This window comes from Pseudomonas sp. GW821-FHT07G10, from assembly GCF_059418545.1.
This window is the reverse complement of record NZ_JBWKQB010000030.1, coordinates 1-57,671: the sequence shown is the minus strand read 5'-3', so window position 1 is coordinate 57,671 and position 57,671 is coordinate 1. Positions and strand designations below refer to the sequence as shown.

The following is a 57,671-nucleotide window of genomic DNA, read 5'->3' as shown; positions in this document are numbered from 1 at the left end:
GATGCACGGTACTGCCAGGGAATATCAAGTAGGGAGCAACAACTTAAGGGCCACAAGTTAAGCAGCCTGATCTAATATGACATACGGTTTTCTAAGAGCATCGAGATACCTTTCTCTCTCGGCACTATCCATCAAAACCCAATTGCTATCGACGCGACGGTATATCTCGAAACCGCCCGAAAGATCAATCTGACCAAAAATTCGTTGTTGAAATATCCCCAAAAGATGCTTAATAAATTTTGGCGGAGTGATGATACGACTCGACTCGACCTCAAAGCAAATGGCTACCGACCATTTTTTATTTCCCGAACTACCTATGAAGCACCCTGCCACATCATTTGGCAAGCCTACTGAAACCCAAGTACATGGTTCCTTTCCATCCAGCAAATTTACAAACCATTGTTCCTCGGGATTTTTAGCAGAACTATGAGGTTCGAGGACCCCGGAACTCAATTTATGAGGCACAACTTCGTTCGGCATCCGATGAGTAACCCGAACTATCTTACAACCTCGAAGACGCATCAGAAAAACAAAATTAATACAAATAAAACAAAAATAGCTTATTACAACAGGTCCGAGCACAGCCACACTAACCCGAACAAAATTCGATGCATGATACACACCAAGTAATTTCTTGCAGATAACAAAATACAGCCCCAACGATAGCATTAAAACAAATGCAGAAATAATAATCCATAGCAACAAATCAGGTCCACCACAGCGCTTATACTTTAGCCACGAAAACAAACCCATAACTCCATAAAACCTCTTGAAAATTCTGCTTACACCACTAACGCACTAAGAAGCCTAAAAAACAGACCCAATTAAAGTCTAGCACTAGAGTACACTGCGACCTCCAGCACTCCTTTGAGATTCCAATTGAGAAGTATAAAATCAATCCACACCACTTACTCTTTCATGATCCTCAGCATACCGGGCCTGCCCAACACTCACCAAATTTAGTATTTCATTTTTGTGCAATCCCTCAATCACAAGCTCTTTATCCAAAAGATTTTGCCCTCCGTAAAATACGGAATCATATTCATCTGGGATCTTCATTCTTTCCACACCCGCATAATCGCATAGATTATCGTAATACCCCCTCACGTATCTAATTGCAGCCAACACTTCTCTTGTAGTAGTACCAACGGTCGCAAAGCCGAATGATGCCCCCTTATCAGTACTGGTTTTTACCAACACCCCCTTGGACTTCAAGCAGTTCGAAATCTCCCCAATAGCAAGCCAATCAGCGGCTATGAATATATCGTTGCACGCATTCAAATAGCAGTCAATCAGCGACAGACCACCAGAGTGATTTAAAGTGCTCATAAGAAATTTCGAGCAACTTAGTATAGAGCGCTCTACAGCCGCAAATGATTTCGTATTAACCTGCGGAATCCCTTCCTCAGGATTACCATTGAAAAATCTTTTATGCAATACTGGATGAACCGAGTTTTTGAAAACTATGACCTTCAAATACTCAACCTCACCCAACGTGGAGAAATAAGCTATAAGCTCTTTTCTGTGAGCGTAGAACGAATCCAAATTATTTTTATAACTGACAACTTCTATTTGCTTAGCTGTTTGCTGCGTTGAATGAAACTTAGAAACAAGACCGGAAAGCGGCAATGAAACCGACATCATCGCTAATGGCAATACGCTTATTTCTATAAATTTCTTAAAGCCTTCCGCAGACAAATCGAATCCATAGGTTGGCCAGACCCACATACCAAGACTTATCGCAAGCGTAACCGGGGTAATTATCGACAACCACAGCAAACCTTGATGAATTAGCCCCTTGCGAACGTCAAGCTGAAAAATTGACTTTAGCCTCTCTTGGCCCAGCCGTCCGACTCCAAACCGCCAACTAACAAAAGCTACTGAACATATGGCTGACAGAATCATTGTAAGAAAAACCCACACACCATCTCCCATACGACCTCCACTACATTGAGTTTTGTTCTGCGCCTTGCAACATCACGCTAAACACCTGAAAACACAACTCTACTACCACTAGCAATGCGAAGTATGCCCCCCCCCTGAACCGCTCCCCTCCATCAGAGATGTGCACAACGCTACCCCGTAGCCCTCCCGCCTTAAACGCTTCATTGAACAAATATTCGCGAGATTATGCTTAGACTTGCACAGTGCTTCACTGCATTCACCAGCAATTTTTTGAGACTCTTAAGATACGGACTTTATACCAGCCCAATAAAAGCTGAGCATTACTAAAAAGGAGAGAACCGACACGAAGCCATAAGTTTTCCAGCTAAATCTAGCAAAAAATACCACAAATCTGAGAAGTGACAACGTAGTAACAATTATTGAAATAACGATTATAGAAAAGCAAAAAAAACCCGCAAATGCAGCACCAAAAAAATTAAAGGCTTGCCGTGTGGACAATATCGCGACACTTCCCAAAAAACCTCCGAGCGCCTGCTCACCCAAAAAACCCGAAACGACTGGAAATGTAACTGGTGTGTCGTTCATTGGCAGCGCCATGAAGTCAGACAACCAGTTTTCAGCAGATTCTATTTTTTTACTGGCGTACGGAAGGCCTAGGAGAAAAAGCCCAAGAGAATTAATCATTGCAGCGGAAAATATATTCACATTTTTTTCATCAGCAAACAGATATAGCTGTAGATACAGCACATCCAAAATCGCTACAAACATTAGAATGACGAAGGCAATGAGTAATTCCCAATGGCCGTAAACTCCTTCAAATTCCTTCTCGCTCTCAGCTTTCATGGATGGTTGAGTGTTGCTCATGTACTTCCTCCAGTTTGTTCGTATGCATGCTACTTTTTCCTGATCCACTCGCAGGAGTGGTAATCCCGCTTTGTGGACCGGTCGATATCTTTAGGCCATGCCGGTTAACTTCACTAAAATTGCAACGAGGTAACTGGCTAGGATCCCTAGGGCAAATTTCACCCAAGGGCGATTGCTCCAGCCCCCCTTGGGGTCTGTTGGAAGCATCTGGTTATAGACGTTGACCTGAGCGATCTGAGCGGCGTTGATCGTGGTAGCGAAGCCCTGTTGATGCGATGACCTCCAACCCGCCTCCTCCATATGACGCAGTTCCGCCTTGACTCGGCTGCGAAGCGCTTTGGCAACCTTGATGGTCTGAATACCAAGCATCGCGACACCAATCAGTCCAAGAACCGACAAATTTCCATAGCTAAAAGGATCTGCCTGATTGATGGTTAGGGCGTGCTTCCATATGAAGCTCGTGTACGGGGACGTCGCTATATAAATCGTGTATGCGAAATGCCCCATTATTTGAAACAGAGGACCGATGCCTGGAGTGTTCCCAAGCTCAATCCCCTGCCAATATACAAACGTCAGGAATGACACCAAATAGAGAAGGATTGTCCCTATCCACATGGTGTAGCCAAGAGCGTAGTAAAGTCGGTACTTCAAGATCGCATCGGTAATTTTCATAGCTACTGCTTACTCATTGCTGGTGATTCTGTTGAGACCATGAGCGCACTGCGCGGCGGCACTATGCCCCTTTATTACGGAGTCAGCCCGCTAGAGGAGAGGTCGGCGTCAAGGACCTCTCGTTGACCATCGACGGGATAAAACTCCGTGCCTTCACCGGTGCTGGGCACACTTTCCAAATACAGGGTCCTGCGGCCTACGATGAGTCCAAGGACGGGGCGCTTGTCCTTGCGCTTAACCGCCAGTTTTCTCCATTCGGTCAAATCGGTTCCGGACGGCGATGGATAATCTTGAGGGTGCGTATGCCACTCACCGATGTACCGAACCAAGCCACTGCTGTCGGCCCACCGTTTCTGTGCAATGTGCTCGTGCAGGTCGCGCATCCGCTCGAAAAACGTCCTGAACCGTCTATCAAATCTGGTGGGCACTGTGGCCTCGACAATTTCGAGATGTGATCCACGGACATACCCAAGCAGGAGGCCACCACCTTCCAGGTCTAATGGCCCCACTTGAATGTGATGCTGAAATACCTCAAGAACCGCAGGGTGGATGTAAATCAAATTACGCCCTTGATTAGCTGACCACTCTGCTAAGAACTGCATGCTGGACAGCCCTCAATCCTGGGTGGATCGCAATCAGCCGTCGCCAAAGTAAATGCGCAGTCCGTAATCTTGGTTTGCAGTGAAGACATGGTTTGTCCGTTGGCCCACGCCAATACCATTTCAGCTCCCAGCGCTGCGGCCTGAATTGATACGGTTGCGGGGAACGGGACGTATAAACCTTCGCAGCCGTGACCCGCCATAACATGTGGTACCCCTCCCTTGACGGTCGGGAACTTGCCAGCTCTTGAGTGCGTGGATAGGCACCTGTAACAGGCCCCCTCTCCTGGGGTCTTTAGCAAAGCTCGGACAGCGGTTCCTGGACCCTCAACCCATACCGACAGCATCGGAGCCGATGGGATGTAATTCGCGGCGAGCCAGTGCCCTAAAGCCTCCTCTCCGGTGGCATCGATCAGCAAATCGATATCCCCTAAATGCGCGTCGCGTACATCCACTTCAAGAGCGCGCACAGACACTCCTGGGGCGTCGTTCTCAAGCATGACTTTGACGCCTAAGGCTTTATGGATAAAAGAGTACCGCAAGCCCAAACGATGCCTGCCGACGTTTTGTGGCATTAGTAGATCGAAATCTACAAGGGTGAGTTTGCCCCCACCTGTCCCTGCGCCAGCCTTCACTAGCATGTCAGCCAAGTATCCGCCGATGGTCCCACACCCCACCAAAGCGATCTTTAAGCCGGCTAGCGTCTTGAGGGATGGGATGCTTCGCTGTGCAATGTAGTGCTCGTCAATACGAATGGCAGCCAGCCTCGTCACCCGGAAGCTATAGAGCCTTTCTGTGCCTCGCGTGCGCTCAAATTTCGCATCATCCAGGATGGACTGATCAAAATGCACCTGGAAGCCATAATTGAGCTGCGGTGACTTGATGAAAATGACCGCTTCGGTGTACTTGTGTCGATACGCCTCAGCGATACGCTGCTGGATCTTTCGGGCACAACCTTTATCAAGCTCGCGTTGCCAGTTGAGAATGTCAGCGACTGTTTTTGGGGGCCAGGAATTTTGACTCGGGCGAGGTTGCGCGACCGATCCGACAACGTATGCCAACATCCTCTGTCTTTGGGGATGGAAATGGAGAGCGTTGATTTTGGTAACCGTTCGCTCCAAATCGTCAGTGAGTACCGGTGTCCGCACACCCGTATGCGAGATCACACAAAAAGCAGGTATCTCTCCTCGCTCCAACTTCTGCACATCAAAAACGCAGAACTGGCTGTGCCAATGGACAAGAAACTCCTCTGCCAGGTCCTCGACCATTTCCCCCCTAAGCACACATCCCAGAACACGTTCTGCCTCAGCCAGACACCTGAGTGTCTGGCCAATCGGATCGAAGATGTCGAGCACAACTGTGCTTGCAGCCAGGTAGCACAGCCAGCCGCTCGCCCCGAGATGTGGTGTCACTGGCCCCAAAGAGGTGGGCAGTTCTTTTAGCTTCACAACGGGCAGGGAAAAGAAGCTCGGATCGACAGTGAAATCGCATGGAAATACTCCCTCAGAAGTATTAAGAGGCCCCTCGAATCGAATCCATCGTTCAGAAGTTCTCCCGAGGTGTTTAAAACCTCGGGATTGCATTTCCAGAATGAGATCAGGTAGTGCGGCCCCCATGTCTACTAACCAGCCTTGGTGCGACCGACCAGCTCGCTTGCAGCGGCTTGGGCAGGCACCGCAGCAATGGTTGCGGCAACGGTGACTTGTTTGATCCGGCTCGGATGATTAGGGAATCGAGGTCCAAACATACTGATCATCCAGTTGCACGCCGTTGCCTCATCAGAGGCGTTCAGGGCGCCATTCAGATAACTTTCGAACATCTCAAATTTCTTGGCAGCTTCTTCAAGCGCATCTTCCGACATACGACCGCTAAGCGTCTCCTCCTCATCAACCGGATTGCTTACGCCGTTTCGAAGAGCTGCGGGAAGCCCCTTCAAAACTTCAAGAAGGGCGAGATCTTCTCTACGATCCATTTTTGAGAACAATGGGACAGCGGCAGCCATCAACAAGATGGAAGACGGGCCACCTGTTTTCCATTGCCAATCGCGGAATGCCTTCAGGTAGCGCACCACGCGCTGAAGCTGCTCACCCTTTGCCTCCACCTCATCCACGAACCAATCTTTGACTGGCCTAGGATCAGAGGTGACCCAATCATCCTCGCGATGGGCCAACAGTACCTCGTTGGTTGGAAGCATCGTCCAGGTGTCGGCTCTCCGTACGTTTACAGCATCCATAAGGCTGTCGAAGCCATATCTCGCTGCGGCTCTCTCAAGTGTTACGTACTCGTCATCAGGTATGGAGTAAAGCGGGATATCGATGTGGGCAGTGGTGGATATCTCGACACGGATGCAGGTAGGTTTGTCAGTCACCAGCTTCCATCCTTCGGCCCGCTTGGATTCAACCAGTCCCCGTAATGCCTCTTCGGCTGCTTTGAAGAAAATGGAGCTGGCAACGCTAGGCTTTTTGGTGCCCTTCAAAAAACTGATTGGCAGGTAAGCACCGTCATCTACGTCAGACTGCTGAGGCGGCAAATGAGCGGGGCTGTTGAGCGTCTTATATGCCCAAGATCCTTGAGTGAAAAAGCGTGGCTTAGGAATGTCACCTGCATACCCTTGATCACGAAGCACCCGGGGAATTCCAGAACGAAGACACTGACGGACCTCATTCTTCGCCGAAGTAATTTGAAGCCGTTGGGCCGCTGTCAAATCCAGCGACTGAAGCAAATTCGGTTCATCCTCGGAGGTGTTGAAAAGCGGTGATAGGTTCAGCATTTAGAAATCCTCCGAGTTTTTGTTGGGACCGTGGAAGAACGTGGGACAGGATGGTTGATGGGCACGGAACGGCTGGAACCGGCGATCACCCAACGCACGTTGAGCAGCAGCGGTACCACGATCACGGAGAGTGTTTGTTGATGCTTCAGACACGTCATCCAATGCCTTCACATCACCGCTTTGCTGTGGCGTTACTTGGTCATCAATTTTGAAATAGCAGTCACCCAGGGACTGCGCGAGCATGTAGTCCACGGAGGATTCTTGGGCGGATATCACCAGATCAAAAAGGCTACCTCCCCACCCTATAATTCCTTGATCCAAATCCCTCCCGCCGCTCACAGTTGCACCAACCGTCATCGTTCCGATGGCAAGCACACGTATGCGGACATCTTGTTTGGGGGCTAGGAAGGTACGTACTTCATGGAGCCCGAATAGCCCCGGTGCATTTCCGACCAAGCCCCCGTCAACAAAGACTCCTCGATCATTTCGAACAGATGGGAAATACACAGGGGCCGCCGATGTAGCCAACGCAACGTCTACCAGACTCATGCGATGATCGAGTTCAAATGTTGGGTGATGGGGCGTCTTGAAAAACTGGCCACGCCCCGTGGTGTAGTTGACGGCAGGTATAAGCACCCGATGCTTCAACTCCCCCATGGTGGTTTTACCGAACCGCTGCTCAAGCACTGAGCGCAGGCCTGCGTTTGAATGCTTCGCACGAGTGAAGAAACCCAGTCGCTTACGCATGAAGTCGCGTGTGCCGAAGATCTGTTGCCCCTGGTCTTCAAACAACGATTTCAGCTCGCTGGCGGGAATTTCACTCGCAAGCCCAAGCGCAAGCAGCCCACCGGCCGAGGTACCGCAGATAAGGTCGAAATGGGACGCGATAGGTCGCCCGAGGACCTGCTCAAACTCCTTGAGAATGGTCGCCGTGTACAAGGCACGGTAACCACCGCCTGACAGAGCAAGTACGTGATACGTACGCAGATTTTCGGTGTCGTCCGTCATATCGACCCTCTTAGACCATACCTTCGTAAAAAAAACCAACCCACTACATGTAGTTAAAACCACAAAACAAGACACCATATGTAGGTTATACACGAACTTTAGAATGGATCCAACTCACGCACGGAGACGCCACCATGATGGACGTGCAAGGAGCCCCTCCCCGCAATCCTGAGGGGCAGCACCAGAGCGAACAGAGAGCTATGGGACGTGGTACCTGGCGCTGGCCAAGATGGAAAAATCTGCGAGAAGAGCTTTTAGAAATGGGTAAAGGCGGTCCATAAACTCGCAAAAACCAAAGGCCGTGAAGGGATCGCCGATCAAAAAATTGGCGAAGTGCTCGCGCTATCACCTGTCGGTGAAGACGGAATATGGCCTGCTCTGGAGGTTCGAGAGCTGATCGAATCTCTGCGCAGCTAGCAGCTCGAAATCGGTTTCGCAATAGCTCATGGAAATCAGCGCGGAGCGACAAGCAGCTACTTCGGGAGGGTGAAGCTCAGAAGAGAGAGCTAGTGTGCTGCCTCAGAAATAATATCCCTCATGCCTGCGACGCCATTGCCTCGCGGGTCTGTTGTGTCTTTTTCAATATATCTTCTCCTTTGGCACTCCAAACGTAACGAGTCGGCTGTGCATTTCGCAGATTCAATCAGCGCTAACATGCCTGCTAAAGTAAAGCGACCACGCTCAAGTACAAAAGGCAAAAATGCGTCAATACCGGCCTCAGCCAGCGTTATCAGAATCAACCCACTGGGATCGCCTCGGCATCCCGTCGGGAGGCAATGCGCTTGTCACTCAGCTGCACCAAGGCTTTCCCACCAGCACGCTCCATCAGCTCTCCCTGGTCATTGGTATCGACACGAAAACCCTTGCTCTGGCCGTATCCATCACGCAATCAACGCTTGCCAGAAGGGCTAGGGCTGGGCGCTTCAACACCAGCGAAAGCGACTCAGTATTCCGTCTCGCCACCGTCATCCTCTCCGCCATGGATCTTTTCGAAGACAATCCTTTGTCAGCAAAAACCTGGCTGCAAACCACTCAGCTCGGCTTGGGAGGGCGCAAGCCTATGGACATGTTAAGCACTCATTGCGAGTCTGAATTTGTTCTGAGGCTTGTGGGACAGATTGAAAATGGCGTATTCCCCTAGTGAGGTAATCACCGATGGAGGCTCGCCCAACTTGCAAGCTGACTGCGACCTAGCGGGCAGATAGACCGACCTCAAACTTGAGACGCAGTATTTCTCGAATCTTACGTATGGATAACTGTTCAAGGACGACCTCTCTGCTTCGAAAAAAGTTGCGGGCGGTCGCGCAACTTAGAAGTTGTGCGACAAAGAGCTGATACTGGTCAAGCAGTATTGGCGGTGCCCCCACAGCGGATCTCTACGCTTAGAAGGTCATTAAATTGGGTATGCCCCCCCTGAAGGGGCACGATAGTCTAGTGTCGGCCCTAAAGCTGCAATCGACAGAGCATGGGAATTCACCCATGCCAGTTAGACCTGAGGACTAACTGGCATAAAAGTCACGTCCCACAAAGAACAACATTATTCAAACTCGACTGGCTCCATCTTAAAACTATTTCGCGAGTGCTCCATACGATAAATAGGTACATTTTTCTCGCGAGCTATACCTTGTAGCACTTCTGCGTCTTCAGCATTTATTTGAGCCCCAAGATAAATAGCAACAGGAGTTGGAACTGAGATATTTTCCTCTGGATTTTCTGCACCTACAGGCAGTACAATCCTCCACTCATTCTCGTACTGCCAGTCGGAACTTTTATGTATGGCTCCGCCGATTAAGAACAACTGGCTAAATTGCTCTACAGGCCGACCAAAAATCTGAGGCGTAACATCGTACATCTTGTCCCCATATATAACAGGCCACAGAGACTCTCGAACCTTATGATCTAGAGGCAGTATAGAAATATCATATTCCATAGCAAACCCCTTGTGATCGTCTCCATAATGAGCCCACATTGGGAGAGAATCGACACGCTCGCTCAAGGAGCAGATATTGCATGACTTTCTGATTTTTGAGTTTAACAGATCTCTAGGCTCATTAACTACCTTCGTAATATTGGCAATGAAAGCCTTCTTATCAGCCTCCTGCATTGAGCAATCTAGCTCTTCGACTATCTCGGCCAACACTCTAAAAGGGTTCTCTGCTGCTTTTATACGGACAATACGATCCTCGTTGCTCATCCTTAGCACCTTCAGTGCCTGTATTATTAGAAGCTTTGGATCCGGGCCCTGTAATGTTAGCGAGCAATCGAAAGGGTCATTGAATGAATCAGCTTTTGCACAAAACAGCGTATCTTCCTGAAAATTTTCGAGCGAATACTTACCAACACCTCTGAACTTGAATAGTCGCTTAGGCACTAAGCTTGAGACCAGATCTTTTGCATGTTGAAGGGAATCTAGTTGGTCGTACCCATCAAAAATCAACCGCTTGAGTTTATCTAGTATATCAGTGGTCATATTCATCACTCCGTGTTAATGGTGTCAGTTGGGGCCGTTTGCACACAGCGGGTAGACACAGCTACCTGACCGCTTCGCGGAGGAGGCCAGCGTAGTGCAGACGCCTGAAGATCTAAAAACACCTGATTGCAAGGTGAACTGGACGACCAATTTTTTCACTTTACCCGCAGCTTCGCTGCAAAAGAGACGTCGTGAGCTTAATGGGTAAGGTGGCAGCCAGCCCCTATATCCTGAACTCAAACTCGGCCCGAGGGTGGCCTCTACATCCCTGCGCCCGCTCATCTGCCTGACTCCCGATACCTTCGAAGCCTACTTCCCACTGATGCAGTAGTGAGCGGCGCATCGAACCTGAAATCTACCACCTCAACACCGTTCTCCATGCACAATTGTCGCTTCAACTGGTCACGCGCCACGACACGAAGGTGCGCCTCTTCCCCACCAAACACCGTTAAAGGCCGGTAATGCTGCTCCCCTTGATGCTCTATCGCCAGCCGCAATTCTGGCAGGTAGATATCTAGACGCATTCTCCCTAACCACTCAGGCGACGCCTCGCGCAGCACCCGCACGTCCGGGAAAAGCTTTCTGACGATACCGTATAACGCAGACTCTCGCTGCCACCGACTGAGACCTAGCACGTGCATGATCTCGGCCCTTGCTGTCTTCCTGTCCACGCCAAGATCGAACCTTACCTGTTCGATATACGCGTCGAAATTGGTCTCAACACTTGCACCGTATCTTTCGTCCTCGGGTGCAGACCGCGCCACACACAGGTGGCACAACCCGTCCCTGTACTCAAATTCAGCGAAGTAAGCATCCAAACTCGCTTGTGGGAGGCCATCAAAATTCGGATCGGTCAATGCAGCTCTGTGGTACTCCATCGAGCACGCACAAAGGAATCGTTTGCCGGTGAGCATGTGGTCGAACGACACAGATCTATGCCACCATGGGGCTGAATCCGGGGAAAAGTTGGCAATCAACGGCTGGATAGGGCTTTTCGCAGAAAGAGCTTCCGAAATCGCCCGGATCACTTCCAATCCAAGCCGGATGTGGTTGATCCGTATCACATGGTTCACTTGGCGTTTCAGCTCCTTTCTCTTGAGCTGAGACAACCTGGAAACGCCGCCTCCGTAATTGATGGGCACCAAATCGATATTCGAACAGATAAAATCTACCTGATCGAAGCTCTCCTCAGGTTTCGTTGCAACGGTGATTTCCGGATACCAGGTCTCATAGCTCGTACGCAGCAACTGCGGGATAGTCGCAAACCGCTGCTTAAAATACATGGAGTGAAACTTCACGACGGGCGGCTTGATGATGGCGCTCGAAAACGCCTCGGCAAAGCACTCACGCAGATGTGCTTCCAAAGCACGCTCAATCGCTAGCACAGGCGTCATACCTGGTGCTACGAGGTCTTGAGCGATTACCGCTACCAGCTTCATTCCATCAAGCAAAATACGAGTCATCCCTACTCCCGTGAGCACCTTGACGCTTAATCCCTTACGGCCAATGCCCCTCCGCCAAGTCTTTGGGGTTGTATTCAACCACTGAGCAATGCCTCAATTCTGGCTAGCGAATGCGCAACGTGCTTCCTCGCAACCTCACCCATGAGGTGTTTGATTCAACCCCCTAGTAGTCTTCCGCTGGGGCACATGAGACTGCCCGCCTTAGAAGAGATGGGCGCTAAGAACAAGCATTGACAGGCGATGATGGCTCAAACTACTGCCAGTGCTCTTTGAACTGCGCATGGACAATCTGTTCACCCCGCCTCACCAGCCGCTCAATCCACTCCTCGTCCATCGCATTGAAATTTGTTGCATAGCCTGCGGTGGACTCGGCGGTCACCATGTCGCGGTTGGTGAATTTGAGTGTGCTGTCATTTTGCCCGAGATAGGGCAGCAGGAACCCCTTTAGCTTGCCCAGCTCTTTGAGATCAAAGAGACGCTTCATTGCAAGATTTTGAGCCCTGGCGAACACACTCTCGAACGATGCCCCCATCCGCGCTCCCCACATGGAAGCAGGCTCAGTGACTTCAAGGCTATACCCAGCCCGACAGGCGATGATCCAATCGTGCTTTGGCACAGGGAGGCTTTCCGGAAAATCTCGGTCCGGCCACAGTGCTACTAAACCGAGATTGTCGTATACGCCACCATCAGTGAGGGTGATCCGGTACGCCTTCTCTTCAGCTCTCTTGGTGAAGACCAGGCGCTGATCGAGGGCTGGAAGAAATGCGGGATAGGCCGCTGAAGCCACAACAGCATCAGCAAGCTCAACACCTTCCGTACTGGCCGAACCGTATCGCCAGCAGTGGAGCCGGTCCCTGGTATAGTAAAACGCCGCTTTTGCTCGAAGCTCGCACGCGATCACGATGAGCTGCGGCCGATCTTGCCGAAGGTCTTTCAGCAAGGAACCGTTGAATGTCTTGCTGAACACATTCCGCATGATGGTCGTCCGACTGACCTTGCGCAGGAACGGAACGGAGTTCGGCCAGTGCTCGCCGGGCGTCCACTTCCCCAAAATTCGCTGGCCGATACGCCAAAGAAACGCAACCGACCGCTCGGCTACCAGCGCACTTAGGTAGGCCACGGCTTTAACGCCGTCCAAGGAGGTCAGCGCCCTTCGAAGAGCGGGCTTGGCGAACCCTTCACGAAGGAGTTCCCGCGCCTTGGCCTCGAATGCCTCAAAGTCACCTGGGTAGCTGCAATAAAGGCCCGCCAGCACACTTCCGCCCGAAACTGCGGTGATCGTAGAGACCTGCTGAAGCACCCCCAGGTCGTGCAGCGCACGCAGGCAGCCCAAATGGAAGGCCATGGCCCTGGAACCACCGCCCGACAAGGCCAGTGCGATCTTATCGCTATCCTGAACCTGAGAGACCGATAAAGCTTCATTCATACCCATGCGTTACCACTCCTTCCATCACCCCACGCTCGGTCCAACCAGCTCGAAGCCAGGAATCACGCTCACCGCAAATGGCCATGATGTACGGCGATCCTACCGATCCCAAATGAGTTGCGAGGTGGGCAAATACCCCTTCATCATCGTCACTGGGCCTGGCAGGCACGGCTCCAGGGTGGCTATGCCATTCTCCGATATAGTGCAAACGCCCCGCTGAGCCAGCCGCCAGTGCTTCGACCCGTGGCTTGAGATCTTCCTTGCCACGAATGAAATAAGTCGGAGCTTGCTTGCTGTCGGGAGGAGCTGGAAGCGCCGCGACGATATGAGCCACATTGCGAACCAGGTCAAAGGTGCCTACAAGTACACCCCCTGTTTCGTTTCTGCCCGCTTTATGACGAAGCTCCCGCATTGTGCTGACGACGTCGTCCGTAATAGATACCCGCATAGAGCCTACTTGGTAGCGATGTACCTGTTGCACAGGGATAACCACTGCTTGGACAGCCCCCGTCTCGGGTTCCAGTCTCCAGACCTTAAAGCATGCGTCGTCGCTCTCGATTAGCTGTGCCACCTGCCCGGTAGCAAGGCCACAAAGCGTCTGAAGCTGCCATGGCGGAAGAGGACGCGACAGATCCTGACAGGCATTGGCGTAGCGGATTTTATCCAACCGCGCAGCAGATAAATGTCCGTTCAACTGTGGCTCTGTGGCCACAGACCAGAAGTACTGCGCCTCGATTTCATCAACCCTGACTGCGCGAGATTTATTCTCTGCAAGCACAACAAGGTCGGAACCATCGGGTCCGAAGAAGGCACTGGCTCCCCGCTTCACTGGCTGATCAGACAGCCAGCCCAATACCGCAGGCGACGCGCTGAAATCGACAGCAATCTCGGAGTTACCTACAGCAGCATCCAGCGCATCGGCATACTCATCAGGAGCGAAGACATTGGCGGGAATCGCTGTATTCCCACCTTCTTCAAAAACATGGTCAAGCTCGATCTCCAATACCGAAGCTTTCGGAAGGCCTACGGAGCCATTCCTCTGCACCTGGCGAACCGTGTTATGCGGCAGAGTAATATCCCCGTCGACCAACACCCATGGTCCTATGCCGGACCGGGTCGCCATCATGGTCACGTTCGACCCGATAGCACCGGCGCCTATCGCGAGCAAAGTGGTATCTGCCTTGTGGGCCGTGCCCGCAAAATGGCGGGCTGTGGCTCGATCCAATCGTTGCACGACACGCCAGGGGGCCATGTGAACCGATGGAAGATCTGCGTTACTGACATTCCCAAAAAGCTTTGCTGTGGTCAGCCCAGTCCTCTGTTCAGTAATCGTGACGTCCAGCCGCTCACCAAGCTCAGCCAGGCTTTGGCCGAGGGTGTAACACCATACTTCCGGCTGTTCATCTGGCCCCTCCGCCGCACGACGTTTTGGCACCGTGATAATCAACATGGGTTGACGATTTTGGGCACCGCTCAACTGCTCGGGCGAAAGCAACCACCGCACCAAGTCTTCGACCAAATCGAAACCAAAGTCCAAGCATAGGCGCTGTAGGGCGCCCAAGTCGTAGGGCGTTCTAGCAAGACCACGGTGCAGTTGACCAGGTAGCTGAGGCGTATAGATGGCGAAATTGTGGCCGGTGACCTCTTTTTCAGGCTTCTCTTTAGACATGCCAAGAGTGATGAGCCCGTTATGCTTAAAAGCCAAGCTGGTGTACCAAGGGCCGTGCATTTCACCGGATGGGATGATTAGCGTATGTGAGCTTGAGAGGATCAGCGGCTCCAGGAACTGATCGTCACCATGAACAGTGCCACCGGCCATCGAGGAGAACCAGGCACGAATTCTCTCGATAAGTGCCTGACCAGTGAGGCTGGTCGCTAAATCCGACCACGCTTCCTCCCAAATACACAAAGCCAGCCCGCCCGCCTCACGATCAAGGTTGGTGTGGACCATGCCAACCGGGAAGTCCTCACGCCTCGAAAGCACTCGCGGATGCCAAGCGTCGTTGCTTGACATGAAAATAAGCCGGACTGGCTCCCTCGGTCGAATCGGTACTTTGCGGCGCTGCTCCAGCTCAATCTCAAGCTCAATGTCCAGAACATCGCATGTGTCGTCTCGGCTGACGCTGATTAAGGTCGCATAGGGATAGTTCGGAGACTCACCTAAATACCGGACAACCGAGCGAGCCAACCGAGATCGGGGTGCTTCGAGCGCCTCACCCATGATCAAATTCCCGCGCGCGGTGCAGCAGTGGTGATGACTACCTTGGGAGTCTGCTTCCGGATCTTGTAGCCAGTGCTCTTGATCTCGATAACCAATGGCTCTGGTTTAGTTTTCGTGGGGTGCTCCATCGAGACGACCCACTCGCCGCCCAACTGGTTGGCAACGTCCTTGTAGTATGCAGCTGCCTGCCGGTGAGGAGGCTGCTTGTCCTCATCATCAGTTGGAATGATCTTGGACGTGCTGACCAGCAGCCCACCGGCCTGACCAGCCTCTTCGTACAACCACTTGGAGGTCTCCGTAGGCTCGGTCTTCTTGTCACCCTTCTCATCGGACAGGGCGGTGTAGCTGCAATGGTGAGGGATGTTGTTGATATCCCATTCGAGCCGAGACTCACGACCGTGATACTTGGTCACCTCGACGATATCGTCGATGACCTCATGAGTCACGTCAGCCGACAAAACCATCTTCGTTTGCTGTCCATCCACTTCAAACGTAGCCTGCATGAAAAGGGCGTCGTTATTCCGGACGCGTACTACATCATCTTCATCACGCTTACCGAAAGGCGAATGCACGAAAAACTCCACCCCGTCGTGCTCTCGGTTGAATTCCGGGCACAGGGTGCCAGCGTCGCTGATCAGGTTGCGGCGCTTAGCGGGATCGATATCGCGCTCGGTGAGAAAGTCATCCAACTCTTCAGGACGGGAAAACACCCGTACCCCTTCGCCGTTGATGAAGCGATGCCGTGCTTCAGCGCGAAGGATGCGTGCTTGACCTGTTACCCCTTTCTCCAGCACAGCATGGGCAGGAACCCAGAGCGTCTTGATCTTGATCCGGTCATCGTCCTGATACTTTTCAGCGTGCTCCAGCCAGAAAATTTCCTTGGCGCGGTGACAATGGTCTCGGTCCAGATGGGTGAACGCAACGACGTCGATGACCTTGTCATTCCCGAGAATATCGCGCAGCTCCTTTTCAAGGTCGCAACGCTTGTCATCAGGGTCATCTGGGTTATGCATATCCGCGAAGTCGAAGAGAACTCGACGGCCATTGGCAAGCTCAATCAGGCAGGTATCGGCGTTGCCGATGGGGAAAAAACGAACAATATGCATGCTAAGTCCCTCAGGATGGGTCATCGTTCGACTGGCCGAAAGCCATTGCTCATCAGAAGGACAAAAAATACTACATATAGTGATAGCAAATCAACATCGACACTATAGGTGCCATTTTTGACCGTAATACTGGCTGTATCAGAAGCGATTGCGTACACATCCCTCTGGGGGGAGCAAGCCGGGCGCGTAGAGCCTGCTCACCCGAATAGGCTACTCCCGCAAGGACGAACCTCAGTAGCCTTAGAAACTGGCTTGGAGGACCAAGAACCTTCAATGTACCTACCCAACCAAGCTCGGCACGGGGCTAGTCTGTTAAAATCCAGACGTCGTCTTCGCTCAAAGGATGGTGGAATGGGGAACTACACGAAAGGACTCACAGAGCGTCGGCTTCACACGCAGCTCAGAGAAGGTTACTGCCTGATCTGCGGAACCTTCGGGCCGCTGAGCTGGGATCATGTCCCGCCCCAAGGCAGCATCACGATCACCAAAGTTGAGCAGGCTCACCTCACCGAAGTTATGGGCGTCAATCCTGAGCCAGTCATTGGCTTGAAGTCTTCCAACGGAAGCAAGTTCAGAACGATCTGCAAGCATTGCAACAGCTCACATCTCGGTGCGAATGATCAAGAAATTGCCAAGGTCTACAAAGGCATATCAGAAAAGATCAAGAGCTACTTTTTGAAGGCGAACAGCCCGGTCAATCACGTGCATATGCCGTTTGATGGAATGAGATTTTGCCGCGCCATGGTTGGACATGTCCTATCGGCAACCACTGTAAAAGAATGTTTACGCGAACCAGCACCTGACGCCTATTTTTCCTCTTTGCAAGATTTTGTGATGGGGGATGATACCGCTGTTGATGACACTCATGATTTCTATACTTGGTTCTATCCGCACCGTAGACACATGAGCATAAAAATATTTGCTTGCAGAAACCAGGGACACATCGCCAGGCTAAGTCTCTTGTCATTCTTCCCGCTGGCATTTCTGATTACAGAAAAAGGAAAGGGAATTTATCCATCTGGTGCAACACCTCTGAAACCCACTGACAAAACACTTAACGTGAAGCTCGATTCTGGACATTTGCCTTACGCTGCTTTTCCCAATGCAGGGCTAAAGGGCGACCAGATGATTCTATTAGACAATAGCCAGTCGATTGTGAGCTACCCAATCTGATTGCCTATTGCGCATCAGCTCCACTTTTAGGTTAATTCTACAGCAAACCACTACCCTTATGGCTTGCTGTATATCGTAAATCCTCGCAACACTACTCCAACGACATCTTTTTTGACTTGAACATCCGGGCCGGGACGCTATCGGAAAAGTGCAACGCGAAGGACGAAGCAATTTTTGATGGGCGGATTCGAACCCATGGATCAGTTAGTTCGTTTTCTGAGAAACAGCCATTAAGCTCGAACTCAAAATAATTATCATCGACTCGAAAATCAGTCTTATCTAGATCAGCCAGCAAATATCCGCTTGAGCTAATGCGAATGCGCTCAACCTTCTCTGCCAGCGAGCGACTTAGTACCGGCATTATCATGCAGTCATCGAAATCCATCAGCGACAGCACTGGTTCGTATCGAATAAAACTATCCGTGCTGTACGTAGTGACAACGTGCTTGACAGTCTTCATCCCAATTCTAGAGCTACATCCGACCTGTACATACTCATGAAGATCCTCGTCTTCATCTTCGTGACTGGCCTCAGCCTTTTGCTCTTGCTCAGCAAGACTCTCCCAGGCTAATTTCCATTGACCTGACGCAACTCCATGGGCAATTCCGGCTGACTCATTAGCCTTGTTCTCAATATCTGTTCTAAATCTTTCAGACATGTCTGTAGATCCAAAAAGAAGTGAGTAAATGCCAAGCTTGGGTTCTCGCAACCAAACATAGCAAAATGCTCGAAAATGCCCGATCTCACTGGCATCGTATTCTCTATCGAGCTTGAATTGCACATGCACACCCGAGATTGGTTGCGTAGCCTCTTGCAGAAAAAGTAGCTGGGAAAGCGTGGAGTGCACCTCCTGAAACCCAGTCGCAATGACTGACTGTATTTCATCCCCCCATTTCGCAAAAAAGCTAGCCTGCTCGGCATCAGACATCGATATCCCTAAAAACTGAAATCGTGCTGCAAATCCATCTGGGCTATCTAGTGCCACTCGAAGACGTTCACGGTCGAGAATCTCGCAAAAGCTAAACCCTTTGGTTTTTGCTAAGGTAACGAGGTCAGATTTTTCTCCTACCGTAAAATTGACATTGGTCAGGAATACGAAAACAGCCGGTCTTGGAGTAGCAGACCAAGCACTCTCAAGGTCGTCGGCAAATTTTGTTCGGACGGTGCGTTTCTTTTCCTCAATATCAGCGGCTTGGTTAACGAAGCCCACTGCCCCATACGCTAGTTCGGTAGCTCTGAATTGTGCTTCCATGTCCCTCCCACCATCAGGACCGCCCCGCGGATGCCGTGGACGCACGTTTGTGAATCGTTTATCCAGTGCAAGTATGCTTAGGCACATTTGCTCCCGATGCAGCTGGTTTGTGTCCAGATATCCTTTCAACCGCTCATCTGTTTCGTAAGCCATGCTTAATCCTTTTCACCAATGGTTCCGAGCAACGTCTGAAGCTTCATAAAGCAATCTCATTTCGGCTCTGAGCTATCACGCTCTGAGGCAATATCCCCTGCCTGCTCAGCCGACGGGTGCAGCGGTTGCTTTATCAGGTACGCGAAAAGGCCTATGCCCAAAATCGTGTAGATGGTCATATTCCAGAGATTCAATAGCAGCCACAGTATTTCCCTTCTGGTGGGCAGGCCGTCACCAAAAGCGAACGTTGTAACGTGCCACACCGAAACAGCGACGATCATCGCCATAGCAGCCAGCACTGCGGTTCGCTTGAGCAACGAGTGAGCACTGATCCGCTCGGCAACCGATAGCTTCACATAGCCGAACACAAGGGCGCCGACCGCTGCCACACCTTGAAGGACTTGGACAACCAAGCTCATCCACGGCCTCCATGCTCAAGGAGCCTGGCTGCGTGGAAGTCGTTTTTTGCATAAGCACTTCCAGCGTGCTCATGCGCCAGTTTCTCGTATTCACTACTCAAACTGCGGTTCCTTGACGGGCTGAAAATCGGACAGAATTTATAACGGATTACGCCGATAGGTGCAGGTCAGACCTGGCATGACGTTAATGGTAACCCACACCCCACTGGCCGCTTTCCGCGCAGCGGGTTAGGAGGTCTGATTGAAAGCCCAAGCACCACGCTCGCCTGCGATTTTTGCCTGTGCATTTTCTGGCACGGAATGCCTTCTGCTGATACCACGATTTTCTGGGATACTGAGCCTCCAGGCAACACCGAAGGGCTCTAGCATGGGCTCTTGCGTTTACTGATGAGCAATACGTACGGATGCAGAAATGGAAAGGATCAATCTCGCTGTCCCATTCTCAGAGAAAGATGAGGCGAAATCACTTGGAGCCCGTTGGGACCCTTCTCTGAAGACCTGGTACATCCCCCTGGGCGTAGATGTAGGCCCTTTGGCCCGATGGCTACCGGTCACACAGCAAGCCGACCTGGAGCACGGACCAGAGTTTTGCGTCAGAGCGCCCTACTACTACGTCATGGAGTCCATTTCTCACTGCTGGGGCTGCTCCAATCTGACCCGCGTGTTTTCGTTCAAGCTGCCCGAGCAACACGAAGAATTCGATTACTACGAAAATGAGGACGAAGATTTCGCGCTCACAAGCAACCTCGGCGAATGGAAGTGCCATGGATATCGCGGGACGGTCTCCAACATCGACAGCCTCTCCCCCCTGGTCACGAAGCAAATCCATCGTTTCACCACCAAATTCAAGCTGGCCTACAGCAAAACCGCTGGCAGCCGTTACCTGATGAACCACTGCGAGCACTGCGGTGCAAAGCTCGGCGATTTCTTCATGCACAGCGAACCTGGTGGAGCTTTCTTTCCGAGATCGCCGCACGAAGCTGAGCGGATGACGCTCATCAGAATCAACGACCGGTTCGACGCCAACTGTAGCGTCAGCTACGCATCCGATGATTTTTTCGACTGGATGCAGGTTCGCGAGTAGCTATGACAACTTAGGTTAAACAGCGCAATGTTCAAACGCGTTCGACCATATGAGTTTAACAGCGAGCCATAGCTCAGACCAAAAAACTGATACGGAATCCGAGATAAACTTAACCACTAACTCTACCAAAACCCTCTAACATCAAAACAATCACAATATCTAAAGCAAGCGGGCAAACCAAATGACTCCTCACCTAGACCATCTATCCCGAAATAAAAATATCGAAAAAATCGTCGATACCGCAATGGCACTTCATGATGGAAGCCTTAAAAGCATAGGAGTGTTTCTGGATGTACTTGACGACCTGATAAGTGACTTCAACACTACCCCAGAACGACATAAATTACTTAGAATTCAATACTACCTTCGACATAAAGGCGAAATCCACAACCCTCGCTCTACAGAAAACATAGTAGGCAAGACAGCGCATGAATACTTAATCACCTTCTGGACTTACCTGCAAGACATAAAAGAAAAGCTTCATATGTCGCACGGTTCGACTCACGAGATTATCAGGAGCACAAATCGATACATCCAGAGCCAAATATCCTTGAAAAACTTGACAAACGACCAGATCAAGGAATCGATAGAAAGCTCTCTAAATTTATACTCCACATTTTATTATGGTTTTGTAACCCAAGGAGAAAACCTTGCAGTTGTATTTAACCATCCTAGAATTACATTATACATCGTGAGACGCTGGGCCGATTACACAACAAAACCTGGCAAAGGTCACATGCACCTTATCGTCACCACAGATGACGAATCTAGTATGCCTTTTGAAATAATAACCCAAGGTAACGTAAGCTCGTTAGCTGTCAGAAATGAAAGAGGTCACTTCGACGAATTCATCCTATCCAATCCAATTCAGCACTGTATTAACCGAATACAGACCGCCTCCATGAAACTTAATATCGATTGCTCCACGGAGGCAAAGGTACTAAGTGAATATAATGCATGCCTTGAAAAGCTTTTTCAACTTAGAAGAAAATTTCAAAAACACAATAGAACGCAAGGCCATCTTTTCCTAGAAGACCTAAAGCTTGCTAGAAAATATATTGAAATTTCTAATGACCGCATACTCAACATTTATGCGGAACCGTTTCAAAAGCACGAAAAAACACTTGAGGAAGTCCACACTTTGCTGTCTGGAATGTGGGATTCATATGTAAACGAGCTTGACCTCAGCGCTAACATACACGCCTCTTTACTTGAAATCAAAAGAAATGACGGCCTGTACAGACTAAAAAACTCCGACACTTCTCAGCAAAATACATTTAAAGAGGAAAACCTAACCGCCATTCTCGCCAGCCTGCTAAGAGCTGCCTATTACAAATACAGCAAAATATCGATTCAACGTGAAGCCTACATAGGCTCAGGACGCGCAGACATAAAAATAACAAGCCACGGAAAAACCATAGGAATTATAGAGTCCAAACTTGCAAGCGACAACTTTTCTCAAAAAACATACGAAGGCTTGCATCAACTATTCAAACGATATAGCGAGAACGATGTTATACACGAAGGATCTCCGACAGACCTTTATCTAGTAATTTTCTCTTTCGACAGGGAATTCGGAGCAGTAGCACAACACATCCAAGATGCCGTTAATAAATATTCAACGGAGAAGAATATCACATGCCAAAAACACGAAAGCAGTGAAAACCATTTAATATTCACATACATTGAACCTAGAGAGACATATGGATTCCTGAATAAGTCTCGAAGCATTACAATCTATCTTTGCAACATGGAAGTTGACTACAAATCGAAGCTTTTGGCTTCGGTAAAACGAAAAAAATAGTGCTGTTATACAGCATTGGTATGCAGCATTTCTGACGAGGATGGAGATCTAAAATGCGCGATGAGTCCTCCCTCACTTGCTGGCTGCGAGGGCATGCAACCCCCAGTCTAGTGACCTACACGGCTGACCATGGCTGGCGGCTTAGTTAGTGGCCCACGCGACGGACGTGTTTCGCCCGATTCACACCGGACGAGACAGTCACATGTGCTGATAAACTACCGATACAAACGGAGCATCAACTGGCATGCAATCACCCACTTGAGCAAAAATTAATACAAGGCGCAGCATCGATGGCAAGGATGATCCCAGACAACGGACCTCACAGCACTGGGAGCAGGGGCGAACGAGATCTCTACACCATCTTCAAAACGGAGCTACCGGACGACTACGCTGTCATCCACAGCCTCCCCTGGCTCTGCTCAGCTGTACGTAAGCTCGACCCCAATGCCAAACCCACGGGTGAGATCGATTTCCTGATCATTCACCCTGAGAAGGGGCTGCTCGTGCTTGAAGTGAAGAGCGGTGAATACGGCATCAAGAACAACCGTTTTGTTCACCTTCACAAGCATTACCCCATAGACCCCATCGGTCAGACTCGCGACAACGTCCATGGAATCGCTAGGTGGTTAGGATCAGATCCGACGCTTCGGCTCTTGATTGGCTACGGTTTTATTTTCCCTGACTCCGATTTTGCAGGGAAGGCAATAACGCCTGGCATGTACGACACGACGTCTTTTCCCCAACAACCGCTCTACATCGACTATCGAGAGATGCCGAACGTTACGCAGCGGGTCATCGATCTGATGGACTACTGGAAAGCCGCCCTGGGTAATTCGGATTTGGGCGAATCTCGCGCTGCTCGTGTGATTGAATATCTCACTCCAGAAATCGACGGTAGGCGGGGCTGGGCCAGTCGCATCTTCTTCGACAATAAGGACTGGCTCCAACTCACCGAGGAGCAGAGCACAGTAGTCACGAGAGTGTTGAAGAACAAGACCTCGCTCGTGACCGGCTGGCCTGGAACCGGTAAAACGCTGATCGTGATCGAAAGCGCTCGCAGACTGGCCTCCCAGAAAAAGAACGTGCTGGTAGTTTCTTTCAACACCAAGCTCACGGACTACGTCCGCACCCAGCTTATTGAATCAAAAGGCTGCGATGTGGTGACTTGGCATGGTCTATGTGGTCAAGCGCGCAACGCCCTAGGTCGCACCAGTGAGCCAGGCAAAGAAGATGAGTGGTACAGGCAGCAATGCGTGCTCGATCTGAAAGACGCCATTGACCAAGGTCGCATGGCCGGTTACAGCGCCTTACTAGTCGACGAGTCTCAAGCCCTCCTCCCTTCCTGGTGCGAAACCCTGACCAACTGGTTCCATGACAAACCCAAGGCGTTCTTCTGCGACGAGACGCAAGTATTCCCGTACGAACGTGGCAACATCCCCCTGAAGGGCCTCAGCCAGCTGCTTGGCGTAGATCCATTTCCACTCACCATCATCATGCGGATGCCAAAGGCGGTCACGAGCATTCTCGAAGAGGCCGTGCCACCAAAACTCCAGCATTCGACCCCACGGACATTGGAGCACGACACTGCCGTCGAGATAATTAGCGCAGATCCATGCCAGGAAGCATCTGACATAAGACAAAGGCTCATTGGTAGCGGAGTCAGCCCTCAAGATATTGTAATTTTGATCCCCAGGTTCCTTTCAAGGCAATACATTGAGTACTTGGTAAGAGAGGAACCTCGTTGCGAAGCCATTACGAAATTCCGTGGGTTGGAAGCGCCTATTATTTTGATCCTTGGCGCAGAGCTGCTTGATACCGCTGAGTTGTTTAGCGCCTACTCTCGGGCAACTTCAAAATGCATAGCCATCTACGATGCTGCCGGTGACAACTGGTCTAGCACTGAGGTCTTTAGAACCCGACTGAAAAGCATTCCTGCGAACGTAAGAATTTTGGAGGAAGAACAGGAAAAGCTGCGTGTTGATAACAGAATCGCGCGCACCACAGACAGAACGTCGCTGAATCTCGTTAGCCTTAACATTTCATGGGCCGAATCTTGGCGGGCCTGGCTCATAGAAACCGACGACGATCAGTCCCTGGTGAAAATGTGGATCGCTTACCTGACGCACAAGCTGCCTCAGCCCATTTTTTATTGGCCGAAAGACTCAAAAACCGATTTACACTTAGCTAAGGTTAATGCGTCATCGCCAGATTTTACAGACTCCCCGAATTCGTATTCGTCGCAGATATTAACCTTCTATGCGTGCAAAGAGTGCACCTGCTTGACACCACACACATACGATAGCAAGCGCATCTGCACGCTATGTGAAACCAAGGTGGATAGAACGCCCTATCCGGACCAATCCATAATAGATGAAATCCGGCTAATGGATGGGCTGGTGTCCGGTAAATTGGCCAAAGATCGCATTCGTGAACTGCAACCCGATCTGCCATTGAACATTGCCGCAGCCGCCTCGCTATTTCGTGCCGAGCGAAACAAGATGCGCTCAAATGTACTCAAAGTTCAATTACCAGGGGGACGCAGATTCTATTTGATCGCCTATATTTTCGTTCAGGTAAGAATTGCCACATCCAAACCCGGAGCGGTCATGGAGGCCAATGCCCTCGCGGATGAAATCTATGGTCGTTTCAATGGGCTTAAATCCATTTCTTCAGCCGACTGGAGAAAGTTTTTCGCTAGTGCCATGGGCACATTCTACTCGAAAGGCTACATGAAAAAGATCAGCAAGGGCTTTTACTCCCCAGTGGAAGACGACCAGGCACCTGTACCTTGGAGGAACCAATCCGACGGGAGCAACAAAGCCACTGGAGGCGATGGTATCGATGAGGATGGAGGGGGCAGCAATCACCTCGAAGCAGCACCAGAAAGCGTTGTCGAACTAGGATAAGCGCGTCAAAGCGTGTGGCATGCCGGATGTGATGGAACGAGCACCCCCGCTGGGAAACTTCGACCTGGCCCAAGCCAGCGTCGCTCGGACGTCCCTGGCCAACAGCACCATCATCTAAAGGGGTGCGAAAGGCTCTTGGTTAAATCTGAGCCATCCGGATCGCAGCGAACGTACCCCTTGCGCTCGTACCAACTGACCAAGGCTTCGTCGGTATATTGATTTCGATCCAAGGATCTTGCCGTCAGTTTGACGCTTGTGCAGCCAAGCTCAGATGCAATGCGCTCCGCCTGTGCGAGCACCCAATCTCCTACCCCTCCTCCCCTGGCTTCGCGAAGCACGAAAATCTCGTAAATGAAGCCCTCTGGAGGCCCCCAATTTTCGTAGATAAGCAACCCCATCTCCACACCGTCTCGCAAAACCACGAAGGTCTGCGTCTTCGGGGTACATCCCCGGACATAACGGTCACGCAGGCAGAGGTCGCGCAGATCTTCTGAGGTCGATATCTCGGATGTAGTGAGCACTTTCCCTTCCCGTACAAGCTTCCTAACCGGTCCCAAATAATAGCTTCAGGTCGTGCAGCGGCCACTGGAATCCTCAGACGTCTAGCATCTGATCCTTCGACTCGCCCGCTCCAATGCATCACAAATCAGGCAGAGAAAACGCCTCTCGATATGGCGTGCTATATCTTGGATCGAATACACACACCTGGTCCCCGTTGGAGCCTGGATAAACGATGGTGATCAGGTCTGCGATGTTCACCGCCTCAGCCAGCGACTCGGCCAGATCTGACAAGTACACGTAACGTTTTTCCCGAACCTCGTGCCAATGAGTCATTCCACCGCCGATATAGAGATAAACTCCAGCTTCAGCAGCCGTATTTCGAAAGTTTCGAAGAGCTTCGGCATGATTCACCACATCCACGATCAGATGATAATTCTCAACCATTACACTGGAACCAGGTAGTTGCGTTTGAATTATCTCCTTTAGCTCAGCCAGGCCAATAGCACCGTTTCTCCATTTCAATTTTGCCTCTGGGTCTGGAGAGAAAGGTGGCTCACCATCCACAATTTCTTCAGAGAAGCCCTCCCTCCCGTCCAGATAATTCACTGCACTGGTCAGTCTTGGCCAATCATCATCCGAGAAGGCCACTTGATCCACGGTGGAAAATTCAAACCTCCCGAGCAACGCCAGTAACTGCCGCAACAGAACAGCCGGGTTATGGTTGGCGATCACCACTGTCGCCTTACCCTCATGATCGGGATCAAGAGTGCTGATATCCTTCAACGTCCGGGCGATAAGCCAGGCAAGGACTTCACGCCTTAACGCCACTGTGCGAGACACCACGACTGCAAGTCCGGGAAACTCAATCTCCGGGTAATCTACCCTATTTCTTTTGTAGGTAGATGGATCATTGAAAATAGCATCAATCCTATCAATTTCCGAAACCATCAAACGCTCAAGCTGCTTACTCGGCATAAAACTACTTCCTGGAAAAAATTAGAGCGTTCGTCGAGCTTGTTCATCACGTATTTTGTCAATCTGCTTATATAAACTCTCGGAGCCCCACGAGCCCCACCACTAAAGCCGCTGCGCAGAAAAATGCCAGGGGGTTTGCTTGAGGGTTCGAAGTGTTCCCCGGCGTAGACCATGACCCATTTACACTAATAATTACGGGCTTGGGCTAGATGGATTTGACATAGGCGGCAGAATAAATGATTCGACTGAATACTCCTCATCTGGAAAATCCATTTTCTCGACTAGCCCCTTACTTAAAGCCATTTTTTTTGTTACGTCATTTACGATAGCAAGGTAGACGCTAACACCTAACCCACTTCTCAAATTGTTTACCTCGGCGAGGTATTCCGGCTTTAATCCAGGGTCTGAATCCGTGCTTTTTACAACCACGAAAAACCTTTGTATCTTATTATTAACGACCTTCTGCACATCCAGCGAAATGACGAACCCGCCAATTCTAACCCCTTTCCTGACCTCATACCCCTTAATCACTAAAGGAAAAGATATAACATCCCTACTATAAACATCTCGCAAATTTTCGTACATGGCCCAGCTCCATCAAACAAACTTCGACGAGAATATATTAGCATGCTTGTCGAAATAATTCGAAACCTCTGCACATAGAGCTAATAAATTACCATCATCTCTCAGCCTATGCGTCTTCGGCACGCTATAAACACCGGCATCCCTATTGGAATCCAAAGCAATAAAATATCCCCTCTGCCTATTTCCTTTGACCTGCACACCTACAAGATATGAAGGGACCTTCCGAAGCTTTACCATCTCAACTTCTTCCCTGGAAAACTTTATATTTAAGGAATCTTTAAAATCCTCGACTGAATGAGCTTTAACCTGCAAGAGAAAAAAATGCCCTGTAGGGCTGCCGTCTGCGCTTATTATGTTAACCATAAAATCAAAAAGTTCATATTTCGCACCAAGATTGGTAACTCTAAACAACCGATCCTTACCGATCACTCTATGAAACGTGTTCGAGACATAATCTTCGCCAATAAGCCCTGTTATATCGTTAAGTCTTGTCACAGTACCACCTCATAAAAAAATCCCTTATAGGCTCTGCATATAAGTAGGGCATGGTATCGGTCTTCCCCCCTACCCGGCCACTTTCCGCACAGCGGGCTATGGGAACTGGTTGAAAATCCAAGCACCAAGCTCGCCTGCGGCCTTTGCCAGTCCATTTTTTGGAACAGCCCCCCCTCTACTCAACAACAATTTTCTGGGATACGGAGCATTCAAGCAACACCGGAAGGCTCTAGCATGGGCTATTGCGCTTAGAGATGAGCAATACGTACGGATGCAGATATGGAAAGGATCAGAGGATCCGGTTCGACGGGAGCGATAAGGCTAGTGAGGACGAAGTTATGAATGGGGAGGGTGGATCAGCCGTGGCAGTGAAGGCGATCACCATGAATCAGCGCCAGAGAGCATTGTAGAAAAAACTAAAGCTGCCAAGGCGTGTGGCTTGCCGGACTTGATGGGACAGGCGAGCCACCATCCTCACCAGGAAGGTTCGACCTAGACGGCGCTAGCGTCTTATGCCCCCTGTCCTGCTCTCAGTCTTCAATCATGAAAGCCCGCCCTGTGAGATCCTGCCGTGGGGGCAAGATTCTGAGGGCTTCATCAGCGCGATAGCAAATCCGGCTCATCTGCCATCACAAATTTTGTGAAATCCGACACAACAGCCTACCTACCAAGATCACTACTTTGTGTTCAAAACAACCGATCATGTTGATCAGCATCTGATATTCATCTTCAGTCACTAGCACGGACGGCAATGGAGCGCCCCGCTGGGTCATCCCGCGTAGCGGCTCCAAGCTTAAGCCAACCGCTTCGCGGAATTTCCAGCCAACGTAGGCATGTGTGACCTCTTGTGTACTTAGGCCACTGGCTGAAACCTTCAATGCTCTGATTCAGCTCGGTTGTAGAGTACGGGTAGACAACCATCTCAAACATTCGGTCAACACCGCTGGCGCAACAACCCCAAACTTCCGGAGCTATCGACCGATAGAACGATCCCGGCGATTTACGCCGGGGATCCGCCACCCGAAGCTTGCGACTGGCCCAGAGAGGTAACTCCGTTTGCGACCATGGCAATGCATTTTTTCTTCCGTCGTTCGCCTATAATTATGGCCACTCCTAAAGGAACGGTCACAAACCCGATCACTACCACAATAGCAGGGATTCCGAGCAGCATACAGAAATACCCCAAAGCCTCCAGCCACCAAATATAATTATTGTGTTCTGCCTGGGTATTCAAATTTTTCAGTGCATAACAAACAAGGTGCCCCTTCTTCACCGTTCCGGCGACGCGTACTGCGTCCCCGTCCGCCAAACTAACCGCATCACTTATAAAAAACTCAACCGGCCGACCGTTCACTCGAAACGCATAAACGTTCCCAGAACTAATTGAACCGCTGGTTTTACCGGTGATAGCCGATGTTTGGATATTCCCATGAACCTTTGTACCGCGACTTACATGCGACACGACACCTTCAAACATCTCAATTTTCGAAGCCATGGAAGCATCTCCGTAATAATTCAAATCATCACAATTGACTGGACAGCCACATAAAGCGAACCCGAACTCTATTTCGCAACTACACCATTGATGATTTTGCAGAATTCGCCCTGCGCCCCACTATCTGGAGCGTAAATTCCTGCTGCGGCCACGAAAACTAACGTCACCTTTGTACCTGATGGCAATGCCTCAACAATGGCATTCAAAGGTGCCCTTTTTGTGCTGTAGTTGACGTCCTGGTACGCTGATATAAGCCCTCGGCGCGAGTCTGAAGACTCAATGTGAAATCCTTCCTCCAATATAATGGCTGACAGCCGCTGGAATGCTAGATCAGGAGGAACACCAGGCAGCATCGAAGATGTCGTAAGTTTTTTACCGGTAACGATGCTACCTTCCGTGTTGAAATTAGCTTCGCACTCACTCGATGAATGCAACGCCGCGCACCCACTGAGTACAGCGACGCACGCTATCAACGCAAACTGATGAATCATGATATTTTCCTGTTACTCAGACTTGACGCAAGAACGCGCCGCAACGGTCGGAGTTAATTCACAATGCCTTGGATAGCAGAACCGAACCGCTCGCAGTGTCAACCACGTCTACTCGTTGCGGAGCGACTAGCACATAGCGCTTGGGGCCGAAATGGTCAGTAATGGTTTCACGCTCGATACTTTTTACGTAACCGTAAACCACAATATTTGACGTAGGGCGAGCAGCCTCAATTTTACGGGCCTGAGCTTCGTCAGGTACATCAAAAAAGACTTTTGAACCACCAGTGAGACCTATCTTGTAGTCTGTCGGACCTGGATTATAGTAACAGCGGGTTGGGCTGGCACGCTTGAAGCTAGCCTCATTTCGCATTTCTTCTTTACTGTATTCAAGCTTATCGGAGAACATACAGCTAGACACTTTGAACCCTTTGGATGCAAAGTCATATGCAGCTAGATGATCCGGAATGACAGCTTTAACCAATCTATTCGCTCCAGACTTTCCGGCCTCATCCTTTACAATGGCAAAAATCTTATCGCTTAAATCTTTTTTCCGGAATGCATCTTGGGCCGTTAGAATCTCGTACCCGTATTTGTAGAGATCCGGATTTTCTGTACGTACCTGAATCGCATTTTTTACAGAATCAACGACATCATCCTGCGTTTCGTCCCACGTATGCTGTGCAGTATAAATCCGCAAGGCCGTCATAGGATTCAGCATGTCTTGGTATTTTGAAACATCCGTCAATTCAAGAGCTGGCAGTTCGATGTTCCTCGGCTGATTGAGTACTGCGAACTTTTTCTCCGCTTCACTCTGTTTCGGAGGCTGGATCTCAGCTTTTTTCTCTACTTTTTTTGCATCGGCATCACTATCTGAGCATGCAACAAGAAATGTACTGCATAGCCCAACGATCATCCCTACCGCAAAGTACTTCGGCGAAATGCTTTTTTTAGCATTCATACCACAATCCTTTTTATCCAATAATAACGTCACAAGCAGTCGTTACATCAGCGACACATACAGCATTCGCGAAACTTTATTAATATCCGACAAACCAGCAGATACTAAAAATTTATCTGCGGCAGACAAATTCGAGCCCTCAACCAGGTCCAACCTCTACTTTTCTTCATATAAAAGTCGCTCTTCGTCATGACCTTCTACCGTTGGGTGCGAATATTCCACGGTGTGGTTGTGCATTTCATACCGATGATGCGTGTCTCCATCAACAACAAAACTCCACACGCGTCGTATGGGAAGCAACCGGTAAATATACGGAATATTTTTGCTACCTTGCATTCGCTGAACACTAACAATTGGCCTACGACTACTCGGCTTCTCATCGATGAACGCATCGAAATCAGAATGGTCTGTGAAGAAGCCCCACTTCATTCGAAACCCATCTACCGAAGGAACGCCGTAGCAGACATGTAGCCAGGGAAAAGCCTCGTCATGGCCAACGATCTCATGCCTGTTCACCTCCAAATCTGATGCAAAAACATCGGTTGAGTCCGCTGACCCGCTTGTTGCAAACATCCGTCACCCTTCCCCACGCCAATGAATCCGCCAGCCCCCAAATCAGGGCACCGCTTCGGCACAACACCTAGGCTGACTACCGAAAATAAATCTCAAGAACCGGAAGTATGCTTCCTGTTTGGAACAATCTGCAAGCGTTCCAATGCCCGTTTTGGGCAGAAAAATGGAACTCAACCAGGCATTCGGTCGCGTTTTCGCACGTCTACGCACTCGGAACGGTTTGACTCAGGAAGATTTCCATCCGGCAGCTACGGACAGATATGTGCGAATGCTCGAAAAAGGTAAGGCATCCCCGACGATTGCGATGTTTTGTGAGCTATCAAGCGTGTTGGATGTAAGCCCAGCGGTACTGATGGCCCTCACAACAGCGGAAGCTGCTGGCCTTACTGAAGAAGATGGCCTGCAAGCGCTCCAAGCAGCGCTAGATGACACCAAGCGCGTTGCGTAGCGGCCCTACGAGCCTGAATGCTCCTCGTACCGCCTCACAGCACTGCCTCTCTTTGCTCTCCCCTCACCATTGGGTAATTGCACAGACTTGCCCACCCATTTGCATTCGGCCTGACCGGTAATTTGCATGCGTTCTGACCAGCCCCTTTCGCGGACATGACCGGCAGAGAACGACCCATAGCGGCCCTCCGTGAGGGGCAGAAACCGGCCGATTCTGTTGAAAAAGTCGGCTCCGATTTTCACGGTAGAAAAGTACGCGTCTGAGATTGAAAACCGCGCGTTGAGCAGAAGGTTCAAGGCTCAGATTTGACGTAGCGGCGTGCAAACACGACGTTTTCACTACTCAATGCATGGCTGGTCGAGCCGGGTCGACTTTTTCAACACAATCGGCCAAAAGCAGACCATGGACACGCTGCTAATACGCCAGTAATGTGTGCCCAAGTCATGTCGTTTTTCCTCCTCGTCCCATGTCGCGTTTCTGGCGCGACACTCAAGCTAAACAGGGAGTTACGCATGGACAAGGAACGTTATCAGACACAATCGGCGGAAAACATTACGCCACTTGTGTCGTCTAATAATCGTTATACGCAAGAGGATATAGTTTGATAAATTTATTGATCGGGGGAATTCTTGGCCTAATTATTACTACGGTTGGTTTTGATATCATTCAAAGTCAAGATAGAAACTTAACGCTTCAAACAATAACCAATATCGTAATTGCCCTTGCTACTGTGGTCGCTGTCGCCATTAACTATCTTTCCGTAAAAAATCAAAAAGAAAGTCGGCGCTGGGAGGTTAGCAAAGACGCACTAATTAACGTTAGTACCACGTTATCCGACTTAATATCACAAACCGGAAAGCTATCTGATAATGCATTTAACGGTGCGCAAGGCATTCCTGAAGAACACAAATTCACACCTGACAATTCTATATATTCAAAATTTGACAAATATCTAGCCCATACCGTTAGCGTTTATGGGCCACTGCTGAATAAAGATATAATTTCAGCTATAGAAAAATACAAAAAAACTGATTCGGATATTACACATGCATACAACATTGATGAATATGATATTTTTCAGGCATATGACGCTTCCTATGCTGCCCAAGAGGAACTCATAAAAACATTAAACAAAAACATCAAAAAATACGCATCCATATAAACGTATAACAACTGATTCAAATCGTTCGCTTCGCTCCCTGGGACTTGCTAAAGCAAGCCCCTTAGCTTAATCGTTATACATTAGTGAATGTAACTCGCATGTTCAAACTCAAGCGCAATGCCGTAGCAAGTGATACTTATGCCATTTTTGGGTGGATTATTGCCTCAATGAGCTTGATCAGTTTCACTCAAAGACTTTTCAACATCGGTTTTGGCGTTATGGCAAGCAGCTTCGTCAGTTATTATCACAAGCTTGCACATGCTGTATTAGGGGCTCCAGCAGAGCTTTTTGGCATCAACTTGCCAAGCTCTCTAATTGACTTTTGGGCTCTATCGTTTGTCTGCGCTGGCGCCTACGTAAGAGCTAAAAATATCGAAGACGCTCGTGCCTTTCGGCACTTTCAACTGAAAAGACCTTCAATAAAACTGAGAGTAACTGTCTTTTTAATATCCGGTTTTACTGGTCTTAGTCTTTTTATTCCACTATCGGCAGCGTCCGTGTACACATATACGGATGGCGATATCACCCGAGACGCATTAAAAAATTTGCTTATAATTCTAACTATTGTCTTAGGTTTTTTTATTTTAAATGCATTCTCTCCATCGGCGTAAAATGTATAACAATGCGCTCAAATCGTTCGCTTCGCTCCCTGGGACTGGCTAAAGCCCGCCCCTTAGCTTAATCGTTGGCCAGCGTCCGCAATTGGCCGTTCTCTGCCGGTCATGTCCGCAAAGGGGCTGGTCAAATCCGATGCAATCGATGGTCAGAACGCATGCAAATGACTAGTCAGGTCGAATGCAAACGGGTGGTCAAGTGGAGCGCGATTTTGGCTAGAATCTCGATCAGGGTAAGCGGAGGGGCCAAGGCTATGACTGACAGTACGGATAACGGCGTAACGGCGGGATCTGGGCTAAAGCCGAGCTTCGAGGAGCAGGTCCAGTTGAAAGCTCAGAAACAAGCTGAGGCTAGCGAGAGCAGAAACGCATGGATGGTTCGTTGGCGAGCGGCGTCTCTGGATGAGAGAAATGCGGCTGAAGAGCGGTTTCAACAGGCTTTCAGCAAAATCGCGTCTCAGTTTGGCCGTAGCCGACGCCTCGTTCTTTCCGATGCCCCAACCTCAGATGACTAAGCGTACAAGCCCCGCTCTGTGCATATCGTTGCTCATCGATGGCTTATCAGCCCGTGTGGTACGGCCCACACCTATCAGCGAGATGTGGCGGATTTTCGACTACGGCGCTTGGTAAATAATGGCGCGAACAAAAAGCTCAGGAGTAGCACCGCTGTCACTACTAGAGTTAGCCAACCATATTCTTTGGCTATCGGATTTGACAGCAATTCAATGTCACCACCTCGCAACGTAATTGCAGCTGCCGCGATGAGAACTGGTGTCAAGATGACCGTTGCTTTCAATGAGACCTGCACCCCTGCCGCTATACATTTAAGAAGAAATAGCTTCGGGACCCCATACTTCTGAGAGCGTGACAATGGCAGGTGTGGTTCAAGCACTCGCGATCCGATTAACACGAGCAGTACGGGCCAGAAGAAGTAGATTGAGGTCATTGTGCGTACCCAGAAGAGGCTCGGGTTGAAGTGTACAACACTGCGATACTTCCCAGGGCTCAAAATGACCATATTAGCACCGGATACACAGGTTTCGTATCAAGCCCCTCATTGGTGCATGTTGGGGCTGTTCACATCCTTCGTGATTTTAGACCCTTATTACGATTTCAAGGATTCTTCAAGCACATGAGCATCAGGAATGATGCGACGCGATTCGCTGAAGGACATGGAGAGGAAGATCAACCTGAAGGGTTGCATCCACGTCAGGCCAAATGGGGGCACGCTTGAAATTACACGAAATAATAACAGCCTTTTTGCCAACCTCACCTAAAAACCCCAGAGCATCTTGTAGGCATTCGCCTCTAAAACCACACACCAATCACAATTAGGCTTTTTACACCAAAAATATAATATCAACGTTAATTTAAAATAAGCAAAAAAAATCATACCTGACTGCTTTCCAAACCTGAGATCAGGCGTCTCAGGCCAACACAAATTTCGGCAAACCACCTTTATTATTGTATCAATTATACAGAAATATTTAAGTACATCACTCCCCTTCGCAAACCTCTTGATTATTTTTCTTTTTGTAGAAGTTAGACACAGAAAGATTTTGATTAAAAGTATGGCTTTTTGTCGTAAGTAGCAAAACGCCCGCATCGAGTCAGGCCGTCTAAGCCTTGCCCCTGAGCAAGTCAACTTGCGCGCGATCATCGAGTCGGTGATTCGGGTCTTTGACGGACTGGCCAGGCAAAAAAACCTCAGCCTGTTACTGGAATTCAATTCGAATGTGCAGGAGACCGATGCACTGATTGATCCTCTGCGTTTCAAACAGATACTGAGCAATCTGGTCAGCAACGCGATCAAATTTACCGAACACGGTCAAGTCAAGATCCGGGTCGATATACAACCCACCGAAGAACCACAACAGATTCAAATGCAGTTGCAGGTTCAGGACTCGGGAATTGGTATTAGCGAAGATGACCAACAACGCCTGTTCGAACCCTTTGCTCAGGCTGAAAGCCCCAACCATCTGGCCAGGAGTGGTACTGGTCTGGGCCTGGTCATCAGCCGCAGTTTGTGTGAAATGATGGGAGGGCTTTTGACTTTAACCAGCCAGGCCGGGGTAGGTACTCAAGTTCATGTGTCGTTGAAAATGACCAACCTGCCGCCCAAATTGATGATCGACGAGGTCGTTCCTGCTCCTCCTGCCGCGTGTGCCGTATTAAACGTCCTGGTGGTCGACGATCACCCCGCAAACCGTTTGCTCATGTGCCAGCAACTTGGGTTCCTTGGTCATCACTATACGGTCGCTCACCAAGGCGCTGCGGGTTTGCGGGCCTGGGCAGACGGGCACTTCGATCTGGTGATCGCGGACTGCAACATGCCCGTCATGAATGGCTATGAACTCACCCGGGCCATCCGTGAGAACGAACAACAGGGGCAGTTGCCCCCGTGCACAATTCTGGGGTTCACCGCCAACGCCCAGCAGGAGGAAAAGCACCGCTGCAAACAGGCCGGGATGAACGATTGCCTGTTCAAACCCATCAGCCTTACCGCGTTGAATCAACGGCTGGCCGAACTCAAGCCATTACCCTCCAACGACGCCTTCAATCCCGATAGCCTGCACTTGATGACCGGAGGCAATCCACAACTCGTTCTACGCTTGCTCACTGAACTTCTAAGCAGCACCCGTCAGGACCGACAGACACTGCACGCACTCCAGCATGAGGGTGAGAGGCAATCGCTGATCGATATCGCGCACAAGATCAAGGGCGCAGCTCGAATGGTGCAAGCCTTTTCGCTGACTGATCATTGCGAAGCACTTGAGCAATCCTGTATCGAAAATGCCAGCACGGAGAAGGTCGATGCCTGCGCAAAAGCCATTGAGCACTCCATGCTTGAATTGGAGCGAGCGCTACACAGACAAATCCACCGGCACACTCAGCCCCCCGGACCCGAATCTTGAGAATGAAGCAAACGCCTGTCCGAGACAGACATCCTCAGTAAGCTGCTTCAGGACACTCGACAGAACTCTATTGCCGGTGGCCATCACGAAAAAATGGACGGCACCGGTTATCCCGAACAGTTGAAACGCGAGGAGATGAGTCTGCCGGCGCGAATGATGACAATCGCCGATATTTTCGAGGCGCTGACTGCGGCAGACCGCCCCTGCAAGAAGGCCAGGCGCCTGATCAGCAGTCGCTCAAACGCAGGAAAATAGCCGCCAACTGTTCGATGCCCGCCTGGTCCTGCTCGGTAAAACGCGCCAGTTTCGGGCTGTCCAGATCCAGCACACCGATCAACCGACCCTCTTTGACCAGCGGTACCACCAGTTCACTGTTCGACGCACTGTCGCAGGCAATATGCCCGGCAAACGCATGCACATCCTCGACCCGCTGGGTTTGCAGGGTCGCAGCGGCAGCCCCGCAGACACCGCGCCCAAACGGGATTCGCACACAGGCGATCTGGCCCTGAAACGGTCCGAGTACCAGTTCCTCATTTCGATTGAGGTAGAACCCGGCCCAGTTCAGGTCATCCAGCTGGTTGAACAAAAAGGCCGAAAACTGCGCAGCGTTAGCAATGAAGTCACGCTCATCGGCCAGCAACGACTCCAACTGCGCACACAGGAGCGCATAGCCATCGAGTCCTGCGCCACTTTTCTGCAAATCGATCATGCTTTTTGCTCCAACAACTGTAGCCCTACCCAATACCGCGCAAATTGATACGCGCAACGTCCATTGCGATTGCCCCGTCCGGTCGCCCAGCGGACCGCCAGAATATCAAGCTCATCGGTACGCTGCCACGCAAGACCGGCTTTACGCGCCAGCTCACCGATCCAGTGTTCGACCACATTGAGAAAGTGTTCCTGGGTGAAAGGATAAAAAGACAACCACAGACCAAAACGGTCCGACAAGGCAATCTTGTCTTCCACCGCCTCATTGGGATGGAGTTCACCATCGACCATCTTCCAGTTCTCGTTGTCGCTCTGTTTCTCCGGGACCAGATGTCGGCGGTTAGAAGTCGCGTACAACAGGACATTGTCCGGAGCCTGTTCCAGCGAGCCGTCGAGTACACTCTTTAGAATGCGATAATCACCCTCGCCCGCCTCGAACGACAAATCATCACAAAACAAAACGAACCGCTGTGGCAGCTTTTGTAATTGCTCGACCACCCGCGGCAAATCCGCCAGGTGATCGCGCTCAATCTCGATCAGACGTAAACCGGCCTTGGCGTGCTCCGCGAGCAAGGCCCGAACAAGCGAAGACTTACCCGTCCCGCGTGAGCCCCAGAGCAATGCGTGGTTGGCCGGCATGCCATCGAGGAACTGTCGGGTATTGCGACCTAACTGCTCACGTTGTTTATCCACCCCGATCAGATCGGACAAACGCATGTCCAGACTGACCTCCAGCGGCAACAGAAAACCACTGCGCCCTTCGCGCTGCCAGCGGGCGGCCAGACACTGAGTCCAGTCGATGGTTTGTCGCGGCGCGGGCAACAAAGGCTCCAAACGAGCCAGAACCGCATCGGCGCGTTCAAGAAAAGCATTCAATCGGGAATCCACGACTTCTCCTCAGGCACGTTCACAGTAATGATGTTATCCAGACAAACGCAGCATCAAGCACCGGTTCGTAGCTGAATGAAAGACTGACGTCAGGTTCTGCCGATAATCACCACTGTTCAGCTATGATTGATCGGCGAAGGGAAACGGAAAAAATTGGCTCAGCACTCCATGGATATCAAGTTCACCAACCGCCTGTCTTACAAACAAGCCAGGCTCACTGTGCTGGTCGGTTTCATTCTGGGAGCCCTGCTCAGTCTGCTGCAAATAGGCATCGATTATGCCAGCGAAGACGCCTCCATCAACCGGGAAATACGCTCTCTTCTGGAAATCAGCCATAACCCGGCCTCGCGGATCGCCTACAACATCGACGCCGAGCTCGCGCAAGAGTTGACCCTTGGCCTGCTCCGCTCTCCGGCGATCATCAGTGCGCAATTGATCGATAACAACAACACGATCCTTGCCAGTGTAAATCGCCCCGGGATGCAAAGCAGATACCGGCTGATCAGCGACTTTCTCTTTGGTGCCAATCGCCAATTTGAAGACCGGCTCTATCTCGATTACCTGCCCGGCGAATCCCTCGGCACCTTGCATTTGGAGGTTGATACCTACGCTTTCGGCAGCCGCTTCCTGCGCAGGGCCGAGGTGACCCTGCTCAACGGCTTCTTCCGCAGTCTGATCCTGACCGCAATTCTACTGGCGCTCTTCTACGTCATGCTGACCAAACCCCTGGTTCGGGTTATCCGCGCACTCAGCGGCAGTGACCCTCGAAGCACCGACCAGGCGCGACTGGATTTCCCACTGGGCCACGAAAACGATGAAATCGGCGTATTGGTCAAAGTCGCCAACCAGCAGTTCGAAAACATGGCCACCGAGATTCAGCAGCGACGCAATGCCGAGAACCGCTTGACCGATTATCTCGGGCAACTGGAGAGCATCGTCTCCGCGCGTACCAGCGAACTGAAAGCGATCAACACTCGCTTGAGCCAATCCAACGAAGAACTCGAAATTGCCCGCAGCACGGCACTCGACATGGCGGAGGCGCGCTCGGTGTTCCTGGCCAATATGAGTCATGAAATTCGCACTCCGCTTAACGGCTTGCTGGGAATGATCGCCCTTTCTCTGGACAGCCCCCTGACTGCCGAGCAACTGCAGCAACTGTCGATTGCCCACGACTCTGGCAAGGTATTGGTGGAGTTACTCAACGATATTCTCGACCTGTCGAAGTTCGACGCCGGTCAACTGGAGCTTGAACGCATCCCCTTCGACCTCGGCGTGCTGGTCGAAGACACGGCCAACCTGCTATCGCAGAATGCCGCACCGAGCGTTGAACTGGCCTGCCTGATCGACCCGCAGTTTCCGGCATTGGTGCTGGGTGACCCGACACGTGTACGGCAAATCGTCAGCAACCTCTTGTCCAACGCTCTGAAGTTCACCCGCTTCGGCCGCGTCGATGTACGCCTGAGCACACATGAAGACGGCGTCAGAATCGAAGTCTGCGATACAGGTATCGGCATTGCGCAGGACGCGCAGGTCAAAATATTCCAACCTTTTACCCAGGCAGGAGCCGGCATTACCCGGCAGTTCGGCGGTACCGGCCTGGGTCTCGCCCTGACCTACAACCTCTGCGAAGCCATGCAGGGCCGTCTGAGCATCAGTTCGGAAGCGGGTTTCGGCAGCCAGTTCTGCGCCGACCTGCCGTTACCTTGCCATACCCCCGCACCCACTCCGGCGCCACTGCAAGGAAACGTCATGGCGATCACCGCCGCTGGTAGCGGTCTGGCCGAACTGTTGAACAGTTTGCTGCCCGGATGGGGACTGGACTATCAACGACGCAACATCGATGACTCGCTGATCGGGCTCACGCCTGATCTGCTGATCACCGACTGCCCTGAATGCCTGTTAGGGATACGTCCCGCCATCCAGACGCCAATTCTGCTGGTGACCGCCTACGGCAGTTTTATGCCAACCGAAGAAGCCAGCGCTCTGGCACCCTTACAGCAGCAGGCTCGACCGCTGGCACGCAACGCGCTTTATCAAACCCTGCGGCGGACCCTGCAAGCGCAGACCACCACCATCAACGAAGCACAGCTTGAAACCCTGTCACCCCAGCGGCGGGCATGCATCCTGTTGGTGGAAGACAACCCGGTCAACCAGCTCGTGGCCAAAGGAATGCTCGGCAAGCTTGGCTGCGAAGTGACCGTTGCAGCACATGGCGCCGAGGCCCTGGACCAGCTTGAGCACAGTAGTTTCGACCTGGTGTTAATGGACTGCAATATGCCGGTCATGGACGGTTATGAAGCCAGCCGGCAGATCCGCCGCAGTGGTCGCTGGCCTGATCTGCCTATCGTCGCACTGACTGCCAATGCCATGCCCGAGGAGCGAGAACGCTGCCGCGCGGCCGGGATGAGCGACTATCTGGCTAAACCGTTTCGGCGCGAAGAGCTGGCTGCCCTGCTCGAACTATGGGTGCCCGTTACGACAGCGCTTTGATCTGCCCCAATAAATGGTCCAGACCGCTGCGCAGCTCACTCAAGCGATCCAGATCCACACCGCTGTCGCACAACAGACGCGCCTTGAGCGGCGCGACCCGCTCGCGCAGGGCCAACCCGGCACCGGACAGACTCAAGTGCACTTCACGCTCATCGCGCGCCGAACGCTGACGCTGCACTAACGTCATCTGCTCAATGCGTTTGAGCAACGGTGTGAGCGTCCCGGAGTCCAGGGCCAACCGCTCGCCAAGGGCTTTCACCGTCGGTTGCTCAGGCGGCGAGTCCTGCCATTCCCACAACACCAGCATGACCAGGTATTGCGGGTAGGTCAGCCCCAACTGGTCGAGCATCGGCTTGTAGGCACGAATGACTGCCCGGGAAGCGGCGTACAACTTGAAGCACAGCTGGCTGTCGAGTTTGAGCGAATCAGCTGACAGACCATTCATTTGAGCAACGCTTCAATCTCGCTCGTCAGATCCTGCGGCTTGGTCGCCGGAGCAAAACGTTTGACGACCTGACCGTCCTTGCCGATGAGGAACTTGGTGAAGTTCCACTTGATGCCTTGAGAGCCGAGCAGGCCCGGAGCGCGTTTTTTCAACTGCACGAACAATGGATGAGCGTCGCTTCCATTGACCTCGATCTTCTTGAACAGCGGGAAGCTGACACCAAAGTTCAGCTCGCAAAACTCGGAAATGGCCCCCTCATTTCCCGGCTCCTGTTTGCCGAACTGGTTACACGGGAAGCCGAGCACCACCAGACCCTCGTCCTTGTAATTCTGCCAAAGCTCCTCCAGACCTTTATATTGCGGCGTGAAACCGCACTTGCTCGCAGTGTTGACCACCAGGACGGCTTTGCCGGCAAAGTCGGCCAGGGTCTTTTGCTCGCCTTTGATGGTGGTGCAGGGAATGTTCAGCAAATTGTCAGTCATGGCGCAGGCTCCTGAAACGGAAATGTGAGACAACCATAGTGAGCAATTGAATTGCGTGCAATTTAATTATCGGCAACGTCACCCGGGATATCACGGCTGGCGCTAACTATATGTAGGAGCCGAGCTTGCTCGCGATGGATTTGAAGCTGACGCGTTTCGTCAGGAAGTACACGTCATCGTTTACGACCATCGCGAGCAAGCTCGGCTCCTACAGGGGGGCGTACAGCCGATCAGGCTCGCGCAACGAGATCCAGGCACACCGAATTGATGCAGTAGCGCAAGCCCGTCGGTGGCGGACCATCAGGGAACACATGCCCCAAATGTGCATCGCATTTGGCGCAGACCACTTCGGTACGAACCATGCCGTGGCTCACATCACGAATCTCGACCATGGCGCTCTCGCCTATTGGCTGATAGAAACTCGGCCAGCCGCAGCCAGAATCAAATTTTGCCCTGGAGTCAAACAACGGCTCATTGCAGCAAATGCAGTGATAAACACCATCGGTCCTGGTGCCGTTGTACTTGCCCGAGAACGGTCGTTCGGTGCCTTTGAGGCGACAAACGTTGTACTGCTCCGGATCGAGCATGGCGCGCCATTCTTCAAGGGTTTTTTCCAACTTTTCCATCGTCTTACCTCTGCAACTGAAAAAGCCTGATCTGTATCTTTTCCACGGATCAGGCGGCACGTATGATTGCGCCTCGTCAAACGCCAGTCTGGCAGCCGTGTAACGCGCATTCAAACGGATTTTCACGCTGCGATACCGGTTACAGGCCTGTGTGAGAACGCAGGATTCCCAGTACGGTAGTTCAATGCCGCCTGGATCGTTCATTTTCAGGAACACATCGCCATGCAGGTCAGCAAATCGAACAAGCTCGCCAACGTCTGTTATGACATTCGCGGCCCAGTGCTCAAGCACGCCAAACGTCTGGAAGAGGAAGGCCATCGCATCCTCAAGCTGAATATCGGCAACCCGGCGCCTTTTGGTTTCGAGGCACCGGACGAAATCCTCCAGGACGTCATCCGCAACTTGCCGACCGCGCAAGGCTACAGCGACTCCAAGGGCCTTTTCAGCGCCCGCAAGGCCGTTATGCAGTACTACCAGCAAAAGCAGGTAGAAGGCGTCGGTATTGAAGACATTTACCTGGGCAACGGCGTTTCCGAGCTGATCGTGATGTCGATGCAGGCCCTGCTCAACAACGGTGACGAAGTACTGATCCCGGCACCCGACTATCCGCTGTGGACCGCAGCCGTGACCCTGGCCGGCGGCAATCCGGTGCATTACCTGTGCGACGAGCAAGCCAACTGGTGGCCGGACCTGGCCGACATCAAGGCCAAGATCACCCCGAACACCAAGGCTATGGTGATCATCAACCCAAACAACCCGACCGGCGCGGTGTACTCCAAGGAAGTTCTGTCGGGCATGCTTGAACTTGCCCGCCAGCACAAGCTGGTGGTGTTCTCCGACGAAATCTACGACAAGATTCTCTACGACGATGCCGTGCATGTTTGTACTGCTTCGCTGGCTCCGGATCTGCTCTGCCTGACCTTCAACGGCCTGTCCAAGTCCTACCGTGTAGCGGGTTTCCGTTCCGGCTGGGTCGCCATTTCCGGCCCGAAACACAATGCCCAGAGCTACATCGAAGGCATCGACATGCTGGCCAACATGCGCCTGTGCGCCAACGTGCCTAGCCAGCATGCGATCCAGACCGCCCTCGGTGGCTATCAGAGCATCAATGACCTGGTCTTGCCGGCGGGCCGTCTGCTGGAACAGCGCAACCGTACCTGGGAACTGCTCAACGACATTCCCGGCGTCAGTTGCGTCAAACCGATGGGCGCGCTGTACGCCTTCCCTCGGATCGACCCGAAAATCTGCCCGATCCACAACGATGAAAAATTCGTTCTCGATCTGTTGCTCTCGGAAAAGCTGTTGGTGGTCCAGGGTACCGCCTTCAACTGGCCATGGCCGGACCACTTCCGCGTCGTGACCCTGCCGCGAGTGGATGATCTGGACCAGGCCATTGGCCGGATCGGTAATTTCCTGAAATCTTACCGCCAATAAGCACTGTTACGCTGTGCGACTGTTGCAAAGTCGCACAGCGATTAATTCAGCAACATATCTCCTTTTTCCCTAAACACATGCTCTTCTGTGCCCGTGCTGTTTCCATGGTCTGCCATCGCACCCAACTGCGACGGGACCCTCAGCGCTAAAAGCGCGTGCCCGATCAATATCGAAAAAACCCTGCAAGGGTCTAAAATCCGACTGTAAGACACAGTTTGAAATAGTCACCTGGTTGAATAGCCCGGTGCCGCACCTTATATACCCCGCAGTACGCTACATATTTAGCATGAGGAGATTTCTACAACCATGATGCGCATATTGCTGTTTTTGGCCACTAACCTGGCGGTCGTGCTGATTGCCAGCATCACCCTGAGCCTTTTCGGCTTCAACGGGTTCATGGCGGCCAACGGGGTTGACCTCAACCTCAATCAGCTGCTGGTTTTCTGTGCGGTCTTTGGTTTCGCGGGTTCCTTGTTCTCGCTGTTCATCTCCAAGTGGATGGCGAAGATGGGCACCAGCACCCAGATCATCAGCCAGCCGCGCACTCGCCATGAACAATGGTTGCTGCAAACCGTCGAGCAGCTGTCCCGCGAAGCCGGGATCAAGATGCCCGAAGTCGGGATTTTTCCGGCTTACGAGGCTAACGCCTTTGCCACTGGCTGGAACAAGAACGACGCACTGGTCGCCGTCAGCCAGGGTCTGCTGGAGCGCTTTTCACCGGATGAAGTGAAAGCGGTGCTGGCCCACGAAATCGGCCATGTAGCCAACGGCGACATGGTGACACTGGCGCTGGTACAAGGCGTGGTGAACACCTTCGTGATGTTTTTCGCGCGAATCATCGGCAACTTCGTCGACAAGGTTATTTTCAAGAACGAAGAAGGCCAGGGCATCGCCTACTACGTGGCGACGATCTTCGCCGAACTGGTACTGGGCTTCCTGGCCAGCGCAATCGTCATGTGGTTCTCGCGCAAACGCGAATTCCGCGCAGACGAAGCCGGCGCCAGCCTGGCCGGCACCAGCGCAATGATCGGCGCCCTGCAGCGCCTGCGTTCGGAGCAAGGCCTGCCGGTACACATGCCGGACACCTTGACTGCCTTCGGTATCAACGGCGGCATCAAGCAGGGCCTGGCTCGCATGTTCATGAGCCACCCACCGCTGGAAGAGCGTATCGACGCACTGCGCCGTCGTGGCTGATAGCCTTCATTGAAGCACCCAAAGGGGCGACGCAAGTCGCCCCTTTTTCGCCTCCAAAGAATTCGACCACTCCAGCGTTTACGACCTGGGTCAGTTCTTCAACAGACGATAAACCCGCTCATCCAGGCGCGTGACACCGCTCTGGAGGAACTTCCAGCTCTCTGCGAGGACGTCTCGTTCTTCTACGACTCGAAGCTGCCAGTAATCGCCAAGCAGGCTTCTTGTTTCAGCATCGACCACCGCAAACGGTGGCCCGGCCATCTGTATCTGGTCGTAGTCCAGAGTAATCAGCAACCCCTTACAACCCGACGGCAGGATCCGGTTCAGATGTGCCGCGTACTGCTCGCGCATTTCCGGTGGCAGGGCAATCAGCGCCGCCCGGTCATACAACGCTGCACAATCAGCCACATGCTCAACGCTCAAGGCAAAGAAGTCCCCGCACCACAACTCTATCGAGCCCACCTGATAGACCGTGAAAGCACCCTGCTGACTGATCTGTGGCTCAAGTTGCTGATCGCTGAAGAAATCCGTCACGGCCTTTTCTGACAACTCGACGCCCAGCACCTGATGACCGCAACTGGCGAGCCACACAAGGTCCAGACTTTTCCCACACAATGGCACCAGCACCCGCGAGCCTGCCGCCAACCCCAACTTAGGCCACAACCGCGGCAGGTAGGGGTTTACCTCGGACAGATGAAAGCCGATCTGATTGAGCTCCCAACGCTTGTGCCAAAATTCCGGTTGCATAAATCACCCTGAAAATTCGATCAAAAGGCACTAAAACTTATATTAGATTTAGATCAATGATCTGACTGAAGATGATGTCATCTTAACGCTCAGGAACCTCTTATGCTCCCTAGCCTGTTTATCTCCCATGGCTCGCCAATGCTAGCACTGGAACCCGGTGCCAGCGGCCCGGCTCTGGCACGTCTGGCCGCCGAATTACCCAGACCCAAAGCCATCGTGCTGGTTTCAGCCCACTGGGAAAGCCAGGAGCTGCTGGTCAGTGGTAACCCTCAGCCGGAAACCTGGCATGACTTTGGTGGCTTCCCACCCGAGTTGTTTGCCGTACAGTATCCAGCTCCCGGTGAGCCAGAGCTCGCAGCGCAGGTAGTCGACTTACTCAAAGCCGACGGGCTGCATGCCCGGATTGACGCCAAGCGCCCGTTCGACCATGGCGCCTGGGTTCCACTGTCTCTGATGTATCCGCAAGCCGAAATTCCGGTGGTACAAGTTTCGCTTCCAAGTCGTCTTGGGCCAGCCCTGCAAACCCGCGTCGGCCATGCGTTGGCCAGCCTGCGCGAACATGGCGTACTGCTGATCGGCTCCGGCAGTATCACCCACAACCTGCGCGAGCTGGACTGGCACGCCGGCCCGGAAAGCGTAGAGCCCTGGGCCAAAGCCTTTCGCGACTGGGTGATCGACAAACTCGCCGCTGACGACGAAGCAGCCCTGCATGACTATCGCCAGCAAGCGCCCTATGCCGTGCGCAGCCATCCCAGCGACGAGCATTTGCTTCCGCTGTATTTCGCCCGTGGTGCCGGCGGCGACTTCAGTATTGCCCATCAAGGCTTCACCATGGGTGCGCTGGGGATGGACATCTATCGGTTTGGCTAGATGATCGTTCCCACGCTCGCGCGTGGGAATGCATCCGGTGACGCTCTGCGTCACACCCAAAGCGGACGCGGAGCGTCCATGGCGGCATTCCCACGCAGAGCGTGGGAACGATCAGGCATAAAAAATCCCCGAACCAGTCGGGGATTTTTTATGCTCGATTGATCAGCTCAGCGCGGATCAGTCTTCGCGATAACGACGCAGTTTCAACTGCTTGCCGGCAACGCGAGTGTCCTTCAGTTTGGTCAGCAGACGCTCCAGACCATCTTCCGGCAACTCTACCAGGCTGAAGCTGTCACGCACCTGAATGCGACCGATAGCTTCACGCGCCAGACCACCTTCGTTAAGGATTGCGCCCAGCAGGTTCTTGGCAGCGATACCATCACGCGCGCCCAGCGCGGTACGGCAACGAGCACGACCTTCAGCCAGCGGAACCGGAGCGCGACGCTCACGATCACCACGGTCCGGACGATCACCGGAACGCTCTGGACGATCGCCACGCGGTGCATTGTTCGGCACCAGTGGACGCTCTTTCTCGATGGCAGCCAGGGTCAGTGCCTGAGCGTTGGTAGCCTTGCGCAGCAGAGCAGCGGCCAGTGCACGCGGGGTGCAACCGATGTCGGCAGTCAGACGATCCAGCAGCTCACCGTGAGTCGACTCGGCATCAGCAACCAGCGGCGACAGGCTGTTGGTCAGTTTCTTGATGCGTGCATCGAGAACGGCCTGAGCATCCGGCAGGCGGACTTCAGCAACCTTTTGACCGGTTACACGTTCGATCACTTGCAGCATGCGGCGCTCACGCGGAGTCACCAGCAGCAGTGCACGACCTTCGCGACCGGCACGGCCGGTACGGCCGATACGGTGAACGTAGGACTCTGGATCGTATGGCATGTCCACGTTGAATACGTGGGTGATACGCGGAACGTCCAGACCACGGGCAGCAACGTCGGTCGCCACAACGATGTCCAGACGGCCATCCTTGAGGGACTCGATCACGCGCTCACGCTGGTTCTGGGCAATGTCACCGTTCAGCGCAGCGGCTTTGTAGCCTTTGGCTTCCAGCGCACTGGCCAGGTCCAGGGTCGCTTGCTTGGTACGCACGAACATGATCAGCGCGTCGAAATCTTCCACTTCCAGCAGGCTCAATACAGCCGAGGTCTTCTGGTCAGCGTGAACCAACAGGTGAGCCTGTTCGATCGCGGTAACGGTCTGAGTCTTGGTCTGGATCTTGATGTGCTTCGGATCGCGCAGATGGCGCTCAGCGATGGCACGGATCGACTGCGGCAAGGTGGCCGAGAACAATACGGTCTGACGGGTTTCCGGCATGGCCTTGAAGATAACTTCCAGGTCGTCCATGAAGCCCAGTTTGAGCATTTCGTCGGCTTCGTCGAGAACCAGGTGGTTCACGGTCGCCAATACTTTTTCGTCGCGACGCAGGTGGTCGCACAGACGACCCGGAGTGGCGACAACGATCTGTGCGCCATTACGGATGGCTTTCAATTGCGGGCCCATCGGCGCACCGCCGTAGACAGCCACAACAGTTACGCCCGGCATTTGCTTGGCGTAGGTTTCGAAAGCGGTTGCAACTTGTAGCGCCAACTCACGAGTTGGGGCCAGGATCAGAGCTTGCGGCTCGCGCTTGGACGGATCAATGCGGTGCAGAATCGGCAGGGCGAACGCAGCGGTTTTACCCGTACCGGTTTGCGCCTGGCCAATCATATCGTGACCGGCGAGAATGATCGGGATCGACTGCTGCTGAATGGCCGAAGGCTCTTCATAGCCGGTAGCGACTACTGCAGCGACAATATTGGGATGAAGTTCAAGAGCGGCGAAGCCGCCGATTTCCTGGGTCATGGGTCTGCCTCTAAGTGCATCCGCAAAGACCCATGCTCCAAAGCTGCGCGTGCCGTGTTGAGACTCAAGAGTCGCCCTGGCAGCTTTGTCGGCGGGGATTTGCGAAAACGTTTGAATGAATGGATCGTCAAGGATAGTCCGCAGAGCGAACAAGCAACCGAAGCTGGCTTCGGGGGAATTGCTATACCTAAACGTGGCCCGGTTAAAGGCCGGCGCGCACTATACCGGAATTACTGAAAAAAGGGAGAAGTTTTTATAAGAAAAAGCAGCTGCACGCCTCTCTGTCACGGGCTTTGCGGATAATCCTCCAAGCGTCTACTTTTCAGAGGCCCGGCCCTATTGGTCACGACGCTTAAACGGTTCATCTTTCAGGCTGAGACCTTCGGTCTGAAACACCCTTTTCCGCCCAAGGATATGCCCCATGAATCAGCTCAATCCAAGTCGCGTCAGCCGTGAACAGCGCGGTCATATCCTGTTGATCGGCCTGGACCGCGTTGCCAAACGTAACGCCTTCGACCTCGATCTGCTTAACGAACTCAGCCTGGCCTATGGCGAGTTCGAACGTAATGCCCAGGCTCGGGTAGCCGTGGTGTTCGGTCACGGCGAACACTTTACCGCCGGGCTGGATCTGGCGAATGTCGGCGCCGCTCTGGCTAACGGCTGGCAGGCGCCGACCGGCGGCTGCGATCCATGGGGAGTGTTCGCAGGCCCCAGGGTCAGTAAGCCGGTGATCGTCGCCGTACAAGGCTACTGCCTGACCATCGGCATCGAATTGATGCTGGCTGCCGATATCAACCTGTGCGCCAGCAATACGCGTTTCGCCCAGATGGAAGTCCAGCGCGGGATCTTCCCTTTCGGTGGCGCCACCTTGCGCCTGCATCAAATCGCCGGCTGGGGCAACGCCATGCGCTGGCTGTTGACCGGCGATGAGTTCGACGCTCATGACGCCTTGCGGCTAGGTCTGGTCCAGGAAGTGATGGCCAGCGAAGACCTGTTACCCCGCGCACTGGAGTTGGCCCAACGTATCGCCAGGCAAGCACCCTTGGGCGTTCAGGCGACCTTGATGTCCGCCCGCCAGGCACGCCTTGAAGGCGAAACCGCCGCCGCTCAAGGTTTGCCGCCACTGGTCAAGAAGCTGCTGAATAGTGAAGACGCCAAGGAGGGGCTGCGAGCAATGGTCGAAAAACGTCCCGGCGTATTCAAAGGCTGTTGAGATCTGTGCCTGATGTGCCAGCAGTCATACCGCCATCGCGAGCAAGCCCGCTCCCACACTGGATCTGTATTGATCACAAAACTGTGAACACACTGAAGTCTAATGTGGGAGCGGGCTTGCTCGCGATGGCGGCCTTACAGACAACTAAGTAGCGGGGCGGATTACCTTGATCAGCGATTGCAGCGAGTAGCCCAGTCGCGGCGCGAGGGCTTCGGCCCGGGCGGTCAGGCCGTCCATATCCAGGGTTTGATCCAGATCCGCGGGAACCATCAGGATCACATTGCCCTCCTTCACCGGCAGCTCCCAATAATGCCGGTGATAAAGACCACGCAGCAAAGCCGCGCCCAATGGCTTGCCGTCATCGGTAGCCCATTGATTGATCACCAACCAGCCACCCGGATTCAGACGTTTCTGACAGTTTGCCAGAAAGCCCCAGGCCAGATGCCCGACGCCCGGGCCGACATCAGTGTAGAGGTCGACGAAGATCAGATCCGCGGGCTCGGCAGTGTCGAGCAGCTCCAGGGCATCGCCGACACGGATATAAAGTCGCGGGTCGTCATCCAGACCCAGGTATTCGATGGCCAGGCGCGGAACGTCCGGGCGAAGCTCGATGGCTTCGACATCTTCCAGCGGCAGGAACTTGAGGCAGGCCTGGGTCAGCGTGCCCGCGCCAAGCCCCAGAAACAGTGCACTTTCCGGGGTTTCGTGGCACAGCGCACCGATCAGCATGGCCCGGGTATAGTCATACTCCAGCCAGCTTGGGTCGGCGGTGAACACACAACTCTGTTCGATGGCATCGCCAAATTCGAGAAAGCGGTAATCCGCCACTTCCAGCACCCGAATCATGCCAAAGTCATCGTGCACCTCAGCGAGCAGGCGCTCGACGCGCTCCTCAGTCATCTCATCTCCTAACCGCCACCGGGCTCAACCTCGGCAACGCGATAAATCCAGTCGCTCGGCACCGAGCGGGAAAGGCGCGATTGTCCGCGAACCAACGGGAACAGGTCACGCACTAATTACTGATAACATGGATGTCCGACCGTAAAACACTAGAGTCCATGATGAGCCAACCCTGGAGCCCTGACAGCTGGCGCGCCCTGCCGATCCAGCAACAACCCCATTACCCTGACGCTGCGCACTTGTTGCAGGTCGAGCAAAGCCTGGCCAGTTATCCGCCGTTGGTGTTTGCCGGTGAAGCCCGGGAGTTGCGCCGTCAGTTTGCCGAGGTGACTCAGGGTCGGGCATTTCTGCTGCAAGGCGGTGATTGCGCAGAAAGCTTTGCCGAATTCTCTGCGGCAAAAATCCGTGACACCTTTAAAGTATTGCTGCAGATGGCGATTGTCATGACCTTTGCGGCGGGCTGCCCGGTGGTCAAGGTCGGCCGCATGGCCGGGCAATTTGCCAAACCGCGGTCCTCCAACGATGAAACCATCAACGGCGTGACCCTGCCGGCTTACCGTGGCGACATCGTCAACGGCATCGGTTTCGATGAAAAAAGCCGCGTGCCGGATCCGGATCGTTTGCTGCAGGCCTACCATCAGTCCACTGCAACGCTGAACCTGCTGCGCGCCTTTGCCCAGGGCGGTTTTGCCGACCTGCATCAAGTTCATAAATGGAACCTGGATTTTATCGCCAACTCGGCCCTGGCCGAGAAGTACAGCCACCTGGCTGATCGCATTGATGAAACCCTGGCCTTCATGCGAGCCTGTGGCATGGACAGCTCACCACAACTGCGCGAAACCAGCTTTTTCACAGCTCACGAAGCGCTACTGCTGAACTACGAAGAAGCCTTCGTGCGGCGCGACAGCCTGACCAACGATTACTACGACTGCTCGGCGCACATGCTCTGGATCGGCGACCGCACGCGCCAGCTCGACGGCGCCCACGTCGAGTTCCTGCGCGGGGTGAACAACCCGATCGGGGTCAAGGTCGGTCCGAGCATGAACACCGAGGAGTTGATTCGTCTGATCGACATCCTTAACCCGGACAACGATCCCGGCCGCCTCAACCTGATCGTGCGCATGGGCGCGAACAAGGTTGGCGACCATCTGCCGCAGCTGATCCGTTCAGTGGAAAGCGAAGGCAAGAAAGTGCTGTGGAGTTCCGACCCGATGCACGGCAATACGATCAAAGCCAGCAGCGGCTACAAGACCCGCGACTTCGCGCAGATCCTCAATGAAGTGAAACAGTTCTTCCAGGTGCACGAAGCGGAAGGTAGTTATGCCGGCGGTATCCATATCGAAATGACCGGACAGAACGTCACCGAATGTATCGGCGGCGCACGGCCGATTACCGAGGATGGCTTATCGGACCGTTATCACACCCATTGCGACCCACGAATGAATGCCGATCAGTCGCTGGAACTGGCGTTTTTGATTGCCGAGACGTTGAAGCAGGTTCGCCGTTGAGTCAGTAGGTTTTTCGTCACCTGATACACCGCCATCGCAAGCAAGCCCGCTCCCACATTAAATCTGCGTAAACCCATCATTTTGTGATCAACGCAGATCTAGTGTGGGAGCGGGCTTGCTCGCGATGGCGCCGGGTCAGTCACCACTGAGCTCAGTTAACGCCACCCGCAACCGTATCGCACTGGCCCGCGGGCAGTTCAACTGAATCTCCGGCAAGCCCAACCAATCAGCCATCTGTCGCAGATTCTTGGCCAACGCCCGCATCCCCTGCTCATCCAGCCCTGGCTCTTCCTCATGCACAGCATGCACCGCCAGCCTTCCCTGAGCCCGTTCAGCCCGTAAATCGACCCGAGCCGCAATTCGTTCGTTGTAAAGAAACGGCAGCACGTAATAGCCATACACCCGTTTGGACTGAGGCGTGTAGATCTCCAGCCGATAGCGAAAATCGAACAAACGTTCGGTGCGGCTACGCTCCCAGATCAGTGAATCAAACGGCGAGAGCAAGGCGCTGACCTCGACTGCGCGCGGGACTTTCGGCACGGGCAGGCAATAGGCCGGTTGCCGCCAACCCTGAACATCGCAAACCACCAACTCACCCGCCTCGACCAACTCAGCCAGACGCGCGCGGCTGTCGACAGGTGAAAGCCGAAAATAATCGCGCAAGTCCTTGTCAGTGCCGACCCCCAGCGCACTCGCGGCATGCACAAGCAGCCCGCGCTGGGCCTCGGCTTCACTGAGTAGCGGTTGCTGAAGAGTCGCTGCTGGAATGACCCGCTCGGGTAAATCATAAAGACGCTCGAAACCACGACGCCCTGAAACAGTCACTTCACCGGCGGCAAACAACCACTCCAGCGCATGCTTCTCGGCACTCCAGTCCCACCAGGGGCCCGCCCGCTCCTGACGCGTCGACAAACTGCCAGCGCCAAGAGCCCCTCGCTCCTCAACCAGGGTCAATACTCGACGAATCGTCTCCTGCTGCTCCCGCCCGAATCTGGCCATTTGTTGATAAATGCCCTCCCCTTGCCTCGCCCGCTGCATGCGCCAACGCATCAAGGGATACATTGATAGCGGCAGCAAAGACGCCTCATGCCCCCAATACTCGAACAACGTGCGCCGTCGGCCCTGACTCCAGGCAGCCTGATCAAGCAAATCGGATGAATAGTGACCAAGGCGCGAGTACAGAGGAAGGTAATGCGAGCGCACCAGAGCGTTGACCGAATCGATCTGCAGGATGCCCAGACGTTCGATCAACCGGTTGAGTTGAGGCGATTTGACCGTCGCTGGCGGCTGGCGCCCGGAGAAACCTTGGGCGGCCAGCGCCAGACGCCGAGCCTGTTTGAGAGAAAAGGATAGTTCTGCGGGCATGTGTATCTCCATGTCTGCTCGCAAACTACCCCACCACGAAGCCGCTTGTGTAGTTGTCCGATAATCATTTGCGCATCGGGTCGTCCCAGAATGGGCGTACGGTTTCCTGCTCGACATCGGCCCGACTGATCCCGATATCCTTCAACGCCTCGTCGCTCATCCTCGCCAGCAGCGCACGCTCACGATTGAGCTGATGCCAGCGGGCGATTTTCTCCATCAAAGGACGCAGGGAAAAACCATGGAATGAAAATTTTTCGACCAGTAGATAACCTTTTTGACCTTTCATCATGTTGCCCTCCAGTGGGGATGACTAAAGTCTCGTCCTGGAGCTAAGATCAATCCAACGAATGTTTCTTATGCAATACATCTCAGAGATTGATCAATTGGCCAACTACCCAAGCATCGACACCGAAGTCCTGCGCACCTTCGTCGCGATCGCCGACCAAGGTGGCTTTACCCGCGCTGGTGAATTGGTCAATCGCACCCAATCGGCGGTGAGCATGCAGATGAAGCGTCTTGAAGAAGACGTCCTGCAACGCCAGCTGTTTCAGCGTGATGGGCGCCAGGTACGGCTGACCGCCGAGGGTCAGGTGCTGCTCGGTTACGCCCGGCGCATCCTGAAACTGCACAGTGAAGTGTTCAATACGCTGCGCGAACCGCACATGGTCGGCACGGTGCGCATCGGTACGCCCGATGACTATGTGATGCGCTTTTTGCCGGGGATTTTGTCGCGCTTCGCGCAAGCCTATCCCTTGATCCAGATCGAAGTGCATTGCGAGTCATCAAAACAACTTCTGCAACGCCAGGACCTGGACCTGTCCATCGTCACCCGCGAACCGGGCAGCGAGATTGGCCAGTTGCTGCGCAAGGAGCGTTTTGTCTGGGCCGAGGCACAATGCTTCAGCCCCCACGAACAAACGCCGCTGCCGCTGGCGATGTTCAACAGCGATTGTTTCTGCCGGATTTGGGCCTGCAACGCCCTGGATGCTGCCGGGCGCGACTATCGCATCGCCTATAACAGTTCCAGCCTCTCGGCGCTCATGGCGGTGGTCAGCGCCGGCCTGGCGGTCACCGCGCAACTGGAGAGCCTGATCACCTCGGATATGCGCATCCTCGGTGATGCCGAAGACCTGCCGCTCTTGCCTGAAGCCAGCATCATGCTGGTGCGCAACCTGAACGCACCATCGCCCATTACCGAGTGCCTGGCCGAGCACATCGTCGAAGGCTTCAAACTTTAAACGTGAGCATCACCGCACAGAACACCAGGAAGCCGCAAAACAGCCCGCGCAAGAGTCGCTCCGGCATGGCGTGGGCAATTTTCACCCCCCAACTGATGCTCAACAAACCGCCAGCCGCCAAGGGCAAACCAATCATCCAGCTCACCTGGTGATGGAGCGCGTAGGTCACCAACGTGACGCCGGTACTCGGCAAGGCCAAGGCCAGGGACAAGCCTTGGGCAATGACCTGGCTGGTGCCAAACAGGCTGGTCAGCACCGGTGTGGCGACCACTGCCCCGCCGACACCAAACAATCCACCCATGGTCCCGGATGCGGCGCCCAACACGCCCAGCCAGGGCCACGAGTAACGCATCTGCGCCGAGACCGGGGCGTTGACCATGAACATTCGCGCAAGGTTGTAGACTGACAAGGCGATCAGAAACGCGACGAAGCCAATGCGCATCACTCGCGCATCGATGCCCACTGCCCAGATTGAACCCAGCCAGGCGAAGCAAAAGCCCATCAAGGCCAGGGGCAACGCGTGGCGCAGCTCAATGCGATTGCGCTGGTGATAGCGCCACAAAGCCAACATCACGTTCGGCACCACCATGACCAACGCCGTGCCTTGAGCAATTTGCTGATCCAGACCAAACAAAACACCGAGCACCGGAATCGCGATCAAGCCGCCGCCGATACCGAACAAACCGCCCACGGTACCCAAGGCTGCGCCAAATGCCAGATACATCACTAACTCAATCACAGGCGATCCCCTCACGTCTGGCTTTGCATGCTACGCAGTCTGTACTGGCGTGGAAACGCACAGAAACGCACAATGGCTATGCCCAACTCGCACAAGCAAACCCCAGGCATGAACCCCAATATCCTCACCGATCAGCTCGGCCTGTTTCTCGATGTACTGGAAACCGGCAGCTTCTCTGCCGCCTCGCGTCGCCATCCGTTGACGCCATCGGCGGTAGCCCGGCGCATCGACAGCCTTGAGAGTGCAGTCGGCAGCCAACTGTTCACCCGTAGCACCCATGCCGTGCGCGCGACACCGGCTGGCCTGGCATTTGCCGAGCGAGCACGACGTATAGTTGCCGAATTGCGTCTGGCCCGGGCCGAAGCCGTCTCCCTGAGCAATGCCCCGGAAGGACTGATTCGCGTGGACGCCCCGGCCGCTTTTGGCCGACGCCACCTGGCGCCGGTGATTGCCGACTTCCTGGTGGTCTATCCTGGACTGGATGTTCAACTGCACCTGATCGACAGCTTTGTCGATATGCAGGGTTCGAACCTGGGCAAAGTCGATCTGGTGCTGCGGGCCGGGCAAATGGCCGATACCCGATTGGTCGCCACGCCCTTGGCCAGTATGGTGCGGATTGCCTGCGCCAGCCCTGCCTACCTGAAACGCCGCGGTGCGCCGATTCATCCCAAGGAACTGAGCGAGCACGATGGCCTCGACTGGGATGGTCTGGCGCCCCCTTTCGCCTGGCGTTTCGAGCTGGACGGGCAACTGCAACAGCACCGCCCGCAGCGCATGCGCATGAGTGCCAATAATGCCGAAGCGCTGCTCTTCGGCGCACTTGCAGGGCTGGGCATCGCCCACCTGCCGACCTGGCTGATCAGTGAGCACCTGCTGCGCGGTGAGTTACTACCACTGTTTTGCGAAAGTGGGCTGCCCAAACCGGAAACCACCGGTATTTATGCCTTGCGTCTGGAACAGCAAGCCAACTCCCGCAGTCGGTTGTTGCTGGAGTACCTCAAGGGCCGGTTCAGCCCGATCCCGCCTTGGGATCTGGCACTGCAAAGCGATCTCGGTTGGCGCTGACCCAAAAATTATCTAGCGCATTAAAGATTCGCCCGCTAGATTCAGGACAAGTAATGATCAAGGCCTCAAAATGACTAGCGTTAGCTCCACCCCCGATAACTGCGACCAACTGCTGCTCGACAACCAGCTATGTTTCGCCCTGCACTCCACATCGCTGTTGATGACCAAGGTCTACAAGCCGCTGTTGCAAGCTTTAGGTCTGACCTATCCGCAATACCTGGCGATGATGGTGCTATGGGAACGCGACGGATTGACCGTAGGCGAGATCAGCACCCGCCTGCTGACGGACCCGGGGTCACTGACACCTCTGCTCAAACGCCTCGAAGCCGAAGGCTTGTTAAGCCGCACCCGCAGCCGTGAAGACGAGCGCGTGGTGATCGTTGAATTGACCGCGCAAGGCCACGCCCTGCGGGACAAGGCGCGGGATATTCCACAATGCATCCTTGGCGCGAGCGGCCAGACCCTGGACCAGATACGCAAGTTGCAGGCCGATTTGCTGGAATTGCGCAGTCATTTGCAAGACAGCCTGTAAGCGCTCACCCGCGCTTTCGTCACTCCCCCGCGACTAACGCGAACCTTCGCTGGAATGCGTTGAGCCTGAAATTCCTTAAGCTTACTGGCATCAGGAGCTGGCCGCGAAGGCGCCCTCCCAGCCCAACAAAATTCATCACGACGAAAATTTTCCGAGCGCTACTCAAGCGCTCTAAACCAAGCCTCACACCGACAGTCATCCTTCAGCTTCTGCGCGCTGAACGTTGCTTGCATAAAAATTATATTGCGCGCTAACTATTTGCGAGCTACATTTATCTCGCACTTACTTAGCGCGCAAACCTTTAGCGCATAAATCCATCAAAAAAGAGGCTTACACCATGCAAACTCTCTACACCGCTGTTGCAACTGCTACCGGTGGCCGTGATGGCCGTGCTGTTTCCAGCGACAACGTCCTCGACGTCAAGCTCTCCACCCCGAAAGAACTTGGGGGAGCCGGCGGCGAGGCAACCAACCCTGAGCAGCTGTTCGCTGCCGGTTACTCCGCCTGCTTCATCGGTGCACTGAAATTTGTCGCGAGCCAAACCAAGCGCAAAATCCCCGACGACACCTCGATCACCGCCCATGTCGGCATTGGCCAGATTCCGGGCGGCTTCGGACTGGACATAGACCTGCATGTCAGCCTGCCAGGTCTGGAACAAGCTGATGCGCAAACACTGGTCGACGCCGCACACCAGGTCTGCCCTTACTCCAACGCCACTCGCGGTAACGTAGACGTTCGCCTGCACGTCACTGTCTGAGTGCTCGCACCCAACAGACGTGTCTAGTCCTGAAATTGATCGTTCCCACGCTCTGCGTGGGAATGCCGCCCCGGACGCTCTGCGTCCGCTGTAGAGGTGACGCAGAGCGTCA

The 57,671-nt window shown here is 53.0% G+C and carries 52 protein-coding genes and 2 pseudogenes; 20 read left to right on the top strand and 34 right to left on the bottom strand.

From position 1 onward, the window contains the following. Nucleotides 1-57: 57 nt before the first annotated feature. The 8 genes from AC07O1_RS25345 to AC07O1_RS25310 form a co-directional block, all read right to left on the bottom strand. On the bottom strand, nucleotides 58-747 hold the full coding sequence (locus tag AC07O1_RS25345) for a hypothetical protein (protein ID WP_495090558.1): 690 nt from the start codon (nucleotides 745-747) through the stop codon (nucleotides 58-60). Nucleotides 748-894: 147 nt separating this feature from the next. Continuing rightward, nucleotides 895-1,935, bottom strand: a complete 1,041-nt coding sequence (locus tag AC07O1_RS25340; RefSeq protein ID WP_495090557.1) for a hypothetical protein — start codon at nucleotides 1,933-1,935, stop codon at nucleotides 895-897. 249 nt (nucleotides 1,936-2,184) lie between these two features. After that, complete coding sequence (locus AC07O1_RS25335) at nucleotides 2,185-2,769, bottom strand: hypothetical protein (RefSeq protein WP_495090556.1); 585 nt, start codon at nucleotides 2,767-2,769, stop codon at nucleotides 2,185-2,187. A gap of 90 nt (nucleotides 2,770-2,859) precedes the next feature. Next, entirely contained in the window at nucleotides 2,860-3,441 is a 582-nt protein-coding gene (locus AC07O1_RS25330; protein ID WP_495090555.1) for a hypothetical protein, read from the bottom strand. 74 nt (nucleotides 3,442-3,515) lie between these two features. Next, entirely contained in the window at nucleotides 3,516-4,043 is a 528-nt protein-coding gene (locus tag AC07O1_RS25325) for a Mov34/MPN/PAD-1 family protein (protein WP_495090554.1), read from the bottom strand. Continuing rightward, the gene (locus AC07O1_RS25320; RefSeq protein WP_495090553.1) at nucleotides 4,031-5,656 is read right to left on the bottom strand and encodes a ThiF family adenylyltransferase; all 1,626 of its coding nucleotides are present in this window, start codon (nucleotides 5,654-5,656) and stop codon (nucleotides 4,031-4,033) included. The genes AC07O1_RS25325 and AC07O1_RS25320 overlap by 13 nt, the downstream gene beginning before the upstream one ends. A gap of 5 nt (nucleotides 5,657-5,661) precedes the next feature. Beyond that, the gene (locus AC07O1_RS25315) at nucleotides 5,662-6,810 is read right to left on the bottom strand and encodes a CBASS cGAMP synthase (RefSeq protein ID WP_495090552.1); all 1,149 of its coding nucleotides are present in this window, start codon (nucleotides 6,808-6,810) and stop codon (nucleotides 5,662-5,664) included. Continuing rightward, entirely contained in the window at nucleotides 6,811-7,818 is a 1,008-nt protein-coding gene (locus tag AC07O1_RS25310; RefSeq protein WP_495090551.1) for a CBASS cGAMP-activated phospholipase, read from the bottom strand. A gap of 700 nt (nucleotides 7,819-8,518) precedes the next feature. Here AC07O1_RS25310 and AC07O1_RS25305 point away from each other — a divergent pair. Next, on the top strand, nucleotides 8,519-8,959 hold the full coding sequence (locus AC07O1_RS25305; RefSeq protein WP_495090550.1) for an Xre family toxin-antitoxin system antitoxin: 441 nt from the start codon (nucleotides 8,519-8,521) through the stop codon (nucleotides 8,957-8,959). A 396-nt stretch (nucleotides 8,960-9,355) separates the two neighbouring features. Here AC07O1_RS25305 and AC07O1_RS25300 read toward each other — a convergent pair whose 3' ends face one another. From AC07O1_RS25300 to mblB, 5 genes are all read right to left on the bottom strand, one after another. Next, complete coding sequence (locus AC07O1_RS25300; protein WP_495090549.1) at nucleotides 9,356-10,288, bottom strand: DUF2971 domain-containing protein; 933 nt, start codon at nucleotides 10,286-10,288, stop codon at nucleotides 9,356-9,358. 278 nt (nucleotides 10,289-10,566) lie between these two features. After that, entirely contained in the window at nucleotides 10,567-11,751 is a 1,185-nt protein-coding gene (locus AC07O1_RS25295; RefSeq protein WP_495090548.1) for a hypothetical protein, read from the bottom strand. A gap of 253 nt (nucleotides 11,752-12,004) precedes the next feature. Beyond that, a complete protein-coding gene (locus tag AC07O1_RS25290) occupies nucleotides 12,005-13,183 on the bottom strand; it encodes a patatin-like phospholipase family protein (RefSeq protein WP_495090547.1) in 1,179 nt (392 codons plus the stop codon). Further along, complete coding sequence (gene cap2-3, locus AC07O1_RS25285) at nucleotides 13,170-15,398, bottom strand: anti-phage 6A-MBL system cap2_3 protein (RefSeq protein WP_495090546.1); 2,229 nt, start codon at nucleotides 15,396-15,398, stop codon at nucleotides 13,170-13,172. Before cap2-3 ends, AC07O1_RS25290 begins: the two co-directional genes overlap by 14 nt. A gap of 2 nt (nucleotides 15,399-15,400) precedes the next feature. Beyond that, on the bottom strand, nucleotides 15,401-16,504 hold the full coding sequence (mblB, locus tag AC07O1_RS25280) for an anti-phage 6A-MBL system MBL-fold protein (RefSeq protein WP_495090545.1): 1,104 nt from the start codon (nucleotides 16,502-16,504) through the stop codon (nucleotides 15,401-15,403). 351 nt (nucleotides 16,505-16,855) lie between these two features. Between mblB and AC07O1_RS25275 the strand changes: the two genes are divergently transcribed. Then, nucleotides 16,856-17,677 (top strand): metal-binding protein, encoded by an 822-nt coding sequence (locus AC07O1_RS25275; protein ID WP_495090544.1) that lies wholly within the window; start codon nucleotides 16,856-16,858, stop codon nucleotides 17,675-17,677. A 91-nt stretch (nucleotides 17,678-17,768) separates the two neighbouring features. On the opposite strand, the gene AC07O1_RS25270 is transcribed toward AC07O1_RS25275, so the two are convergent. Both AC07O1_RS25270 and AC07O1_RS25265 read right to left on the bottom strand, forming a co-directional pair. Continuing rightward, nucleotides 17,769-19,082, bottom strand: coding sequence for a hypothetical protein (locus AC07O1_RS25270; RefSeq protein WP_495090543.1), 1,314 nt, complete (start codon nucleotides 19,080-19,082; stop codon nucleotides 17,769-17,771). A 56-nt stretch (nucleotides 19,083-19,138) separates the two neighbouring features. Continuing rightward, complete coding sequence (locus tag AC07O1_RS25265; RefSeq protein WP_495090542.1) at nucleotides 19,139-19,501, bottom strand: hypothetical protein; 363 nt, start codon at nucleotides 19,499-19,501, stop codon at nucleotides 19,139-19,141. 412 nt (nucleotides 19,502-19,913) lie between these two features. Between AC07O1_RS25265 and AC07O1_RS25260 the strand changes: the two genes are divergently transcribed. The 3 genes from AC07O1_RS25260 (at nucleotide 19,914) to AC07O1_RS25250 (ending at nucleotide 25,295) form a co-directional block, all read left to right on the top strand. Beyond that, complete coding sequence (locus AC07O1_RS25260; RefSeq protein ID WP_495090541.1) at nucleotides 19,914-20,585, top strand: DUF5710 domain-containing protein; 672 nt, start codon at nucleotides 19,914-19,916, stop codon at nucleotides 20,583-20,585. A 181-nt stretch (nucleotides 20,586-20,766) separates the two neighbouring features. After that, nucleotides 20,767-22,389, top strand: a complete 1,623-nt coding sequence (locus AC07O1_RS25255; protein WP_495090540.1) for a DUF8371 domain-containing protein — start codon at nucleotides 20,767-20,769, stop codon at nucleotides 22,387-22,389. 290 nt (nucleotides 22,390-22,679) lie between these two features. Beyond that, the gene (locus tag AC07O1_RS25250) at nucleotides 22,680-25,295 is read left to right on the top strand and encodes an NERD domain-containing protein (RefSeq protein ID WP_495090539.1); all 2,616 of its coding nucleotides are present in this window, start codon (nucleotides 22,680-22,682) and stop codon (nucleotides 25,293-25,295) included. 110 nt (nucleotides 25,296-25,405) lie between these two features. Here the strand turns inward: AC07O1_RS25250 and AC07O1_RS25245 are convergent, their stop codons facing one another. From AC07O1_RS25245 to AC07O1_RS25210, 8 genes are all read right to left on the bottom strand, one after another. Continuing rightward, entirely contained in the window at nucleotides 25,406-25,816 is a 411-nt protein-coding gene (locus AC07O1_RS25245; protein WP_495090538.1) for a GNAT family N-acetyltransferase, read from the bottom strand. A gap of 118 nt (nucleotides 25,817-25,934) precedes the next feature. Further along, complete coding sequence (locus AC07O1_RS25240) at nucleotides 25,935-26,771, bottom strand: hypothetical protein (protein ID WP_495090537.1); 837 nt, start codon at nucleotides 26,769-26,771, stop codon at nucleotides 25,935-25,937. 192 nt (nucleotides 26,772-26,963) lie between these two features. Beyond that, entirely contained in the window at nucleotides 26,964-27,356 is a 393-nt protein-coding gene (locus tag AC07O1_RS25235) for a hypothetical protein (protein WP_495090536.1), read from the bottom strand. A 12-nt stretch (nucleotides 27,357-27,368) separates the two neighbouring features. Then, a complete protein-coding gene (locus tag AC07O1_RS25230) occupies nucleotides 27,369-27,851 on the bottom strand; it encodes a hypothetical protein (RefSeq protein WP_495090535.1) in 483 nt (160 codons plus the stop codon). A 1,000-nt stretch (nucleotides 27,852-28,851) separates the two neighbouring features. Next, the gene (locus tag AC07O1_RS25225) at nucleotides 28,852-29,346 is read right to left on the bottom strand and encodes a hypothetical protein (RefSeq protein ID WP_495090534.1); all 495 of its coding nucleotides are present in this window, start codon (nucleotides 29,344-29,346) and stop codon (nucleotides 28,852-28,854) included. A 68-nt stretch (nucleotides 29,347-29,414) separates the two neighbouring features. Further along, a complete protein-coding gene (locus AC07O1_RS25220) occupies nucleotides 29,415-29,837 on the bottom strand; it encodes a hypothetical protein (protein WP_495090533.1) in 423 nt (140 codons plus the stop codon). A gap of 58 nt (nucleotides 29,838-29,895) precedes the next feature. Next, nucleotides 29,896-30,795, bottom strand: a complete 900-nt coding sequence (locus AC07O1_RS25215) for a hypothetical protein (RefSeq protein WP_495090532.1) — start codon at nucleotides 30,793-30,795, stop codon at nucleotides 29,896-29,898. A 156-nt stretch (nucleotides 30,796-30,951) separates the two neighbouring features. After that, on the bottom strand, nucleotides 30,952-31,368 hold the full coding sequence (locus tag AC07O1_RS25210) for a hypothetical protein (RefSeq protein ID WP_495090531.1): 417 nt from the start codon (nucleotides 31,366-31,368) through the stop codon (nucleotides 30,952-30,954). A 142-nt stretch (nucleotides 31,369-31,510) separates the two neighbouring features. On the opposite strand from AC07O1_RS25210, the gene AC07O1_RS25205 reads away from it, so the two are divergent. From AC07O1_RS25205 to AC07O1_RS25185, 5 genes and pseudogenes are all read left to right on the top strand, one after another. Beyond that, nucleotides 31,511-31,816 (top strand): helix-turn-helix domain-containing protein, encoded by a 306-nt coding sequence (locus tag AC07O1_RS25205; protein ID WP_429539979.1) that lies wholly within the window; start codon nucleotides 31,511-31,513, stop codon nucleotides 31,814-31,816. Nucleotides 31,817-32,417: 601 nt separating this feature from the next. Continuing rightward, nucleotides 32,418-32,978: a hypothetical protein gene (locus AC07O1_RS25200; RefSeq protein WP_495090530.1), complete on the top strand. Its 561-nt coding sequence runs from the start codon at nucleotides 32,418-32,420 to the stop codon at nucleotides 32,976-32,978. Nucleotides 32,979-33,076: 98 nt separating this feature from the next. Beyond that, on the top strand, nucleotides 33,077-33,589 hold the full coding sequence (locus AC07O1_RS25195) for a hypothetical protein (protein ID WP_495090529.1): 513 nt from the start codon (nucleotides 33,077-33,079) through the stop codon (nucleotides 33,587-33,589). Nucleotides 33,590-35,190: 1,601 nt separating this feature from the next. Continuing rightward, nucleotides 35,191-36,507: pseudogene (locus tag AC07O1_RS25190) on the top strand (ATP-binding protein); the annotation flags it as partial. 69 nt (nucleotides 36,508-36,576) lie between these two features. Further along, nucleotides 36,577-36,732 (top strand): annotated as a pseudogene (locus AC07O1_RS25185) (HD-GYP domain-containing protein); the annotation flags it as partial. 1 nt (nucleotide 36,733) lies between these two features. Here AC07O1_RS25185 and AC07O1_RS25180 read toward each other — a convergent pair. Then, the gene (locus AC07O1_RS25180) at nucleotides 36,734-37,216 is read right to left on the bottom strand and encodes a GAF domain-containing protein (protein ID WP_494992451.1); all 483 of its coding nucleotides are present in this window, start codon (nucleotides 37,214-37,216) and stop codon (nucleotides 36,734-36,736) included. Then, entirely contained in the window at nucleotides 37,213-38,103 is an 891-nt protein-coding gene (locus tag AC07O1_RS25175) for an ATP-binding protein (protein ID WP_494992452.1), read from the bottom strand. Before AC07O1_RS25175 ends, AC07O1_RS25180 begins: the two co-directional genes overlap by 4 nt. A 168-nt stretch (nucleotides 38,104-38,271) precedes the next feature. Between AC07O1_RS25175 and AC07O1_RS25170 the strand changes: the two genes are divergently transcribed. Beyond that, on the top strand, nucleotides 38,272-40,593 hold the full coding sequence (locus AC07O1_RS25170) for a hybrid sensor histidine kinase/response regulator (protein WP_495090528.1): 2,322 nt from the start codon (nucleotides 38,272-38,274) through the stop codon (nucleotides 40,591-40,593). On the opposite strand, the gene AC07O1_RS25165 is transcribed toward AC07O1_RS25170, so the two are convergent. From AC07O1_RS25165 to msrB, 3 genes are all read right to left on the bottom strand, one after another. After that, nucleotides 40,577-41,038 carry a MarR family winged helix-turn-helix transcriptional regulator gene (locus AC07O1_RS25165; RefSeq protein WP_495090527.1) on the bottom strand — a complete coding sequence of 154 codons (462 nt, stop codon included), beginning with the start codon at nucleotides 41,036-41,038 and terminating at the stop codon, nucleotides 40,577-40,579. The genes AC07O1_RS25170 and AC07O1_RS25165 overlap by 17 nt on opposite strands. Then, nucleotides 41,035-41,520 carry a glutathione peroxidase gene (locus AC07O1_RS25160; RefSeq protein ID WP_494992455.1) on the bottom strand — a complete coding sequence of 162 codons (486 nt, stop codon included), beginning with the start codon at nucleotides 41,518-41,520 and terminating at the stop codon, nucleotides 41,035-41,037. Before AC07O1_RS25160 ends, AC07O1_RS25165 begins: the two co-directional genes overlap by 4 nt. Before the next feature lie 230 nt (nucleotides 41,521-41,750). Further along, nucleotides 41,751-42,146 (bottom strand): peptide-methionine (R)-S-oxide reductase MsrB, encoded by a 396-nt coding sequence (msrB, locus tag AC07O1_RS25155; RefSeq protein ID WP_495090526.1) that lies wholly within the window; start codon nucleotides 42,144-42,146, stop codon nucleotides 41,751-41,753. Between the two features lie 222 nt (nucleotides 42,147-42,368). On the opposite strand from msrB, the gene AC07O1_RS25150 reads away from it, so the two are divergent. Then, nucleotides 42,369-43,580, top strand: coding sequence for a pyridoxal phosphate-dependent aminotransferase (locus AC07O1_RS25150; RefSeq protein WP_494992457.1), 1,212 nt, complete (start codon nucleotides 42,369-42,371; stop codon nucleotides 43,578-43,580). 306 nt (nucleotides 43,581-43,886) lie between these two features. Next, nucleotides 43,887-44,774, top strand: a complete 888-nt coding sequence (htpX, locus tag AC07O1_RS25145; RefSeq protein ID WP_494992458.1) for a protease HtpX — start codon at nucleotides 43,887-43,889, stop codon at nucleotides 44,772-44,774. A 90-nt stretch (nucleotides 44,775-44,864) separates the two neighbouring features. Here the strand turns inward: htpX and AC07O1_RS25140 are convergent, their stop codons facing one another. Next, nucleotides 44,865-45,521, bottom strand: a complete 657-nt coding sequence (locus AC07O1_RS25140) for a thiopurine S-methyltransferase (RefSeq protein ID WP_495090525.1) — start codon at nucleotides 45,519-45,521, stop codon at nucleotides 44,865-44,867. Between the two features lie 102 nt (nucleotides 45,522-45,623). Between AC07O1_RS25140 and AC07O1_RS25135 the strand changes: the two genes are divergently transcribed. Then, nucleotides 45,624-46,391, top strand: coding sequence for a DODA-type extradiol aromatic ring-opening family dioxygenase (locus AC07O1_RS25135; RefSeq protein WP_495090524.1), 768 nt, complete (start codon nucleotides 45,624-45,626; stop codon nucleotides 46,389-46,391). Nucleotides 46,392-46,568: 177 nt separating this feature from the next. Here AC07O1_RS25135 and AC07O1_RS25130 read toward each other — a convergent pair whose 3' ends face one another. Further along, complete coding sequence (locus AC07O1_RS25130; protein WP_494992461.1) at nucleotides 46,569-48,242, bottom strand: DEAD/DEAH box helicase; 1,674 nt, start codon at nucleotides 48,240-48,242, stop codon at nucleotides 46,569-46,571. 421 nt (nucleotides 48,243-48,663) lie between these two features. Here AC07O1_RS25130 and AC07O1_RS25125 point away from each other — a divergent pair, with 421 nt between their 5' ends. Further along, complete coding sequence (locus AC07O1_RS25125; RefSeq protein ID WP_495090523.1) at nucleotides 48,664-49,455, top strand: crotonase/enoyl-CoA hydratase family protein; 792 nt, start codon at nucleotides 48,664-48,666, stop codon at nucleotides 49,453-49,455. A gap of 144 nt (nucleotides 49,456-49,599) precedes the next feature. Here AC07O1_RS25125 and AC07O1_RS25120 read toward each other — a convergent pair whose 3' ends face one another. Further along, nucleotides 49,600-50,355, bottom strand: coding sequence for a spermidine synthase (locus tag AC07O1_RS25120; RefSeq protein ID WP_495010650.1), 756 nt, complete (start codon nucleotides 50,353-50,355; stop codon nucleotides 49,600-49,602). Nucleotides 50,356-50,516: 161 nt separating this feature from the next. Here AC07O1_RS25120 and AC07O1_RS25115 point away from each other — a divergent pair, with 161 nt between their 5' ends. Further along, complete coding sequence (locus AC07O1_RS25115; RefSeq protein WP_494992464.1) at nucleotides 50,517-51,863, top strand: class II 3-deoxy-7-phosphoheptulonate synthase; 1,347 nt, start codon at nucleotides 50,517-50,519, stop codon at nucleotides 51,861-51,863. 135 nt (nucleotides 51,864-51,998) lie between these two features. On the opposite strand, the gene AC07O1_RS25110 is transcribed toward AC07O1_RS25115, so the two are convergent. Continuing rightward, a complete protein-coding gene (locus AC07O1_RS25110) occupies nucleotides 51,999-53,228 on the bottom strand; it encodes a winged helix-turn-helix domain-containing protein (protein WP_495090522.1) in 1,230 nt (409 codons plus the stop codon). Nucleotides 53,229-53,292: 64 nt separating this feature from the next. Then, nucleotides 53,293-53,514, bottom strand: coding sequence for a DUF1127 domain-containing protein (locus AC07O1_RS25105; protein ID WP_495090571.1), 222 nt, complete (start codon nucleotides 53,512-53,514; stop codon nucleotides 53,293-53,295). A gap of 70 nt (nucleotides 53,515-53,584) precedes the next feature. On the opposite strand from AC07O1_RS25105, the gene AC07O1_RS25100 reads away from it, so the two are divergent. Next, nucleotides 53,585-54,466 (top strand): LysR substrate-binding domain-containing protein, encoded by an 882-nt coding sequence (locus tag AC07O1_RS25100; RefSeq protein WP_495090521.1) that lies wholly within the window; start codon nucleotides 53,585-53,587, stop codon nucleotides 54,464-54,466. Here the strand turns inward: AC07O1_RS25100 and AC07O1_RS25095 are convergent. Next, nucleotides 54,456-55,205, bottom strand: coding sequence for a sulfite exporter TauE/SafE family protein (locus tag AC07O1_RS25095; protein WP_495090520.1), 750 nt, complete (start codon nucleotides 55,203-55,205; stop codon nucleotides 54,456-54,458). The two genes, AC07O1_RS25100 and AC07O1_RS25095, sit on opposite strands and share 11 nt — an antisense overlap. A gap of 108 nt (nucleotides 55,206-55,313) precedes the next feature. Between AC07O1_RS25095 and AC07O1_RS25090 the strand changes: the two genes are divergently transcribed. From AC07O1_RS25090 to AC07O1_RS25080, 3 genes are all read left to right on the top strand, one after another. After that, a complete protein-coding gene (locus AC07O1_RS25090; protein ID WP_494992480.1) occupies nucleotides 55,314-56,270 on the top strand; it encodes a LysR family transcriptional regulator in 957 nt (318 codons plus the stop codon). A gap of 70 nt (nucleotides 56,271-56,340) precedes the next feature. Next, the gene (locus tag AC07O1_RS25085) at nucleotides 56,341-56,802 is read left to right on the top strand and encodes a MarR family winged helix-turn-helix transcriptional regulator (protein WP_495090519.1); all 462 of its coding nucleotides are present in this window, start codon (nucleotides 56,341-56,343) and stop codon (nucleotides 56,800-56,802) included. Nucleotides 56,803-57,139: 337 nt separating this feature from the next. Beyond that, on the top strand, nucleotides 57,140-57,559 hold the full coding sequence (locus AC07O1_RS25080) for an organic hydroperoxide resistance protein (RefSeq protein ID WP_495090518.1): 420 nt from the start codon (nucleotides 57,140-57,142) through the stop codon (nucleotides 57,557-57,559). The last annotated feature ends 112 nt before the right edge of the window (nucleotides 57,560-57,671 follow it).

What these genes read in the sequence shown, in the direction of transcription:
- AC07O1_RS25340 (WP_495090557.1), bottom strand. Translation starts at nt 1,935, where the DNA reads ATGGGAGATGGTGTGTGGGTTTTTCTTACAATGATTCTGTCAGCCATA.
- AC07O1_RS25335 (WP_495090556.1), bottom strand. Translation starts at nt 2,769, where the DNA reads ATGAGCAACACTCAACCATCCATGAAAGCTGAGAGCGAGAAGGAATTT.
- AC07O1_RS25330 (WP_495090555.1), bottom strand. Translation starts at nt 3,441, where the DNA reads ATGAAAATTACCGATGCGATCTTGAAGTACCGACTTTACTACGCTCTT.
- AC07O1_RS25325 (WP_495090554.1), bottom strand. Translation starts at nt 4,043, where the DNA reads ATGCAGTTCTTAGCAGAGTGGTCAGCTAATCAAGGGCGTAATTTGATT.
- AC07O1_RS25320 (WP_495090553.1), bottom strand. Translation starts at nt 5,656, where the DNA reads ATGGGGGCCGCACTACCTGATCTCATTCTGGAAATGCAATCCCGAGGT.
- AC07O1_RS25315 (WP_495090552.1), bottom strand. Translation starts at nt 6,810, where the DNA reads ATGCTGAACCTATCACCGCTTTTCAACACCTCCGAGGATGAACCGAAT.
- AC07O1_RS25310 (WP_495090551.1), bottom strand. Translation starts at nt 7,818, where the DNA reads ATGACGGACGACACCGAAAATCTGCGTACGTATCACGTACTTGCTCTG.
- AC07O1_RS25305 (WP_495090550.1), top strand. Translation starts at nt 8,519, where the DNA reads ATGCGTCAATACCGGCCTCAGCCAGCGTTATCAGAATCAACCCACTGG.
- AC07O1_RS25300 (WP_495090549.1), bottom strand. Translation starts at nt 10,288, where the DNA reads ATGACCACTGATATACTAGATAAACTCAAGCGGTTGATTTTTGATGGG.
- AC07O1_RS25295 (WP_495090548.1), bottom strand. Translation starts at nt 11,751, where the DNA reads ATGACTCGTATTTTGCTTGATGGAATGAAGCTGGTAGCGGTAATCGCT.
- AC07O1_RS25290 (WP_495090547.1), bottom strand. Translation starts at nt 13,183, where the DNA reads ATGGGTATGAATGAAGCTTTATCGGTCTCTCAGGTTCAGGATAGCGAT.
- cap2-3 (WP_495090546.1), bottom strand. Translation starts at nt 15,398, where the DNA reads ATGGGTGAGGCGCTCGAAGCACCCCGATCTCGGTTGGCTCGCTCGGTT.
- mblB (WP_495090545.1), bottom strand. Translation starts at nt 16,504, where the DNA reads ATGCATATTGTTCGTTTTTTCCCCATCGGCAACGCCGATACCTGCCTG.
- AC07O1_RS25275 (WP_495090544.1), top strand. Translation starts at nt 16,856, where the DNA reads ATGGGGAACTACACGAAAGGACTCACAGAGCGTCGGCTTCACACGCAG.
- AC07O1_RS25270 (WP_495090543.1), bottom strand. Translation starts at nt 19,082, where the DNA reads ATGGCTTACGAAACAGATGAGCGGTTGAAAGGATATCTGGACACAAAC.
- AC07O1_RS25265 (WP_495090542.1), bottom strand. Translation starts at nt 19,501, where the DNA reads ATGAGCTTGGTTGTCCAAGTCCTTCAAGGTGTGGCAGCGGTCGGCGCC.
- AC07O1_RS25260 (WP_495090541.1), top strand. Translation starts at nt 19,914, where the DNA reads ATGGAAAGGATCAATCTCGCTGTCCCATTCTCAGAGAAAGATGAGGCG.
- AC07O1_RS25255 (WP_495090540.1), top strand. Translation starts at nt 20,767, where the DNA reads ATGACTCCTCACCTAGACCATCTATCCCGAAATAAAAATATCGAAAAA.
- AC07O1_RS25250 (WP_495090539.1), top strand. Translation starts at nt 22,680, where the DNA reads ATGGCAAGGATGATCCCAGACAACGGACCTCACAGCACTGGGAGCAGG.
- AC07O1_RS25240 (WP_495090537.1), bottom strand. Translation starts at nt 26,771, where the DNA reads ATGCCGAGTAAGCAGCTTGAGCGTTTGATGGTTTCGGAAATTGATAGG.
- AC07O1_RS25235 (WP_495090536.1), bottom strand. Translation starts at nt 27,356, where the DNA reads ATGTACGAAAATTTGCGAGATGTTTATAGTAGGGATGTTATATCTTTT.
- AC07O1_RS25225 (WP_495090534.1), bottom strand. Translation starts at nt 29,346, where the DNA reads ATGGCTTCGAAAATTGAGATGTTTGAAGGTGTCGTGTCGCATGTAAGT.
- AC07O1_RS25220 (WP_495090533.1), bottom strand. Translation starts at nt 29,837, where the DNA reads ATGATTCATCAGTTTGCGTTGATAGCGTGCGTCGCTGTACTCAGTGGG.
- AC07O1_RS25215 (WP_495090532.1), bottom strand. Translation starts at nt 30,795, where the DNA reads ATGAATGCTAAAAAAAGCATTTCGCCGAAGTACTTTGCGGTAGGGATG.
- AC07O1_RS25210 (WP_495090531.1), bottom strand. Translation starts at nt 31,368, where the DNA reads ATGTTTGCAACAAGCGGGTCAGCGGACTCAACCGATGTTTTTGCATCA.
- AC07O1_RS25205 (WP_429539979.1), top strand. Translation starts at nt 31,511, where the DNA reads ATGCCCGTTTTGGGCAGAAAAATGGAACTCAACCAGGCATTCGGTCGC.
- AC07O1_RS25195 (WP_495090529.1), top strand. Translation starts at nt 33,077, where the DNA reads ATGTTCAAACTCAAGCGCAATGCCGTAGCAAGTGATACTTATGCCATT.
- AC07O1_RS25180 (WP_494992451.1), bottom strand. Translation starts at nt 37,216, where the DNA reads ATGATCGATTTGCAGAAAAGTGGCGCAGGACTCGATGGCTATGCGCTC.
- AC07O1_RS25170 (WP_495090528.1), top strand. Translation starts at nt 38,272, where the DNA reads ATGGATATCAAGTTCACCAACCGCCTGTCTTACAAACAAGCCAGGCTC.
- AC07O1_RS25165 (WP_495090527.1), bottom strand. Translation starts at nt 41,038, where the DNA reads ATGAATGGTCTGTCAGCTGATTCGCTCAAACTCGACAGCCAGCTGTGC.
- AC07O1_RS25160 (WP_494992455.1), bottom strand. Translation starts at nt 41,520, where the DNA reads ATGACTGACAATTTGCTGAACATTCCCTGCACCACCATCAAAGGCGAG.
- msrB (WP_495090526.1), bottom strand. Translation starts at nt 42,146, where the DNA reads ATGGAAAAGTTGGAAAAAACCCTTGAAGAATGGCGCGCCATGCTCGAT.
- AC07O1_RS25150 (WP_494992457.1), top strand. Translation starts at nt 42,369, where the DNA reads ATGCAGGTCAGCAAATCGAACAAGCTCGCCAACGTCTGTTATGACATT.
- htpX (WP_494992458.1), top strand. Translation starts at nt 43,887, where the DNA reads ATGATGCGCATATTGCTGTTTTTGGCCACTAACCTGGCGGTCGTGCTG.
- AC07O1_RS25140 (WP_495090525.1), bottom strand. Translation starts at nt 45,521, where the DNA reads ATGCAACCGGAATTTTGGCACAAGCGTTGGGAGCTCAATCAGATCGGC.
- AC07O1_RS25135 (WP_495090524.1), top strand. Translation starts at nt 45,624, where the DNA reads ATGCTCCCTAGCCTGTTTATCTCCCATGGCTCGCCAATGCTAGCACTG.
- AC07O1_RS25130 (WP_494992461.1), bottom strand. Translation starts at nt 48,242, where the DNA reads ATGACCCAGGAAATCGGCGGCTTCGCCGCTCTTGAACTTCATCCCAAT.
- AC07O1_RS25125 (WP_495090523.1), top strand. Translation starts at nt 48,664, where the DNA reads ATGAATCAGCTCAATCCAAGTCGCGTCAGCCGTGAACAGCGCGGTCAT.
- AC07O1_RS25120 (WP_495010650.1), bottom strand. Translation starts at nt 50,355, where the DNA reads ATGACTGAGGAGCGCGTCGAGCGCCTGCTCGCTGAGGTGCACGATGAC.
- AC07O1_RS25115 (WP_494992464.1), top strand. Translation starts at nt 50,517, where the DNA reads ATGAGCCAACCCTGGAGCCCTGACAGCTGGCGCGCCCTGCCGATCCAG.
- AC07O1_RS25110 (WP_495090522.1), bottom strand. Translation starts at nt 53,228, where the DNA reads ATGCCCGCAGAACTATCCTTTTCTCTCAAACAGGCTCGGCGTCTGGCG.
- AC07O1_RS25105 (WP_495090571.1), bottom strand. Translation starts at nt 53,514, where the DNA reads ATGAAAGGTCAAAAAGGTTATCTACTGGTCGAAAAATTTTCATTCCAT.
- AC07O1_RS25100 (WP_495090521.1), top strand. Translation starts at nt 53,585, where the DNA reads ATGCAATACATCTCAGAGATTGATCAATTGGCCAACTACCCAAGCATC.
- AC07O1_RS25090 (WP_494992480.1), top strand. Translation starts at nt 55,314, where the DNA reads ATGAACCCCAATATCCTCACCGATCAGCTCGGCCTGTTTCTCGATGTA.
- AC07O1_RS25085 (WP_495090519.1), top strand. Translation starts at nt 56,341, where the DNA reads ATGACTAGCGTTAGCTCCACCCCCGATAACTGCGACCAACTGCTGCTC.
- AC07O1_RS25080 (WP_495090518.1), top strand. Translation starts at nt 57,140, where the DNA reads ATGCAAACTCTCTACACCGCTGTTGCAACTGCTACCGGTGGCCGTGAT.